This window comes from Stenotrophomonas sp. YJH_SMC_6, assembly GCF_059371335.1.
In genome coordinates this window covers 114,629-171,690 of the sequence record NZ_JCAFUM010000006.1, presented here as the reverse complement: position 1 = coordinate 171,690, position 57,062 = coordinate 114,629, and the positions used below count along the sequence as shown (strand labels likewise).

Sequence of the window (57,062 nt, the reverse complement as noted above, 5' to 3'; positions counted from 1 at the left end):
CGGCCCGCGCTTCCTGGTGACGGTCCGCCACGGCGCCTCGCTTTCCTACGCGCCGGTGCGCGCACGCGTCGAGCGCGAGCCGCAGCTGCTGAAGATGGGCCCGTCGTACTGCCTGTACGCGGTGACCGACTTCGTGGTCGACAACTACCTGCCGATCGTGCACCGCTTCCGCGACACCCTGGACCTGCTGGAAAAGGACATCTTCGCCGACACCTACAAGCGCAGCACGGTGGTGCGGCTGTACGAGCTCAAGCGCGAACTGAACAAGATGCGGATGGCGGTGGCGCCGTTGCAGGACGTGCTGGCGCAGCTGCGCCGCTACCAGGGCGAACTGATTCCCGATGAAGTGAAGCTCTACGTGCGTGACGTGCATGACCATGCGGTGCGCATCAGCGATGTGATCGACACCCTGCGCGAGATGCTGGGCACTGCGCTGAGCGTGAACCTTTCGCTGGTGACACTGGCGCAGGGCGAGACGGTCAAGCGGCTGGGCGCCTGGGCTGCGCTGCTCGCCGCGCCGACGCTGATCACCAGCTGGTACGGCATGAACTTCAGTCACATGCCGGAGCTGAGCGAACCCTGGTCGTACCCGCTGATGATCGTTGGCGTGGGCGGTGTGTGCGTGGGGCTGTATCGGTTGTTCAAGCGCGCGAAGTGGTTGTAGCGCGTATCGACCAACGGTCGATACCCACCAAAAACGGTAGGCCACGACCGTTGGTCGTGGCACATGCCCCGCTTCTGGTAGTGCCGGCCGCTGGCCGGCAACCCGGCAATGCCGGCCAACGGCCGGCACTACCGTTCGGGATCAAGCCACGTAGACGGTCTTGATGTTCATGAACTCATGGATGCCATGGTCAGCCAGCTCCCGACCAAAGCCTGACTGCTTGCTGCCGCCGAACGGCAGCCGCGCGTCGCTCTTGACGATGGCGTTGACGAACGCCGCACCGCATTCCATGCGCTGCGCGAAGCGCTCGCCGCGTACCGGATCGCCAGTCCACACGCTGCCGCCCAGGCCGAAGCGGGTGTCGTTGGCCACGCGCAGTGCCTCGGCCTCATCCTTGACCCGGATCACTGCGGCCACCGGCCCGAACAGCTCCTCGTCATACGCCGGCATGCCCGGGCCGACCTGGTCGAGCACCGTGGCCGGATAGCCGGCATGGGTGCCGGCAATCGGCTCACCACCGATCAGCACCCGCGCGCCCTTGGCCACACTGGCCTGCACCTGCTTGTGCAGTTCGTCACGCAGGTCGGCGCGAGCCATCGGCGCCAGCGTGGTACCGCGCTCATCGGGATCGCCGTACTGGCGCTCGCCTGCCGCCTGCACAAAGCGACGGGTGAATTCATCGGCCACCGCCTCGACCACGATGAAGCGCTTGGCCGCGATGCAGGTCTGCCCGCTGTTGTCGAAGCGCGACTTCACTGCCGCGGTCACGGTCTTGTCGAGGTCGGCATCGTCGAGCACCACGAAGGCATCGCTGCCACCCAGCTCCATCACCGACTTCTTCAGCTGGCTGCCGGCATTGGAGGCGATCGAGCGCCCTGCCCGCTCGCTGCCGGTCAGCGTCACCGCCTTCACCCGTGCGTCGCGCAGCACGCCGGCGGCCTGGTCGTTGTCGATGTGCAGCACGTCGAACACGCCATCAGGCAGGCCGCCGTCACGGCACACCGCCAGGATCAGGTCGGCGCACTGCGGCACGTTGCTGGCGTGCTTGAGCAGGGCGACGTTGCCAGCCATGAACGCCGGGGCGAGGAAACGGAACACCTGCCAGATCGGGAAATTCCACGGCATCACCGCGAACACGCAGCCGATCGGCTCGTAGCGCACGTAGCTGCGCTGGGCTTCGGTATCGATCAGCTGCGGCTTGAGATAGTCGGCCGCGTGATCGGCATAGTACTCGCAGGCGGCAGCGCACTTGTCGACCTCGGCCAGTGCCTCGGCCTTGAGCTTGCCCATCTCGTGGGTCATCGCCTGCTGCAGGTCGTCGCGCCGCGTGCGCAGCTGCGCGGCGATCTGGCGAAGGATGGCGCCGCGGTCCTGCAGCGAGCGATCTGCCCAGCCCGGAAATGCATCGGCAGCGGCCTGCAGGCGCTGCTCGATGTCGGCTGCGCCCATCAGTTCATGGCGGTAGGTCACCTGTCCGGTGGCCGGGTCGACGATCTCGACGGTCATGGGGGATCTCCATCTGGAAGACCCCCATTGTGCGCCGCCGGCTGTGAGCCGGGTGTTGCCGGCGTTGTCGGCAGACCGTGTGCTCAGCCGTTGTCCTGCCGCGCCAGCTGCAGGTCGCGCTGGCGCCGCTTCTCGGCGCGGGCGTTGATGTACCAGCCGATCACCGCGGCGATCGACACCGCCGACACCAGCAGCGTGGCCAACGCGTTGATCTTCGGGCTGATGCCCATGCGCACCGAGGCGAACACCTTCATCGGCAGCGTGGTCGAGCCCGGCGTGGCGACAAAGCTGGCCACCACCACGTCATCCAGCGACAGGGTGAACGCCAGCAGCCAGCCCGCCACCAGCGCCGGCGCGATGATCGGCAGGGTGATGCGGCCGAACACGGTCAGCCGGCTGGCGCCCAGATCCATCGCCGCTTCTTCCAGCGACAGGTCCATTTCCTGCAGCCGCGAGGACACCACCACGGTGACGAAGCACAGGGTGAAGGTGACGTGGGCGATCCAGATGGTGGCCAGGCCGCGTGCCGGGAAGCCGGGAATCGCGCCCATCGAGGCCAGCAGCGCCATCAGCGAGAAGCCCAGGATCACATCCGGCATCACCAGCGGTGCGGTCACCAGCGCGCCGAACAGCGGCTTGCCACGGAAGCGCTTGAAGCGCGTCATCACCATCGCCGCCAGCGTACCCAGCACGGTGGCGGTACAGGCGGTCCAGAACGCCACCACCAGGCTGGTCCACATCGCATCCATCAGCGCGCGGTCGGCGAACAGGTCGCTGTAGGCACGGGTGGAGAACCCGGCCCAGACCATCGCCAGCCGCGAGCTGTTGAACGAATAGAACATCAACAGCAGGATCGGCAGGTACAGGAAGGCGAAGCCGAGCAGCAGCACGCCCAGCCCCAGGCCCTTTGCGCTACGCGGGCTCATGCCTGCTTCCCTTCCAGCAGGCGCTGCTGGGAACGGTTGAACAGCAGGATCGGCACCAGCAGCAACAGGATCATCGCCACCGCCATCGCCGAGGCGCCCGGCCAGTTGCGGTTGTTGAAGAACTCGTTCCACAGCTGGCGGCCCACCATCAGCGTCTCCGAGCCACCCAACATTTCCGGGATCACGAATTCACCGATCGCCGGAATCATCACCAGCATGCAGCCGGCGATGATGCCCGCTTTGGACAACGGCAGGGTGATGCGCAGGAACGCCTGCCACGGCTTGGCACCGAGGTCGTAGGCCGCCTCCAGCAGGCGGTGGTCATGTTTGACCAGATTGGCGTACAGCGGCAGCACCATGAACGGCAGATAGCAGTAGACGATGCCGATGTAGGCGGCGGTCGGGGTGTCGATCAGCTGCAGTTTCGGCAGGCCCATCGACGTCATCAGCGTCTGCAGGCCGGTGAACTGCAGGAACTGGTCGAGCAGGCCGTTGCGGTCCAGGATCGCCTTCCATGCATACACGCGGATCAGGAATGAGGTCCACGACGGCAGCACCACCAGCATCATCGCCACGTTGCGAGCGGCGGGCGACAGGCGCGCGATGGCATAGGCCATCGGATAGCCGATCAGCAGCGTCAGGAAGGTCGAGATCGCCGCGATCCTGATCGAGCTCAGGAAGGCCTGGGCATAGATCGAATCGCGGAACAGCGCCAGGTAGTTTTCCAGGTTCAGCTTCAGCGAGAAACCGCCGTCGGCGTACTGCAGCAGCCAGGTGTACGGCGGCGAGCCGACCCGGCTGAGCGAGAAGCTGATCATCAGCACGATCAGGAACGGCACTGCGAAGAACAGCAGCAGCCACAGGTACGGAATGCCGATCACCGTGGCACGCAGCCCCGGCAGCCAGCGCTTCAGGCCGGCGGTGCTCATGAGGTGAGCACCACGCCGTCGTTGTCGCGCCAGTGCACCCACACCTCGTCGCCCCAGGTGAGGCCATCACTGGCCCAGCGCTGCGAATTGGCGAAGTTGGCCAGTACCTTGGCGCCGCTGGGCAGGCGCACGTGGTAGACCGAATGGCTGCCGAAGTAGGCGATGTCCTCGATCACGCCCTGGGCCTTGTTGGTGTGCCCTTCCGGTTCGTCCTTGCCGATCATCACCTTCTCCGGGCGCAGCGCGAACGCGACCGGCTGCCCTTCATAACCGGTGATGCCATGGGCGATGTAGATCGGCGCCGGGAACAGCGGCGAGCGTACGGTCACGTACTCCGGCAGGTCCTCGTCGATCACCCCGTCGAACAGGTTGACCGAACCGATGAACTCGGCGACGAAGCGGTTGGCCGGCTGCTCGTAGACCTCGTCCGGCTTGCCGACCTGCTGGATCCAGCCGGCATCCATCACCGCGATGCGGGTGGCCATGGTCATCGCTTCTTCCTGGTCGTGGGTGACCATCACGCAGGTCACGCCCGACGATTCGATGATGCTGACCAGTTCCAGCTGCATCTGCGAGCGCAGCTTCTTGTCCAGCGCGCCCATCGGCTCGTCCAGCAGCAGCAGCTTCGGCCCCTTGGCCAGCGACCGCGCCAGCGCCACGCGCTGCTGCTGGCCGCCGGACAGCTGGTGTGGCTTGCGCTTGCCCAGGTGGCCCATCTGCACCAGGTCGAGCATCTCGCCCACGCGCTTGCCGATCGCATCCTTGCCCAGGCCATCCTGCTTCAGGCCGAAGGCAATGTTCTGCTCGACCGTCATGTGCGGGAACAGCGCATAGGACTGGAACATCATGTTGACCGGCCGCTGGTACGGCGGCAGCGCGTCCAGGCGCTGGCCATCGAGGGTGATGCTGCCCTTGGTGGGCGTCTCGAAGCCGCCCAGGCAGCGCAGCAGGGTCGATTTGCCACTGCCGGAGCCACCGAGCAGGGCAAAGATCTCGCCCTTGCGCACGTCCAGGTTGACGTCGTCGACGGCGACGAAACCGTCGAATTCCTTGCGCAGGTCACGAATGGAGAGATAGCCGGGCGCACCGGTCGTGTCGACGACGGTGGCTACCGGCTGGGCTTCAACGGGCATGGGGGCTCCGGGAGCGGGCGGTGGACAGCGGCCGCCATTCTAACGGCCGGGGGGCCCAGGGGATATGACGGCGGCAGGCGGAAGCGGCCGCTGGCCGGCTCCGGGGGCCCCAGGAGTGTCGGTTTTCCCCCGCCATGGTGGCCTGCCCGCGCAGAGGCCCGGGCTCCCCGGGACGACCCTGCGGTCGTCCCGGCCAGACATCACAGGCGACGCCTCGATCTGCAACGTTTTTCAGAACCGGATCTGTTGAAGGCCCGGGGCATTCCCCGCGCAATGGCCCTGATCAAGGCCTTGCATGGACCCACCCTGGTGACTTCCCCGGACAGCCCCTCCCCTTTCCCGCCCCGCCTGCCGGGCTCCCTGCCTGCAAGGCTGCCGCTGGTCATCATCGGCGCCGGCCAGGCCGGGCTGTCGCTCAGCGCGCTCCTGCAGGAAGCCGGCGTCGAGCATCGCGTGCTGGAGGCCGAAACCGTAGGCGCCAGCTGGCAGCGGCGCTGGGAGTCGTTCCAGACCAACACCGCCAACGCGACGATGGCCCTGCATGGTCATGCCTATGCCGGCGATGACCCGGATGGCTTCATGGGCGCCCCGGAGGTGATCCGGCACCTCCGCGACTATGCCCACGAGCGTTCCCTGCCGATCAACGAGGGATGCGGGGTGCATCGGGTTGGGCCTGGGCCCGGTGGCTACGCCATCCACAGCAGCCAGGGGCTGATCCATGCCCGCTCGGTGGTGGTCGCCACCGGTGAATACCGCCGCGCACGGATGCCCCGGGTCCCGTTCGCGCCCGCGCCAGGCCTGACCGTGCTGCACTCGGGCGACTACCGCAGTGCCCGTCAGCTACCCGATGGCGCCGTGCTGGTCATCGGGGGTGGGCAGTCCGGCGCGCAGATCGCCCAGGACCTGCGCGACAGCGGTCGCAGCGTGCACTGGTCACTGGCCCAGCGGCATTCGCATACCCGCCGGCTGCGCGGCAAGGACTCGATGACCTGGTGGGACATGGCCGGGCGCATCCATCAACATGTGAGTGAAGCGGCGGGCGTACTTGCCGGGGAACCGGATGCACTGCGCAAGGCCCGCACCGCGGAGTTCCCGCTTATTTCCGGCAAGGGAAACGGTGGCCTGGGCAGCTCGATCAGCCTGCTGGCGATGCACCGCGCGGGCATCAGGCTGCTGGGCCGGTTGCAGGGCTTCGATGGAAACGTCGCCCGCTTCGCCGATGTGCGCCCGCAGCTGCGTACCGCGATCGAGGCCACGCAGGCCGAGTACGCCTATCTTGATTCGCTGGCCAGCGCGTACTACGCCACGCGTCCCGAGCCACGCACCGACGATGCCCGCCACATTCCGGAGGAGGTCTATCTGCACTGGGAGCCGGACGCCGCCCCGCGTGAACTGGATCTGCAGGCGGAAGGCATCCGCTCGGTGGTGCTGGCCACCGGCTTCGTCGCCGAATGGCCCTGGCTCGACGTACCGGGCGCGCTGGATGCACATGGCTACCCGCTCGGCGACTTCGGTGTTTCACCGCAACCGGGGCTGTTCTTCATCGGCATGCACAACCTGCAGCGGATGAGTTCATCGTTCCTGTGCAACGGCGGTCGCGATGCACGCGACCTGCTGCCTGCCATCCTGCGGCACCTGGGCCGAAGCGGGAGTACCGGCATCGACCCAGGGTAAGGCAGCCGCCGGGCATGACCCGGCGGCACCAGGCCGGCTCAACGGCCGGTCTTCACCTCGGTCCACAGCCGGGTGTAGAGCTTGTCGGTCTCCGGCGTGTTGATCGAATACGTGAACATCTTCGCGGCCACGTCGGCCGGCGGGTAGATGGTCGGGTCGGTACGGATCGCCTCATCCACCAGCGGGGTCGCGGTCGGCACCGGGTTGGCGTAGTGGATGAAGTTGGTGTTGGCCGCGGCAACCTTCGGCTGCAGCAGGTAATTGATGAAGGCGTAAGCGGCCTCCGGATGCTTGGCGTCCTTCGGGATCGCCAGCATGTCGAACCACTGCGGGGCGCCTTCCTTCGGGATCGAATAGGCCACGTGCACGCCATTGCTGGCTTCCTCGGCGCGGTCGCGGGCCTGGATGATGTCACCCGACCAGCCGACCACCAGGCAGGTGCCGCCATTGGCCAGCGAACCCACGTACTGCGAGGAGTGGAAATTCTGCACGTACGGTCGGATCGACTTCAGCAGGTCGGCCGCCTTCTGCAGCTCGGCCGGGTCACCGCTGTGCGGGTCCAGGCCCAGGTAATGCAGCGCAATCGGGATCATGTCGGCCGGCGTGTCCAGGATGGTCACGCCGCAGTCCTTCATCTTACTGATGTTCTCCGGCTTGAACACCAGGTCCCAGCTGTTGGCGATGTCGGTGCTGCCACCGAAACGCTGCTTCAGCATCTCCACGTTGTAGCCGATGCCGGTGGTGCCGATCATGTACGGCACGCCGTACTGGTTGCCCGGGTCCTGGGTGGCGATGCGCTTCATCACCGCCGGATCGAGATTGGCCAGGTTCGGGATCTTGCTCTTGTCCAGCGGCAGGAACACACCGGCCTGGATCTGGCGACCGAAGAAGTTCAGGGTCGGCACCACCACGTCGTAGCCGCTGTTGCCGGCCAGCAGCTTGGTCTCGACCATCTCATCGCTGTCGAACACATCGTAGGTCACCTTGATGCCGCTCTCCTTCTCGAAGGTCGGGATGGTGTCCTCGGCGATGTAATCGCTGTAGTTGTAGACGTTCAGGACCTGGCTGTCCTGCGCGCCGCCATTGCCACCGCCACAGGCGGCGAGCATGGCGGAGGCCAGGCCGAGCGTGAGGATACGCAGCTTCATCGGGTGCTCCAGAATGCGGGAAGGGGGGCCGGCGGGGCCGGCGACGGGTGCCAGCCTACCCCCCGGCGGCGGATTTTTCTATTCCGGATGCTCAGACGTTCAGCAGCAGGAACTCGCGCTCCCACGAGCTGATGACACGGAAAAAGGTCTCGTATTCCTTGCGCTTCACCGAGATGTAGGCCCGGCAGAAGCGCTCGCCCAGCAGGGCCTGCAGTTCGCTGCACTGCTCCAGCCCATCCAGCGCTTCGCCCAGCGAGCGCGGCAGGTTGTAGCCCAGTTCCTTGGCGCTGCCGGTCACCGGCGCATCCGGTGCCAACCGCTCGCGGATGCCCAGCAGGCCGCAGGCCAGAGTCGCCGCCATCGCCAGGTAGGGGTTGGCGTCGGAACCGGCGAAACGACTCTCCACGCGCATGTTTTCCGGCGTGTCCAGCGGCACGCGCAGGCCACAGGTGCGGTTGTCGAAGCCCCAGTGCACGTTGCTCGGCGAGACTTCGCCGAACACCAGCCGGCGGTAGGAATTCACGTTCGGCGCGAAGAACGCCATCGCCTGCGGCGCGTATTTCTGCAGGCCGCCCAGATAGTGGCCGAACACCGGGCTGAACTCGCCTTCGGCATCGGTATCGCCAGCGAACACATTGCTGCCGTCGCTCACCCGCACCAGGCTCTGGTGGATGTGCATGGCACTGCCCGGCTCGTTCTCCATCGGCTTGGCCAGGAAGGTGGCATACACGCCGTGGCGCATCGCCGCCTCGCGCATGGTGCGCTTGAACAGGAACACCTGGTCGGCCAGGTCCATCGCATCGGCATGGGTGAAGTTGACCTCCAGCTGCGCCGCACCGGATTCGTGGATCAGCGTGTCCACATCCAGCTTCATCGCATCGGCGTAGTCGTACATCAGGTCGAGGATCGGGTCGAATTCGTTGACCGCATCGATCGAGTACGACTGCCGCGCGGTTTCCGGGCGCCCGGAGCGGCCGGCCGGTGGCAGCAGCGGGAAGTCCGGGTCGGTGTTCTTCTGCACCAGGAAGAACTCAAGCTCCGGCGCCACCACCGGGCGCAGGCCCAGCTCGGCGTAGGCCGCCAGCACGCGGCGCAGTACGTTGCGTGGCGCCAGCTCGTGCGGCTCACCGTTCTTGGTGTAACAGTCGTGGATGACCTGCGCGGTGGCGTCGGCCGCCCACGGCACCATGCGCACCGTGTCCGGATCAGGACGCAGCATCATGTCCGAGTCCGACGGCGAGGTCAGCTCGTAGTAGTCATCAGGGAACTCGCCGGTGACGGTGGTGGCGAAAATGCCTTCGGGCAGCCGCGTACCGTAATCATGCGAGAACTTGTCGGCGGGAATGATCTTGCCGCGCGCGTTGCCGGTGATGTCCGGCACCAGGCATTCGACCTCGGTGATGCGCCGCTCCTTCAGCCAGCGCAGCAGGCTGCTTTCCTGCGGTGCGGGGGGCGTAGCCGTCTTGCGCGGGCGCGTTCGGGAACTCATCGGGAATCCAGTCGGTTCTGTTGGTGCTGCCGGCAAGCTTGGCCGAACGCACGGAAAATAGCGTGATAGAACGGCGAGTCCATGACACGCCACTCCGGGTGCCACTGTACGCCGAGCACGAAACGATGGCGTGGGCTGCGCGCTGCCTCGACCAGTCCATCATCGGCCCTGGCCTCGACCTGCAGCCCGTGTGCCAGTCGGTCGATGCCCTGCCCGTGAACCGAATTGACCTGTGCGCGGTCACCGCCTTGCCACTGCGCCAGCCAGCCATCCGCCGCCAGGGCGACCGCATGGGCCGGCCCGTACTGCACATCAACCGGCGCCTTCGGGTTTTCACGATGATCCGAAAGACCGGGCGCCGCGTGCACCTGCGGATGCAACGTGCCACCCAGCGCAACGTTCAGCTCCTGCAGGCCGCGGCAGATCGCCAGCACCGGCAGGTCCAGCGCCAGCGCCTCGTGCAGCAGCGCGAACGCGTTGGCGTCACGGGCCGGGTCATGCGGATTGCCCGGCCAGCTGCGACCGCCGTCGTAATGCTGCGGTTCGATGTTGCTGACCGCACCGGTCAACAGCAGGCCATCGAGCCCCTGCAGCCAGTCGCCGGCCGGCAGCGGCGGCTGCATGCTCGGCAACAGTACCGGGGTCACCTCGGCGGCCTCGACCAGCGCGCGCACGTACTTCTCGCCAGCCACCGCGAAACGGTGATGGCCGAGCACGGTGCTGTCGGTGGGCAGGCCCACCCAGGGCAGGCGGCGCATGGGAAAACTCCTTGGCGTGCCGACACGTTACCCGCCGTCCGGCGAAGGCGGCAAGTCGTCGCCGTCACACCATGGCTGTCACGCATCGGCGAAACTACTCGGGTGAATGCTGATCGTCCTCCCCCGCCCTCCTCTCCCGCACTGCGCCCGCGAGGCCTGCGGTGAGTGCCGCGTTCCCGCCCAGCTGGTATGCCGCCAGCCTGCCCGAACCACCCGCGCTGCCCCCGCTGCAGGGCGAGGTTCAGGCCGATGTGGCAGTGCTTGGTGCGGGCTACACCGGCCTGACCGCGGCCCTGGAACTGGCCTCACGTGGCCAGCGCGTGGTGGTACTGGAGGCGCAGCGGATCGGTTGGGGCGCGTCCGGCCGCAATGGTGGCCAGGCGCTGGTCGGCTACGGCTGCGAGGTGGACGAACTGGAGCGTCAGCTGGGTCGTGATGATGCACGCCACCTGTTCGACTGGTCGCGCGACGCAGTGCAGGCGATGCGCACGCGCATCGATCGCCACCGCATCGACTGCCATTGGGTTGAAGGCCACGCCAGCGTGGCCATCCGTGAACGCCACGAGCGTGACCTGCACGCCAACTGCGAGCACCTGCAACGCCACTACGACTACCCCATGCAGTGGTGGGGCCGTGACGCTCTGCGCGCGCAGCTGGACAGCCCGCGCTACCGCGCCGCGATGTTCGACCCGCTCAGCGCACACCTGCACCCGCTGGCGTATGCACGCGGTCTGGCCGATGCAGCGCGCGCGGCAGGTGTGGTCATCCACGAGGATTCGCCCGTCGTGCGCATCCAGCGCGGGCCACGGCCGAGCCTGCACACTGCCCAGGGCAGCGTGCGCGCCATGCATCTGGTGGTGGCCGGCAATGCCTGGCTGCAGGGCCTGCTGCCCGAGCTGGAACGGCGGATCATGCCGGTGGGCACCTATATCGGTGCCAGTGAGCCACTGGGCGCCGAACGTGCCCGCGCCCTGATCGGCAACAACATGGCCGTGGCCGACACCGCCTGGGCACTGGACTACTTCCGCCTCAGCCACGACCATCGCCTGCTGTTCGGCGGCCGCGCCAGCTACTCGGCACTGCCCCCGCCCGGCCTGCGCGGGGTGATGCAGCGACACATGCACGACGTCTTCCCGCAGCTGGCCGACGTTGTGCTGGACCAGGTCTGGGGTGGCTACGTGGACATTACCCGCAACCGCGCCCCGCACTGGGGCCGGCTGGACGGCAACCTGTACTTCGCGCAGGGATTCTCCGGCCATGGGGTGGCCGCCGCCGGACTGGCCGGCGAGGTGATCGCCGCCGCCATTGCCGGCCAGAGCGAGCGTCTGGACGTGTTCCAGCGCCTGCGGCATGCGCCCTTCCCCGGCGGCCGGCTGCTGCGCACGCCCCTGCTGGTGGCGGCGATGTCGTGGTACAAGCTGCGGGATGCGTTGTGGTAGCGGGGCCCTTCCCAGCCACATAATCGGCGCAGGAGCTGGGGAGCACGTGGATGCAGTGGTGGAAGGACGGCCTGCTGGTGAGGATACGGGTCAGCCCCGAAGGGCTGGCGCTGGCGCTGCTCTATGCCCTCGCCTGCTGGGGTGCGCGCAAGCTGTCACTGGACCAGTTCTTCCTGCCTGCCGGCGTGCGGGTGGCCGCGCTGTTGCTGTGCCCGCCCCGTCTTTGGCCCTACCTGCTGATGGGTGAATACGCCTACTTCGCGCATCTGCGCATCCCCCTGATCAGCAAATACAACCTGACCTGGGTAATCCTGGCCTCGGTGTTCCTGATGCCTGCCGTGATGCTGATCGTGCGCCTGCACCGGAAACTGCTGGCACGCACCACGATCGTCGGCGTGATCTCCATTGCGGTATGCGCCGCGACGGTCATCAGTCTGCTCAACCTGGGAATCTCGTACCTGCTCTGGGAGCCGTTGCAGAACGCGTCATTCATCACCAACGTATTGCGCTATGCGCTGGGCGACTTCACCGGCATCCTGATCCTGGCACCCCTGGCATTGCTGTGGATCCGCCGCGCCGAGGAAAAATGGACAACCGGGTCTGTCGCGGCCACGGTCGCAGCACTCGGCGCCATGCTGGTCATTGGCCTGCAGGCGACGCCGGTACCGGCCTCGATCACGGCCCCCGGCTCGCTGCAGCTGCTGTTGATCCTGCCTATTCCCGCGATCGCCCTGACCTGCCTGCTGGGATGGCGCGGTGCGGCCATCGGTGTCGCCGCCGTTAACATGATTCTTGGCCTCAGCACCCCCGCCGACCATCCGACGGCATTCGACCCGGCTACCTTCGCTACCCAGCAGGCCATGGCCATCGCCAGCATCGCCCTGCTGTTGCTGGGTGCGCGCATCACCCACTTCCAGAACCAGCACCGGCTGCGCGAGGAAGATGGCAGAGCGGCCCTGCAGCTTGCGCGGAATTCACACCTGGCCAGCGAGATGGACCTGCGCGAACGCGCGGCACACCTGCGCCAGCTGGGCGATGGCATGGACCTGTCGCTGAACGAAATGGTGAACTGGCTGCATGCGCAGGGTCATCACGCCGTGGCCGACAGCCTGCGGCATACCTCGGAGGTGCATTCGCGCCTGTTCCGGGCCCAGGCCAGCATGATCTATCCCGCCGCCCTGGAACAGCTGGGCCTGTACGTGGCGTTGCAGGCTGGCGGGGTGCGCGAGGCATGGAATGCTACGCATCGCATCGGCCAGCCGAGGTTGAAGGGTGACCCCTGCGCACTCGGGGTCGGCCTGCAGCTTGCTGCCTATCGACTCGTGGTCGATGCGGTCTCGCTTCTATTGAAGTGCGAGTGTGGACAGATCTCGGTCAGTATCCGCTGCGGAAGCTCCATCCGGAAGCGTGGTGCCTTCATCTGCGTGGCTCTTCTGGACCGCCACGCATCACTGGGAGGCCGTGCAAAGGCGCTGGCAAACGAGCAGCTGCTGGGCCGAGTGCTCGCACACGCTGGCCACATGGACCTGAGTGGCAACAGGCTCAGGATGGTGTTGACCGAAGCACGGGACGCTCCCCGCCAGGCAGGCACTACTGAAGCCTTGAGGGAAAGCACACGCTCCATGGACACTGGCGCCCCCCGGGCCGCGATCTGACTATCCCGGTGAAAGGAGCTGCAGATCATTGCGCGAAAGTGATCTTTGGTCGGCGCCGAATCCACCCCGTCAGGATCTGGCGCCGGCGTGCAATTGCGCCCCCCTGCTTCCATCCATACTGTCATCCAATGGCGCGTCATGGCGCGTTCAAGCAACCCGCACGGCCGCTGCCATGTCACGAGCAAGGGAGGCTCGGGTTTGGACCGATTCAAGAAGGCAGTTGAACTGAGCTTCCGTATCCGGCCAGCCGGCATCGCACTCGCGGCCGTCTATGCGCTGAGCTGCCTCGGCTCGCGTCAGTTTTCGCTGGATCAGTTCTTCCTGCCGGCGGGCATCCGCGCAGCGGCACTGCTGATCGTCCCGACCCGCCTGTGGCCCTACCTGCTGCTGGGCGAGTACGCGTACTTTGCAACGCTGCGCATCCCCATGATCGACACCTACGGCCTGGATTGGGTCATCCTGGCTTCGACGCTGCTGATGCCGATGGCGATGCTGGTGGTCTACCTGCATCGGATGAGAATACCGTCCGAAGCAGCCACCGGTCTGTGGCTGCTGTCGCTGTCGTTCTGCACAGCGTTGTTCGTGCCGGGTCTCAACCTGGGCATTTCATATGTCCTATGGTCGAACCCACCGCCCAGCAACCTGCTGGACGCGGTCGACCGGACGATCTTTGGCCACTTCGCCGCCATCATCACCCTGGTACCGTTGGCATTCCTCTGGTCGCGGCGGCAGGCCGACCCCGGTTGGACAGACCGTTTCGTCGCCCCTACCGCCTCGGCGATCCTGGTGATGCTGGTGCTGGGCCTGTGCATGCAATTGACACGCGCCGACGCCCACACGACGCGGACACACATGGTGCTGCTGGCCGCCCTTCCCGCCATCGCCCTGACCTTCATGCACGGGTGGCGCGGCGCAGCCATCGCGATTCCGTTGTTGAACCTCCCCCTGCACGGCGCAACGCCCAGCACTGGCCTGCCTTCCTCGTTCGACCTGGGCACGTTCGCCACCCAACAGAACATGGCGGTGATGAGTGTCGCACTGCTGGCACTCGGTTCCAGCATCAGCTATCACCATCAGCGCGCCCGGTCCCGCGGCCTGGCCGAGGCAACCACGCTGCGCCTGGCACGCGGCTCACTTCAGACCAGCGAGCGTGAGCTGCGTGAACGGGCCGTCCACCTGAAGCACCTGGGCGAGGGCATGGACAATTCGCTCAGCGAGATGGTCAGCTGGCTGAAGTCCCAAGGCCACCATGCGGTCGCAAACAGCCTGCAGCACGCGTCGTCGGTACATTCACGGCTGTTTCGCGAACAGGCCAGCCTGGTCTATCCCACCGGACTGGAGCAGGTCGGGCTCTACATCGCGCTGCAAGCCGGCGGTGCATGCGAAATCTGGAACAACACGCATCGCGTCATTCCACCCAGGCTGGCGGGCAATCCCTGCCTGCTGACCGTGGATCTGCAACTGGCCATCTATCGCTCGCTGATCGAGGCGGTTTCACTTCTGCTGGAACTGGAAACCGGGCAGGTCTGCGTGCGCGCCCGAAGCGGTCGGGCAGGCAAGCATCGCGGCATTGTTGCCGTGGTGAGCCTGCTCGACCGTGGTTGCCCGCTTTCCACGCGTACCACCCAACAGGCCGTCGAGCGCCTGGCCGGACGGATGCTTGCCTACGGCGGAACCGTCCACTGCCGCGGCAATCGGCTGCGGCTGGTCCTGCATGAACCGATCACCCACGCGTCGCCAGCGGCGGCCTGACGCGGAATCTGGCCCGGCGCGCAACGTTCGCCGCTAAAGTTACACCCGAAACCGCCGTTATCCGTGCCGAGCCCCTCCCTCGTGAGCCACCGCATCATGCCCGTCCTGCCGCAGGCCGCCGTCGATGGCGACCTGGCCGATCCGCTGCCGCAGCGGATCCTGCTGGTCGAAAACTCCCGCGCCTTCACCGGCATGCTGCGCGAGGCCATCGAGCAGCGCCTGGAACTGCCGGTGGTGATCGCCTCCACCCTGGCCGAGGCCGACCGCCTGCTGAGCGAAGGTGGCGGCTGGTTCCTGGTACTGACCGGGCTGGTCCTGGCCGATGGCGACCGCGACGCGGTGGTCGAGTTCTTCCTCAAGCGCGACCTGCCCACCGTGGTGGTCAGCGGCGTCTACGACGAGGACCTGCGCAAGCGCGTGCTGCAGCAGCAGATCATCGACTACGTGCTGAAGAACACTCCCGGCAGCATCGATTACCTGGTGTGGCTGGTCCAGCGGCTGGAGCGCAACCGGCGCATCGCCGCGCTGGTGGTGGACGACTCACCGTCCGCGCGCGGTTACGCCGCAGCCTTGCTGCGCATGTACGGCCATGAGGTGCACGAAGCGGCCGATGGCAACGAAGGCCTGGCCGCGATCGAGGCGCATCCGGCGATCCGCCTCGCCGTGGTCGACCAGGAAATGCCGGGCATGCAGGGCGTGGAGTTCACCCGCCGCCTGCGCACCCTGCGCTCGCGCGACAAGGTGGCGGTGATCGGCATCTCCGGCAATACCGATGCATCGTTGATTCCGCGCTTCCTGAAGAACGGCGCCAACGATTTCCTGCGCAAGCCGTTCTCGCGCGAGGAATTCTTCTGCCGGGTCTCGCAGAATGTGGACCAGCTGGAGCTGATCGGCACCCTGCAGGACCTGGCCACCCGCGATTTCCTCACCGGCCTGCCCAACCGCCGCTGCTTCCTGGAGCAGAGCCAGCGCCAGCTGCCGCAGCTGCAGCTGCACGGCCAGTGCGTGGCGGTGGCGATGATCGACATCGACCACTTCAAGCACATCAATGACACCCATGGCCACGAAGCCGGCGACGATGCGCTGCGCGCGGTGGCCGGCGCGGTGGCCACGCATGCACGCAGCCACGACCTGATCGCGCGCTTCGGCGGCGAGGAATTCTGCCTGCTGGTGCCGGACATGGAGCAGGACGAGGCGCTGCTGTACTTCGAGGAGCTGCGCCAGCGCATCGCCGCGCTGGAGGTGGACATCGGCACCGCCACGCTGCGCATGACGGTCAGCATCGGGCTGTGCTGCCTGCGCCCGCAGCGCGATGCACTGCACCGGCTGATCTCCGAAGCCGACCGCCAGCTGTACCTGGCCAAGGCCGGTGGCCGCAACCGGGTCAGCTGCACCACGGTCGCCAGCCCGCTGCGCCCACGCGAGCCGGCGCTGCCCTGACCGGTACGCTTTGATCCAGATCAACGCCGCCCGCGCCGGGCGGCTCTACAGTCGGCCCCGACATACGCATGAAGGGGAGCCGGGGATGGCACTACTGGTCTGGCAGGATGATCTGAACATCGGCATCGATGTGATCGACCAACAACACCGCCGCATCATCGAAATGCTCAACCACCTGCACGTGGCCCAGGCCAGCATGCAGCGTGCCGCAGTGGGTGAAGTGATCGACGAGGTGGTGGACTACACCATGTCGCACTTCGCGTTCGAGGAAGAGCTGATGGAGGAAGCGGGCTACCCGTTCTGTGCCGCGCACAAACGCGTGCATGAGGTCTTCATCAAGCGTGTCTCGGAGTACCGCATGCGCTTCCAGGCCGGCGAGGACATCAGTGACGAGCTGCGCACCATGCTCTCGCGCTGGCTGTTCAACCACATCCGCGGCGACGACCAGGCCTATGCCGAACAGGTCAAGGCGCACCTGAACCAGTTCGCCCGCGAACACCAGGGCGGCGGCTGGCTGGGTCGCACGCTCAAGCGCTTCTTTGGTTGAGCCGCAGCGCGCGCCGGTGCAGTGCCACCAGCGCGCACAGGGTCGCCACCGCAGTCAGGCACAGGTAGTAGCCGACCGCGACCAGGCCGAAGCGTTCGGCCAGCCAGGTGGCCAGGTACGGCGCCGGTGCCGCACCGAGGATGCCGGCCAGATTGAAGGACAGCGAGGCACCTGTGTAGCGCACCTCCACCGGGTAGATCTCGGCCAGGAAGGTACCGCAGGGGCCGTAGGTCAGCCCCATCAGGAACAGGCCCAGGCACAGGAAGGCGGTGACCAGCCACGGGCTGTGCGGCTGGAACAACGGTGCGAACAGTACGCCGAAGCCGACGATCAGTACGCTGGCAACAATCATCGTGCGCCGCGTGCCCCAACGGTCGCCATAGCGCGCCGACAGCGGGATGCCCAGCGCGAAGAACAGCATGCCGGCCATCTGCATCAGCAGGAACTGCTCGCGGCTGTAGCCCAGCACCGCGGTGCCATGGCCGAGACTGAACACCGTCATCAGGTAGAACAGCACGAAGGTGGCGAACGCACCCAGCGTGCCGAGCAGCATCGGTACCGGGTGGTCACGCAGTACCGTCCACATCGGCAACCGCACCGGCGCCTTGCGCTCCAGCGCCTTCTTGAAGTCCGGCGTCTCGTGGATGTTCAGGCGCACCCACAGGCCGAGGCCGACCAGCAGCGCGCTGGCCACGAACGGAATGCGCCAGCCCCACTGCAGGAAGTCGTTCTGGCTCAGGCAGCGGCCGAGCACGAGGAAGATGCCGGCCGACAGCAGGAAGCCGAGCGGTGCGCCCAGCTGCGGGAACATGCCGTACCAGGCGCGCTTGCCCGGCGGCGCATTCTCGGTGGCCAGCAGCACCGCCCCACCCCACTCGCCGCCCAACCCCAGGCCCTGGCCGAAACGGCACAGCGCCAGCAGCGCCGGCGCCCACAGCCCGATCTGCGCATGGGTCGGCAGCAGGCCGATCAGCACCGTGGACAGGCCCATGGTCAGCAGCGCGGCGACCAGGGTGGCCTTGCGGCCGATGCGGTCGCCGAAATGGCCGAACACCGCCGAGCCGACCGGACGCGCGATGAACGCCACCGCGAAGGTCGCCAGTGACTGCAGCAGGGCCGCCTGCTCACTGCTGTCCGGAAAGAACAGGTGCGGGAACACCAGCACCGCGGCCGTGGCGTAGATATAGAAATCGAAGAATTCGATGGTGGTGCCGATCAGGCTGGCCAGCAGGACACGACGGGGGGAATTCACGGGCGGCGCGGCAGCAGTGATCGTCGACATCGGCAACACGGGTAACGGCGGATCGCCCGATTCTGCCACGGGCCGATGGCCGCACGGGACGATGGTTTCAGCCGACACCGATGCCAACGGAATTTTTCCGGCCGCCGGCTAGGCTGCGCCACCGGTCCCTGCATGGATGCCTTGCCCATGGCTGCAGTTGCGTTGTCATGCTCCGATTCGCCGAAGCTGCCGCGGATGGCGGCATGGCTGGTGGTGCTGCTGGTGCATGGCGGGCTCGCTCTGTGGCTGCTGGACAGCGGCCGGATCGAACTGCGTAGCGGTGAGGGCCCGCGGATCTCGCTGCATTGGCTGCCGCCGGAACCGCCGGCGCCGGCACCTCAACAGCCCGCCTTGCCCTCCGCAAAGATGACGCGTCCGGCCGCATCGATGATGCCCCGCCCTGCCCCGGTTGCACAGGCAGAGAGCGCCCTGCCTGCCCCGGGGGACGTGGCTGCAGTGGCGCCACTGGTCCTGAGCCTGCCTGCGGGCAGCATCGACGGTGGTGACGGCATCAGCGCAGCTGGCGTGGCGCCGCGCCTGATCGGTCGGCGCGAGGTCCATCCTGCGTTCGGGCCTCGCCGCAATTACTTCCGGATCCGTCGGCAGATGAGCCCCGAGCAGATCGTGCATGGCGTGGCGCAACTGCTGGGGCTTTGGCCGCCGGGATACATCGTCGACCCGTGCGAACTGGGTAAACAGGACATGGACTATTTCCAGAACGCGGTCGAAGAAGCCGACCGCGACATGCTGCGTGCGGCAGTGCTGCAGGTGAGTGCCCGCTGCCGGTAGCTCGACGGCTGTCTGCCTTCTGTAGAGTCGAGCAAGGCTCGACTGCTCTTCGCGAGAAGCAGTCGAGCAGGGCTCGACGCTACAAAGAACGAACAGCGGTCAAGCCGCCACGTCGTTACAGCTGGATCCAGGTGGCCTTGATCTCGCTGTACTTGTCGAACGCATGCAGTGACTTGTCGCGCCCATTGCCGGACTGTTTGTAGCCACCGAACGGTGCGGTCATGTCGCCACCATCCCAGCCGTTCACCCACACGCTGCCGGCGCGCAGCTGGCGTGCGACGCGATGGGCGCGGCCGAGGTCGCGTGTCCACAGGCCCGCCGCCAACCCATAGCGGCTGTCATTGGCCACGCGCACTGCCTCCGCTTCATCCTCGAAACCAAGTACCGCCAGCACCGGGCCGAACACCTCCTCGCGTGCCAACGCGTGGTCCGGACGCACCTGGTCGAACACCGTGGGCTGCACATAGCAGCCGCCGGCCTCCACCTCGGCCCGATGGCCGCCGAGCAGCAGGCGGGCGCCCTCGCCTTCGGCCCGTGCGATATCGGCCAGCACCTTGTCCGCGTGCGCGGCATCGACCAGCGCGCCCATCGGTGCATCGGCCTCCAGTGGATGCTGCGGCTGCATATGCTGGCCGTAGGCAATCACCTGGTGCACGAAGTCCTCACGGATCGAGCGCTGCACCAGCAGCCGCGAGCCGGCGGTGCAGACTTCGCCCTGGTTGAAGAAGATGCCCTGCGCCACGGCCTTGGCCGCTGCGTCCAGGTCCGGTGCGTCGGCGAACACCAGGTGCGGGCTTTTGCCACCGCATTCCAGCCAGACCCGCTTGAGGTTGGACCGTCCCGCATGCTCCAGCAGCTTCGCGCCGGTGGCGGTGGAACCGGTGAAGGCCAGCACGTCCACATCCATGTGCAGCGCCAACGGTTCACCGACGCGCGTACCGTGGCCTGGCAGTACGTTCAGCACGCCGTCCGGCAGGCCCGCCTCAGCGGCCAGCGCGGCCAATCGCAACGCACTCAAGGGCGACCGCTCGGAAGGCTTGAGCACCACCGAATTGCCCATGGCCAGCGCAGGCGCGATCTTCCAGCAGGCCATCAGCAACGGAAAGTTCCATGGCACGATCGCTGCGACCACGCCGGCTGGCTCGCGCGTGACCAGGCCCAGCTCGTGTGGGCCAGTCGGCGCGACTTCGCCGTACAGCTTGTCCACCGCTTCGGCGGTCCAGCGCAGGCAGCGCACCACGCCGGGCAGGTCGATACGGCGTGCGTCGCGCACCGGCTTGCCCATGTCCAGGGTTTCCAGCAGGGCCAACTCATCAGCGTGCTTTTCCACCAATGCCGCCAAGGCCAGTAACACCCGCTTGCGATGGGCCGGGCTGGCCTCTGACCAGTGGCCCGCATCGAAGGCACGCCGCGCCGACCGCACTGCGCGCTCTACGTCCTCTGCATCGCAGTCGGCGACCACCCCCAGCACGCGCCCATCAATCGGGCTGATGCAGTCGAAGCGCGCGCCGCTGGCAGCGTCGGTGTAACGACCATCAATGAAGGCCTGTGCGGGTATCGAAAGCTGCTGGGCCAGCACCTGCCAGTGGCTGCGGTCGGGAAAGTCGGCCATGTCGGGCTCCTCGGAACAGTTTCCCCGGTTATACCGGCGCGGCCGCGACTCCGCCGTGACGTGGCTGCGCTACATTTCCCCCATCGGACCCGATGGAGCTGGCATGAAGCGTTCCGCGAGCGACCTGCACGATCTGGCTACCCAACGCCCGGAGTCATTGGAGGCGTACTGGATGCCGTTCACCGCCAACCGCCAGTTCAAGGCCGCGCCGCGTTTGCTGGTGCGTGCCGAGGGCATGCACTACGAGGATGTCGACGGCCGCCAGATCCTCGATGGCACCGCCGGCCTCTGGTGCTGCAACGCGGGCCATGCCCGCCCACGCATCGTCGAGGCCATCGTCGAGCAGGCACGCACGCTCGACTACTCGCCGGCCTTCCAGATGGGCTCACCGCCGGCCTTCGCGCTGGCGCAGCGACTGGCCGCATTGGCGCCGACGCCACTGAACCATGTGTTCTTCACCAGCTCCGGCTCGGAGGCGGTGGATACCGCGATGAAGATCGTGCTGGCCTACCACCGCCAGCGTGGCGAGGGCCAGCGCACGCGTTTCATCAGCCGCGAGAAGGCCTACCACGGCGTGGGCTTCGGCGGCATGGCGCTGGGCGGCTTGCCCAACAACCGCAGGGCGTTCGGTCTGCAGCTGGGCGGCGTGGACTACCTGCGCCACACCCTGGACCTGCAGCGCAATGCGTTCAGCAAAGGCCTGCCGCGCCAGGGCGCCGAGCTGGCCGATGACCTGGAACGACTGATCGCACTGCATGACGCCTCAACCATCGCGGCGGTCTTCGTCGAACCCATTGCCGGTTCCGCCGGGGTGATTCTGCCGGCGCCGGGCTACCTGCAGCGCCTGCGCGAGCTGTGCGACCACCACGGCATCCTGCTGGTGTTCGATGAGGTCATCACCGGTTTCGGCAGGGTCGGCATGCCATTCGCCGCACAGCGCTTCGGGGTCACCCCCGACCTGCTGACCTTCGCCAAGGCGGTCAGCAACGGCGCAGTGCCGCTGGGCGGCGTGCTGGCCAGCGACGCCGTGCATGCAACCCTGATGCAGGCACCGCCACAGGCCATCGAGCTGTTCCATGGCTATACCTGTTCGGGGCATCCGCTGGCCTGCGCGGCCGCACTGGCCACGCTGGAGGTCTACGCCGAGGAGCGCCTTTTCGAGCGCGCCATCGAGCTGGGCGAGTACTGGCAGGAACGGCTGCATGCGCTGCAGGGCCTCCCCAACGTGATCGACATCCGCAACTTCGGCCTGGTCGGCGCGGTCGAGCTGGCGCCTCGCCGCGATGCGCCGGGCAGCCGGGGCTACGAGGTCTATCGGCGCTGCTTCCACGACGGCGGGCTGCTGGTGCGCTGTACCGGTGACATCATCGCGCTGTCGCCCCCGCTGATCGTGGACAAGGCGCAGATCGACCAGATCACCGGCACGCTGGGCGAGATGATCCGGGCCACTGCCTGAGCCCTGGCCGGCGGCGGCGAGCGGGTACAATGGGCGGTTCCGCTCCTGCTCGCTGCCGTGCCCATGGATATCGTCGTCAAAGAAGAACTCAAGGCCTATATCGACCCGCTGACTGCGGACGAACATGACGCGCTGGAGCGCAGCATCCTGGCCGAGGGCTGTCGTGACGCGCTGGTCCTGTGGGGCAACGTACTGGTCGACGGCCACAACCGCTTCGGCATCTGCCAGAAGCATGGCCTGCCCTTCAACACCGTACAGAACACCCGCTTCCAGAGCATGGAAGACGTGCACCTGTGGATGATCGAGCAGCACCTGGGCCGTCGCAGCGTGTCCGACTTCCAGCGCGGCGTGCTGGCGCTGCGCAAGCGCGACATCCTGGCCGCCCGCAAGCAGATCGAGCAGGCGCAGCTGCAGCGCGAGAGCGATGGCACTGCCGACGTCACCGATGAGGCCGGTGAAGACAGCCCGCCGTGGGAACCGGCGCCGAAGATCAGCCGCGCCGAGCTGGCCCGCGAAGCCAAGCTGAGCACCAGCCAGGTTGGCATGATCGAGCGCATCCACGCCCAGGCCGCGGCCGAGGTGGTGGAAGCGGTCAAGGCCGGCGTGATCTCGATCAGCGCCGCCGCCGCCGTGGCTGACCTGCCGGAAGAAGAGCAGCGCGCCGCCGCCGCCGGTGGCAAGGACGAGCTGAAGCAGGCCGCCAAGCGCGTGCGCGAGTCCAAGCGCAAGCCGCGTGCGCCGAAGCCGGAAGCAGCCGAGATGGATTTCGAGGAGGCAAATGAGGACGAGATCGCCAGCCGCGATGCCGAGGTGCTGTCGGCGCTGGAGCAGCTGGGCGAGGACGCACCGGCGCTGCGCCGTCGGGTGGTCGCGCTGACCCGCGAGAACGACACCCTGCGCGCGCAACTGGCCGCGCTGCGCAAGCAACTGGAAGCGCTCTGAACCAAGGGGTAGTGCCGGCCGCTGGCCGGCAACGCCATGAACGTATCGGGTGCGTTGAGGTTGCCGGCCAGCGGCCGGCACTACCAGATGCTCATGCCGTGCCGGTTAGACTTCCGGCATGACGTCTGCCAACGACCCGCGCCGCGCTCAGCTGCGGCGCCTGAAAGCCCTCGCGCTGGGCCTGCTGCTGTTGATGCTGGCCGGTTTCGCGGTCAGCCACTGGCAGGGCGAGCGCGGCATCTGGGCCTGGGTTTCGGCGTTCTGCGAGGCCGCAGCCGTGGGCGCACTGGCCGATTGGTTCGCCGTGGTCGCGCTGTTCCGGCGGCCGATGGGCCTGCCGATCCCGCACACCGCGATCATCCCGCGCAGCAAGGAACGCATCGGCGACAGCCTTGCGCTGTTCGTGCGCGACCAGTTCCTGGAGCCGGGCGTGCTGCTGGCCAAGCTGCAGGTGTTCGATCCGGCCAGCCGCCTCGGCAGCTGGCTGGCCGACCCGGCACGCTCGCGCATGCTGGCCGACATGGCCCGCGGCTGGGCGCTGCAGGCACTGGATTTCTTCGACGAAACCGCCGTGCGCCGGCAGCTGCACGGCTTCGTTGTGCAGCAGTTGCGGCAGTGGAATGCCGCTGCCACTGCCGGTGAGCTGCTGGCCCTGCTGACCGCCGATGGTCGCCATCAACGCGTGCTGGACGAAGGCCTGCAGCGGCTGGGCCGCTGGCTCGAGCAGCCCGAGGTGAAAGAACGCGCCTCGCAGCTGATCGTGCGTTACATCCAGCGCGAATGGCCGACGCTCTCGAGCACGGTGAACTGGGTCAAGCCGATTGACGAGATCGGCGACAGCCTGGCCGAGCGCTTGGCCCGCGCGGTACTGGAAGAGCTGCAGCAGGTACTGGCCGAGCCGCAGCATCCGCTGCGCCAGGACTACGAGAGCTGGCTGCAGAATTACGTGCAGCGCCTGCGCGAGGACCCGGCCCTGGCCGAGCGCATCGAACAGCTCAAGCAGGAAATGATCGACCATCCGGCCCTGCAGGACTACGTGCAGGGGTTGTGGGCGCGCATCCACGCCAGCCTGCGCGCGGACCTGCAGCGCGAGGACTCGGCGCTGGTCGGCCACCTGCAGCGCAGCCTGGGTTCGCTCGGTGCCAGCCTGCAGGCCGACCCGGCGCTGCGCGAGGCCCTCAACCAGCACCTGCTGGAAGGCGCGCAACGCCTGACCGGCCGCCTGCGCGAAGGCGTGACCACGCATATCGCGCAGACCGTGAAGGGCTGGGACGAGCGCCATCTGGTGGAACAGCTGGAACTGAGCGTGGGCCGCGACCTGCAGTTCATCCGGTTCAACGGCACCCTGGTGGGTGGCCTGATCGGCCTGCTGCTGCATGCGGCGACAGTGGTGTTCAGGTTCTAGGCCTCAACGCGCCCCTCGGGTCATCACGCTTGATTCATAAAATGCGAATGCCTATCATTTACTGATCGGTTGTACGCTTAGCCAATCGGGTGCGGAAGACGCACCCATCGCCCGTGTACATCCCCGACCTCTGGACTGCCCGTCTGCGCGGGCCGTGCTTTGTCGATGGGACACGCTGGGCGACATGCGCAGGGCGCAAGGGGGCCGCGGACGCGTTCCATCCCCTCTCCTACCTGCAGGAATGCCGTGGACCGCTCGCCCGCAACCGCCAGCCCCCGCACCGTCTTTTCCAACCCGCGCTGGGGCGTGCTGTCACGCTCGTTGGCCGCGATCTTCGGCGGTTACGCGCTGGCTTCGGTGACCAGCGTGTTCTGCGCCGTGGCCCTGCCCGGCGCACGTGGCCAGACCGTGCTGACCGGCATGCTGCTGGCCATCCTGGTCGCCGCCTGTGCGGCACTGTGGGCATTCGCCACCCGCAGCGCGCTGCGCGCCTGGGTCGGCATCCTCGCGCCCGCGCTGCTGATGGCCGCCATTGCGCGCCTGATGGGGGCCTGGGCATGAAGAACGGATTCCGCCAGTCGATGGCCTGGCTGCACACCTGGACCGGGCTGCTGGTTGGCTGGTTGCTGCTGCTGATCTTCATGGCTGGCACGGCCAGCTACTACCGCGAGGAAATCAGCCGCTGGATGCGTCCGGAACTGCCGTCCAGCAACGTCAGCATCGACGTCGCCGCACAGCGCGCGGTGGACTACCTGCAGGCCAACGCCGCGCAGGCCGAAAACTGGTTCGTCACACTGCCGCAGCCGCGCAACCCGGCCATGCAGATGTTCTGGCGGTTGCCGCCGGAACTGGCCGATCCCAGCCGTGGCCGCCGCGGTGGCTTCGGCGACGCCACGCTGGACCCCAACACCGGCCAGGCATTGAAGGCGCGCGAGACCCGCGGCGGCGACTTCTTCTACCGCCTGCACTTCGACCTGCACTACATCCCGGTGCTGTGGGCACGCTATCTGGTCGGCTTCTGCGCGATGTTCATGCTGGTGGCGATCATCACCGGCGTCATCACCCACAAGAAAATCTTCAAGGACTTCTTCACCTTCCGCAAGGACAAGGGCCTGCGTTCCTGGCTTGATTTCCACAACGTCAGCGCGGTGATGGCCCTGCCCTACCACGCGATGATCACCTACACCGGCATTGTGACGTTGATGATCATGTACCTGCCGTGGGGCGTGAAGGTGGCCTACCCGCAGGACGAGGACCAGTTCTTCGTCGAGGCCTTCGGTGGCATGCCGGAGGTGACCGCACCGGCCGAAGGCCGCGCCGCGCCGCTGCCGATCGCACAGCTGTTGGACAGCGCACGTGCACACTGGCACGGCGTGGAAGTGGCCGGCTTCACCGTATCCAACCCGGGCGCGGCCAATGCGGTGATCGACATCCGCCAGCGTGACGGCAAGCGCCTGTCCACCGACACCCCGGCCGTGCGCTACGACATGGTCAGCGGTGCGCTGCTGGAAGAGACGCCACCGTCGGGCGGAGCTACCGCGACCCGTGGCGTGCTGTATGGCCTGCACCTGGCCCGCTTCGCCGACTGGGGCCTGCGTGCACTGTTCTTCCTGTCCGGCCTGGTCGGCTGCCTGATGGTCGCCAGCGGTGTGGTGCTGTGGGCGGTGAAGGAACGCCCGAAGCATGCCAAGAGCGGCCGCACCGGCTTCGGCCTGCGCCTGGTCGATGCGCTGAACATCGGCACCGTGGCCGGCCTGCCGATCGCCTTCGCCGCCTACTTCTGGGGCAACCGCCTGCTGCCGCTGGACATCGCCGAGCGCTCGAGTGCGGAGGCCAACGTGTTCTTCTACGCCTGGGCCGGCGCGCTGCTGGCCGCCTTCATCTGGCCGAAGCGGATGATGTGGGCGTGGCAGCTCTACCTGGGCGCGGCCGCGTTCGCACTGGTACCGGTGGTCAATGCGCTGACCACGCATGCGCACCTGGGCAACACCCTGCGCAACGGCGACTGGGTATTGGCTGGCTTCGATCTGTCGATGATCGCGTTCGGCGCGATGCTGGCGCTGTGCGGTTGGCGCATGCAGCGCTGGACGCCACCGCTGAGTGCGGCCGAGAAGAAGAAGCGTGCGGCCGCTGCGGCTGCGCCGAAGGCATCGGTGAACACTGCAGAAGCGGCCGAAGCGGAGGCCAGCGCATGATGCTGCTGGCGCTGACCCTGTCGTTCTCTGCGTTCACCGCGTTGTCGCTGGCGATGGAAAAGCACCAGCACGATCTGCACGGCAAGGCTGCAGCCCCCCCGGCACGGCGCGAGCAGTGGCGGGTACTGGGCTGGGTACTGCTGGCGGTAGCGTTCGCACTGTGCGTGGCCGACCACGGCTGGGCGATTGGCCCGGTGCTGTGGCTGGGAACGATGACACTGGGCGGTCTGGCGCTGTCGTTCGGGTTGTATCCGTACCAGCCGAAGTGGATCGTGCCACTGGCGATCGCGCTGCCGGTGTTGGGGCTGGTGGTGGCGTTGCTGTAGCCGGGCCACCGGGGTCGGATCCCTTTCGCGAAGCGCAAGGGCTCTGACCCCTGGTACGTAGATCCAGATGGGGTCAGAGCCCCTGCGCTTCGCGCAGGGGATCCGACCCCGGGCGTCGTGTTACCCCAACCGCTTCAGCTCCCACGCGCGATGGATGCGCGCGTTGCGTTCGAAGTCCGGGCCGATGGTGCGCGCGGTGATCTCGCGGCACTGGGCAAATTCGGCAATGGCGTTTTCTTCCAGCTTGAAGCGGCGGAAGTTGTTCGAGAAGTACAGCACGCCCCCCGGGGCCAGCCGCGCCACCGCCGCACGCAGCAGCTTCAGCTGTTCGCGCTGCACGTCGAAGTCATCGGCGCGTGCGGAGTTGGAGAAGGTCGGCGGGTCACAGAAGATCACGTCGTACTGGCCACGGTCACCTTCCAGCCAGGCCATCGCATCGGCCTGCACCAGAAGGTGCTGGTTGCCGCCCTGCCCGTTCAACGCCAGGTTGTCGTAGCACCACTGCAGGTAAGTGGCCGACAGGTCGACGCTGGTGGTGCTGGCGGCACCAGCCACGGCGGCCTGCACGCTGGCCACGCCGGTGTAGCAGAACAGGTTGAGGAAACGCTTGCCACGCACCTGCTCGGCCATCATCCGGCGCAGCGGGCGATGGTCGAGGAACAGGCCGGTATCGAGGTAGTCGAACAGGTTCACCTGCAGCAGTGCGTTGTTCTCGCGCACCACGATGAATTCATCTCGCTGCTCGAAGCGGCCGTACTTGCTGCCGCCCTTGCCGCGCTCGCGCGACTTCATCGAGACCTGTTCCGGCGGCACGCCGAACACTTCGCGCGCGGCAGCCAGCAGCTCGTTGCGGCGGCGGCGCACGTCGTTCTCCGGAATCGCGGCCGGTGCGGCGTATTCCTGCACGTGCAGGAAGGTACGGCGCTTGCCACCGTCTTCCTCGTAGACGTCGATGGCGGCCGCGTATTCCGGCAGGTCGGCGTCATAGGCACGGAAGCAGGTGATGTGCTCGCGGGCGCGCCAGCTCTTGAACTTCTTCAGGTTCTTGCGCAGGCGGTTGGCCACCATCTGCGCACCTTCGCTCAGCTCGCGCGGTTGTGCCGGATCACGGCCCGGCACGGCAATCGGATCGCAGACGATCAGCGCGCATTCCAGCGCACCGTTGAACATCTGGTACTTCTTGCTGGCGCGCAGGCCGGTGGCGAAGGCCAGCTCGTCGTTGCCGCACAGCAGGCTGGCACGCCACTGCGGCACCGCCTTCTGCAGGGCGTTGCCCAGTGCGCGGTACAGCGCCGGATCCGCAGCCAGGCGCTCGTCGTAGGGCGGGTTGCAGACCACCGCACCGATCTCCTGTTCGGGCGCGGCCAGGTCGGCAACGTCGGCACGGGTGAAGCGGATCGCATGAGCGACGCCCGCGACCTCGGCATTCTCGCGTGCCGCCTGGATCGCGGTCGGATCGATGTCGCTGCCGTGGATGACCGGCTTCAGCGCGGCCAGGCCGGCGGCCTCGCGATCGCGTGCTTCGCTCTGGAGGGTCTTCCAGGCCGCCTTGTCGAAGCCCAGCCAACGGCTCGGCGGCAGGCTGCCGTGGCGCATCAGGCCCGGGGCGACGTCGGCGGCCATCAGCGCGCCTTCGATCAGCAGCGTGCCGCTGCCGCACATCGGGTCCAGCAGGCCGCCACCGGCGGCGTGCAGGCGCGGCCACTGCGCGCGCAGCAGCAGCGCGGCGGCCAGGTTTTCCTTCAGCGGTGCCTCGTGGGCGGCGCCACGCCAGCCACGGCGATGCAGCGGGCCACCGCCGAGGTCGATCGACAACGAAGCGCGGCCCTTGCGCAGCGACAGGTTGACGCGCACATCGGGCAGATCGGTGTTGACCGAAGGGCGCTCCAGGCCTTCATCGCGCATGCGGTCGACGATGGCGTCCTTGATCCGCTGCGCGGCGAAGCGGGCATGGGTGATCTTGTCGCCGGACACGTGTGCGTCCACCGCCAGGGTCATCTCCGGCTTGATGTGCTCATGCCACGGCAGCGCACGCACGCCGTCGTACAGAGCCTGCTCGTCCGGGCAGTCGAACTCGTCGATCGGCCACAGCACGCGGCTGGCCAGGCGCGACCACATCACGATCCGCAGCGCCTGCTCCAGTTCGCCCTCGGCGTTGACGCCGGCAATGGTGGCAGTGGCCTTGCCAAGGCCCAGGGCCGACAGTTCATCGGCAAGCAGGTATTCCAGGCCCTTGGCGCAGGAGACGAAGAATTTCACGGGGTCGGTTCGCAGGTGGTCGGGCGCGGCACAGGGGCCGGGCCGGTCGGAAAGGAGGGCCGTAGGCACGGCCGGCAGGCCCGCGCCAGGGGCGGCGGGCCTGCCATTGTAGTCAATGCGGGCGGGCGCGCCGTGCGCCCGGGCTTCACAGTTGCCGCAACAGGCGCTCGAAGGCCTGCGCGGAGGCCTCCACGTGGCGTTCCAGGCGGTGGCCGTCGTCGACCAGCAGCAGCTGCGCCGAACGCGCCTGCGCCCAGGCGATCACCCCGGCGGCCGGGACCACATCGTCATGCCAGGCCTGCACCACGGTGGTCGGCACGGCGGCGGCATCCAGCGCCGGCATCGGGCCCATGGTGGTCGGCGGCACCATCAGGAACAGGCCGGCCACCGGCACCTGCAACGAGGCGATGGCGGAGATGTAGGCGCCCAGGCTGGAGCCGGCCAGCACCACCGGCCCCTGCCGGGCAGCGATGGCGGCGCGCTCGACCAGGCGGCGCAGGCGGGTCGGCACGTCGCCCACCCGGCTGACCTCGCTCATCGCGTCCAGGTCGGTGTAGTCGGGGCGCTCGTGGGTCCAGCCCAGGCGCTGTGCCACCTCGGCCAGCGCGGTGACCTTGGTCGCCTCCGGGCCGCTCTCGAAGCCGTGGGACAGGATGCAGTGGCCGCGGCTCATGCGCGCGCTCCGTGGGCGCGGGCCAACCAGGAAAGAGAAGGCAGGTTCATGCCGCAATGCTAGCATCGCCGGATGCCCAACCCGCTCCTGCCCGGCCTGCAGCTGCAGCCCCTGCCCTACGAAGACCGCCTGCCACTGCGCGACCCGGCCACACTGGAGATGGTGGTGATCCACTGCACCGAGCTGCCCGACCTGGCGATGGCCCGCGAGTACGGCGAGCGTGTGCTGTACGACAGTGGTGCCGGCAACAGCGGGCATTTCTACATCGACCGCGATGGCAGCGTGGTGCAGTACGTGGCACCGGAACGGGTGGCCCACCACGTGCGCGGCATGAACGCGCATACGCTGGGTATCGAACTGGTCAATACCGGGCGCTACCCGCACTGGTTCGACAGCCGTCACCAGGCGATGGACGAGGCCTACACCGAGGCGCAGCTGGAAGCGCTGGAGCAGCTGCTGTTGGCGCTGGTGGCACGCTATCCGTCGCTGCAGCGGATTGCCGGGCATGACCAGCTGGATCGGGAGCAGGTGCCGGCCAGCGATGATCCGACGCTGATGGTGGCGCGCAAGCGTGATCCGGGGCCGTTGTTCCCGTGGGCGCGGGTGCTGGCGAAGGTGCCACTGCAGCCGGTTGGGTAAGTGGCAGGGCTGCGCCCTGCACCCGCAGAAGCAACGTCAACGTCAACGTCAAGAGCTGGCATTCCGGGGGATGGCGGGGTGGGTCCGGTTGCGGGGGACGCCGTAAACCCGTCCATGGGGGCTTGGCCGCGGCATCCATGCCGCGGACACCCCCGCAACCGGCCCCACCCCGCCTTCGACAGATTTCTGCCGCTGTTGGTGGGTGCCGACCTTGGTCGGCACGGGGTCAGAGCCGTTTTCCGTTGGAAAACGGATCCGACCCCGCGCTTCTCAGGCGCCGGTCGCCACCGGGCGGCTGCTGTCGTTCACCCAACCGCTCCAGGAGTCGGCGTAGATGCGTGCGCCGCTCAGGCCTGCGCTTTCCATCGCCAGCAGCAGGTGGCAGGCGGTCACGCCGGAGCCGCACATCAGCACCACCTGCTGCGGATCACGGTTGCCGATCACACCCTGCAGCTCGACGCGCAGTTCCTGTGCATCGCGCAGCCGGCCGTCGGCGACGTTCAACGCAAACGGACGGTTGACCGCGCCGGGTACGTGGCCGGCGACCGGGTCCAGCGGCTCGACTTCGCCGCGGAAGCGTTCGCCCGCGCGTGCGTCGACCAGCCAGCCCGGCGCGTGCTTCAGGCGTGCGCTGATCTCCTCGGCATTGGCGATCTGGGCGGTGTCGAAACGGCCCGGGTAAGCCGGCAGCGCGGTCACCTCATCCGGCCCCGTCGCCAAAGGTTGCCCTGCGGCCTGCCACGCGGCGATACCACCATCGAGCACGGCCACCTTGCTGTGCCCGATCAGGCGCAGCAGCCACCACAGGCGCGAGGCGGCCATGCTGCCGTCGCTGCCGTCGTAGACCACCACCTGCGTGTCAGGACCGATACCCCACTGGCCGAGCTTCGCGGCGAAGGCATCGCTGTCCGGCAGCGGATGGCGACCATGGCCGACGCGCGACAGATCGGACAGGTCACGATTCAGATCGGCATACACCGCACCCGGGATATGACCTGCCAGGTACTGGCCGCTACCCGCCTGCGGATCGGCCAGCGAGGAACGCGCATCAACCACGCGCACCGCGGTGCTGGCGGTGGCGCGTGCGTCGACCACGCGGATGCCCTCGCCCAACGCGGCAGCCAGGGTGGCGACATCGACCAGGGTGGTCCACGGCGGATCGATCAGGTTCATTGCACTTGCTCCAGGCGGCGACGCAGGTTGTAGAGAATGGCCGCGGTGGCGCCCCAGATGCGCTGGCCGGGCCAGCTGTACTCAAGGACGTGACGGATGCGGCCGCGATGGTTGATTTCGACCTGGCGCAGGTTGTCCGCCGCCATCAGGTAGTCCAGCGGCACCTCGAACACCTCGGCCACTTCGCTGGGCTGCGGCACCGGCACGAAGTCCGGATCGACCACCGCCACCACCGGGGTGACCCGATAGCCGGTGATCGTCACGAAGGGATCGAGATAGCCCAGCGCCTGCACCTGGCCCGGAGCCAAGGCGATTTCTTCCTGGCTCTCGCGCAATGCTGCCGCCAGGGCGTCGCGGTCGTCGGGCTCGGTGCGGCCGCCGGGGAATCCGACCTGGCCACCGTGCGTGCGCAGGGTTTCGGTGCGACGGGTGAGGATCACCTGCGCGCCACTGGCGCGCGGCACGATTCCCGCGAGCACGGCCGCTTCCACCGGAGGCCCGGGCGGCAGCAGATCGATCAGTTCGCTGCGGTTCCAGCCATCGCCGGCCGGCGGATCGGCCAACGGATGCAGCGCGCGCATCAAACGTTCGTGGTCGGCCAGCGAGCCGCGCAGTGATTGCTCGAGCTGCGCCCGCAACGGCTGCACGCGATGCAGGATGCGACTGCGTTCGTCGTTGCTCATCGACGACCACCGTGCGATTTCATCGATATGACGCCCGCAGCCGGTGCACTGCCGGTGCGGATCCAGCGTGCACACTCCGATGCAGGGACTTGCGACAACACGCGCCGTTTCTTCCATTGTTTGCACCCGGCAACAGTAGCGCGAACGGGCTGAATTTGCGCGGGTGGGCCGGTCGGACGGTAGAGTCGACTGTCAGTCGACTCGCGCGCGCAGCGCGGGCGTTTCCCCGATGTGACCCAAGAGCAGTCGACTGACAGTCGACTCTACCGTCAGGCACTGCGCAAACAAAAACGCGCCGGTGGAATCACCGGCGCGTTTGGTTTACTGCTTCGATTTACTTGACGCTGACCAGCTTGATCTCGAACTGCACAGCCACGTTCGGCGGGAACGGGGTGCGCGGGTCCGCACCGTAGGCCTGGTCCGGCGGCAGGGTGACTTCCCACTTCGAGCCGGCCGGCATCTGCAGCAGGGTCTCGCGCATGGCCTTCATTTCGACTTCGCTGACCTTGATCGACGGGATCTGCTGGGCCGGGCGGGCTTCGGTCGGGCGCTGGCCGTACGGGAACGGACCGGCCACTTCCAGCTGCACGGTGCTGGCCTGGGTCGGCTTGGCACCCTTGCCGGCTTCGATCACGCGGTACTGGACGCCGCTCGGCAGCGACTGCACGCCGGCCTTGGCCTTGTTCGCCGCGATGAACTGATCGCTCTTGGTCTTGTTTTCGGCAGCAGCCTTCTCGTACTCGGCCTTGGCAGCCTGGGCACGGCCCTGCTCGCGCTTCTGGAACGCTTCAACGGCCGGCTTCAGCTGCTCGGCGGTGATCGCCGGCTGCTTCTTGGCGTAGGCATCCTGCAGGCCCTTCACCACCGAGTTGATGTCCAGCTGCTCACCACGACCGGTCAGCTCCGCCAGGTTGTTGCCGTAGTCGTAACCGAAGTAGTAGCTCAGCTTGCCCTTTTCGGACGAGACGTCCTGGGCGAAGGCATTGCCCGTCAGGGCCAGGGCCGCGACGGCGACCGCGATAGAACGCAACTTCATCAAACAGTTCTCCAGGGGTGGTAACTCAGGGACGTTCTGCGCCGCCCTGAGGCGACGGGTTAGGATAACGGGCGCAACGTGTAACCGCTACTCACGATGCAGGCTATGACCCGTCTGCGTTCGCGGAGTTCAATATCACTTTTTTTTAACGTTCCAGGAGTTTCCCCGTGGCCGATGCCCTGATCGCTGTCACCGACGACGGCGCCATCCGCACCGTGACCGTCCAGCGCCCGGACAAGCTCAACGCCCTGAACGCCGCGACCCTGCAGGCCCTGGCCGAGGCCTTCAGCGCCGCCGCCGCAGACCCGGAGATCCGCGTGGTGGTGCTGACCGGTGCCGGCCCGAAGGCGTTCGTGGCTGGCGCTGACATCGCCGAGATGAACACACTCAGCGCGGTTCAGGGACGTGATTTCTCGCTGCTGGGCCAGGCCCTGATGCGCCAGATCGAGCGCATGCCCAAACCGGTTATCGCGCGCGTGAACGGTTTTGCCCTGGGCGGCGGCCTGGAACTGGCCATGGCCTGCCACCTGCGCATTGCCGCCGATACCGCCAAAGTCGGCCAACCGGAAATCAATCTTGGGCTGATTCCCGGCTTCGGCGGCAGCCAGCGCCTGCTGCGCCTGTGCGGCCGCGCCGCCACCCTGGAGCTATGCCTGCTGGGTGCACCGATCAATGCCGCACGTGCGCTGGAACTGGGGATCGTCAACGAGGTGGTACCGGCCGACGCGCTGGACAACCGCGTGCAGGACATCGCCCGGCAGCTGGCACGCTCGGCGCCGCTGGCCCTGCGCGGCCTGCTCGATGCGGTGCACGTGGGCGGCGAATGCAGCCTGGAAGCCGGGCTGGAATACGAAAGCGCACAGTTCGGCCTGCTGTTCGCCACCGAGGACATGCGCGAGGGAACCAGCGCCTTCCTGCAGCGCCGCCCGCCGGCCTTCCAGAACCGCTGACGCCATGGCATCCCGACCCAACCCCGCGCAGCTGTTTGCCCGGGTCCAGGCAGACGATCTCGACGGCGCCCTGCAGGCCGGGCTGATGGACTATGTCGCCCGCGCCGACGACGCGCGGTTGCTGCCCGGCCACCCGGAACTCCCGCAGCGGTTGCAGCAGGCCCAGCAGCAGCTTCAGGCCGCCTGGGCGGCACGCGAACGCTACCGCGCCCGTGCGGTGCGACTGGCCCGCCGCGAAGCCGAACGCGACGCGCGGCGCACGCCCGCCCCGGCGCCGGACGTGAAGCCCGCCCTGCCCGCCGCAGCCGCCGCCATCCTCGCCCGGGCCAAGGCCCGCGCCAGCGGCAAGGAGCAGTAATGGCGACCACGAAGAAAACCGCACGCGCCCCGGCGCGGCGTGGCGGCACGATGCCGCGCGCCGACGTGGTGGAGATGTTCACCCGCCTGCGCGAACTCAACCCGCACCCGAAGACCGAACTGGAGTACAGCTCGCCGTTCGAGCTGCTGGTGGCGGTGGCGCTGTCGGCGCAGGCCACCGACGTCGGCGTCAACAAGGCCACGCGCCGCCTGTTCCCGGTGGCCAACACGCCGGCGAAGATCCTCGCGCTTGGCGAAGAAGGACTGAAGCAGTACATCGCCACCATCGGCCTGTTCAACGCCAAGGCGAAGAACGTGATCGCCACCTGCGCGATCCTGCTGGAAAAGCACGGCGGTGAAGTGCCGCGCGATCGCGATGCGCTGGAAGCACTGCCGGGCGTGGGCCGCAAGACCGCCAACGTGGTGCTCAACACCGCGTTCGGCGAGCCGGTGATGGCGGTGGACACGCATATCTTCCGCGTCTCCAACCGTACCGGCCTGGCCCCGGGAAAGAATGTGCGCGAAGTGGAAGACAAGCTGGTGAAGGTGATCCCCGCCGAGTTCCTGCTCGACGCGCATCACTGGCTGATCCTGCACGGACGTTATGTGTGCAAGGCGCGCAAGCCGGATTGCCCGGGATGCGTGATCGCCGATCTGTGCCGGTTCAAGGACAAGACCCCGGCCGAGTGACGGCCGCATCCATGCAGGGCGTGGATCGACTGCAACCAAGGCGCAATCCGGGCGTCATACGCAAGCGGGTTCAATGGCAGGCCCTGCCGTGACGGGGCCTGCGGTGGATGTCTGCCGCGCGTGAACTGTCACATTTACGCAATCTTTACCTTCTAGCCTGCGCGCATCTTCCCACCTGCCTGCAAGGCTCCTCTCCATGAAACTGCATCACCAACTCCTGACGGTGGCCGTGGCTGCTGCGCTGTATGTGCCGGCTGCACACGCCGAAGTCGCCATCGACGTGATCGGCGGTTCGGAAATCACCTTCGAAGGCCTGGTCCAGGCCGATGGCAACTGGTTCCACAACGATGTGGTCGACCTCAACGGTGGCGACGCCGGCAACGGCAAGAACAGCGAATTCGAACTGCGTCGCGCCGAGCTGGTGCTGAAGGGCAAGGGCCCGGGCAACGTGGAGTGGGTGGTCGGCTATGACGCCAAGGCCGACAAGTTCCTCGACACCAACGTGAAGTACAAGCTGCTGGGCAACGCCAACCACTTCCTTCAGCTGGGCCAGTTCAAGCAGCCCAACAGCCTGGAAGAACTGTCCAGCACCAAGAACAACGATTTCATTTCCAAGGCAGCGGTCACCAACACCTATGCCATCGCCCGCCGCCTGGGCGGCGCGTACAGCTACGGCCAGGACAACTGGTCGGTGACTGCCAGCGCCTTCGGCCGCGAGCTGACCCGCAACCTGGCCCACGGCAGCGGCTACGGCGCGCGTGGCACCTGGGCCCCGATCAATGAAAAGGGCCAGGTCCTGCACTTCGGCCTGAGCTACGTCAACTACGACACCGACGCCGACACCCTGCGCGTGCGTGCACGTCCGAATGCCGACCTCGCCACTGCCCGCCTGGTCGACAGTGGCAACCTGACCGACACCGACCGCGTCAGCACCATCGGTGCAGAAGCGATGTACTTCCAGGGCCCGTTCAAGGCACAGGCCGAGTACTACACGAGCAAGGCCAAGCGCTACGACCACGACAACTACACCAGCGACGGCTATTACATCAGCGGCGTGTGGAACGTCACCGGCGAGACCTGGAGCTACAAGGGCGGCACCCCGGGCACCGGCCTGCCGAACAACCCGGCCGGCGGCCAGTGGCAGCTGGGCGTGCGCTACGACCACATGGACCTCAATGACGGCAACCTCGCCGCCAACCCGGTTGCCGGTCGCCCGCCGATCGTCGATGGCGTGCTGGGTGGCAAGATGGACATCTGGACCGTGGGCGCCAACTGGTACCTGCGTTCCAACTTCAAGCTGATGCTCAACTACGTGATGGTCGACAGCAAGAAGTACAGCTCCACGGCGCGCGGTTTCGTCAACGACGATCCCAACATCCTGGAAGCCCGCGCGCAGTTCTTCTGGTAAGTCCAGCCCCCTGCGTTGACCCGCGAAGGCACGGCCCCGGCCGTGCCTTCGTCGTTGCATCGGTAGCCGCGCTGCCCTGCCGGCGCAGCGGACGTGACATCGCTAATGACGCGTGTCACGCCCGCGTCATATGACAGACGCGGGGGTGTCACGCAACCGTTATGGAATGTGCACCGAAACGTCGGGCAACCGCCCTTCGACCACCACCCCAGGAGTCTCCCCGTGATCCACGCCTTCAAGTCGCGCGCCGCTGTCGCCATCCTGGCCGCATCGTCCGTGTTCGCCGCCAACGCCGCCGATATCACCGGCGCGGGCGCATCGTTCATCTACCCGGTCATGTCCAAGTGGTCGGCCGACTACAGCACCGCAACCGGCAACAAGGTCAACTACCAGTCCATCGGTTCCGGCGGCGGCATTGCCCAGATCAAGGCCAAGACCGTTGATTTCGGCTCCTCCGACGCGCCGCTGAAGCCGGAAGACCTGGCTGCTGCGGGCCTGGCGCAGTTCCCGTCGGTGATCGGCGGCGTGGTGCCGGTGGTCAACGTGGCCGGCATCGCGCCGGGCGCGCTGAAGCTGGACGGCGCGGTGCTGGCCAACATCTTCCTGGGCAAGATCAAGACCTGGAACGACCCGGCCATCGCCGCGCTGAACCCGGGCGTGACCCTGCCCAACGCCAAGGTCACCGTCGTGCATCGTTCGGACGGCTCGGGCACCACCTTCAACTTCGTCAATTACCTGTCCAAGGTCAGCCCGGAGTGGAAGAGCTCGGTCGGTGAAGGCACCTCGGTGCAGTGGCCCGCCGGCATCGGCGGCAAGGGCAACGAAGGTGTTGCCGCCTATGTGAAGCAGATCAAGGGCGGCATCGGCTATGTCGAACTGTCCTACGCGCTGCAGAACAAGCTCTCCTACACCGCGATGAAGAATGCCGCCGGCAAGTTCGTGCAGCCGAGCGACGCCTCGTTCGCTGCCGCTGCCGCCAGCGCCGACTGGGCCAACGCCCGCGACTTCTACCTGGTGATGACCAACGCGCCGGGCGCCGAGTCCTGGCCGATCACTGCCACCAACTTCATCCTGGTGCAGAAGACGCCGAAGAATGCTGCCAATGGCAAGGCGACCCAGGAGTTCTTCCGCTGGGTCTACAAGAATGGCGACGCCCAGGCCCGCCAGCTGGACTACGTGCCGCTGCCGGACAGCCTGGTCCGCCAGATCGAGACCTACTGGTCGCAGAACCTGAAGTAAGCAAGCGCGTTCCCCCGCAGGAACGGGGGCGGCGGGTCCTCTCTCCCCCGCCGCTCCCACCCGGGCGCGAGATCCTCGAGATCTCGCGCTCTTCTTGTTTTTGGGGGATTGGTCGTGAAGAGCGCTGCGCCTTCGCTGATCCATGGGGGGTCGGTGGGGTCATGGAAGGCAGGAGCGTTTGTAGAGACGAGCCCACGCTCGGCTGGGTGCTGGAGCGTGCGGACCAACGGTCCGCACCTACCGAGAACAGGGAGCAGTCGAGCATGGCTCAACTCTACAAGGGCCAACCGACCGTCATATCGGTGCGCAGATCGGGGGGTTCCGGGCACCTGCCGGATCGGCGCCAATCCTGTGAAACCCTTGTCAGAACGTGATCCAGGACACCCCTGTCATGGTCGTAATACGGCTGTAACAAAAACATCATTTCATAGCCGCATCCGCCGACCACGTCGGCTCTTCCCCGCTATGGAGTGACCATGAAACTGCACTCGGCCGGCCTCGCCGCCCTTTCCCTGGCCATCGCCCTGGGCCTGTCGGCCTGCGGTGGCGACAAGCAGGCCGCGCAGCAGCCGGCTGCCGACGGCGCCGCCGCCCCGGCCGCTGCCGGTGCCAAGGTGACCGCCGAAGTGTCCGGCGCGGGCGCGTCCTTCATCTTCCCGCTGGTCTCCAAGTGGTCGGCTGACTACAACACCAGCACCGGCGCCAAGATCAACTACCAGTCGATCGGCTCCGGCGGCGGTATTGCCCAGATCAAGGCCGGCACCGTCGACTTCGGTTCCTCCGACAAGCCGCTGAGCAGCGAAGAGCTGGCCCAGGCCGGCCTGGCGCAGTTCCCGTCCGCCATCGGCGGCGTGGTGCCGGTGGTCAACATCGAAGGCCTGGAAGCCGGCAAGCTGCGCCTGAGCGGCGCCCTGCTGGCCGACATCTTCCTGGGCAAGGTCAAGACCTGGAACGACCCGGCCATCGTCGCCGCCAACCCGGGCGTGAAGCTGCCGGACGGCAAGATCACCCTGGTCCACCGTTCGGACGGTTCGGGCACCACCTTCAACTTCTCCAACTACCTGTCCAAGGTCAGCCCGGAGTGGAAGAGCAAGGTTGGCGAAGGCACCTCGGTGCAGTGGCCGGACGGCGTCGGTGGCAAGGGCAATGAAGGCGTCGCTTCCTACGTGAAGCAGATCAAGGGCTCGATCGGCTACGTCGAACTGGCTTACGCGCTGCAGAACGGCATGCCGTACACCGCCATGCAGAACGCGGCCGGCAACTGGGTCGAGCCGAGCGTGGAAACCTTCGCCGCCGCGGCCGCCAGCGCCGACTGGGCCAGCGCCAAGGACTTCAACCTGGTCATCACCAACGCTCCGGGCGAGCAGGCATGGCCGATCACCGCCACCAACTTCATGCTGATGCAGAAGAAGCCGAAGGACGCCAAGCGCAACCAGGACACCCTGGCCTTCTTCAAGTGGGCCTTCGAAAACGGCCAGGCGCAGGCCAACGAGCTGCACTACGTGCCGCTGCCGGCCGAACTGGTCAAGCAGATCGAGGCCTACTGGGCGACCGACCTGAAGTGATGGACACGACGGTGCCCGCCCCACGCGGGCACCGTTTCTTCCACGCCGTGCCGCCCCGCCCCTTCCTGGCCCTGCCGTCCCCATGAATTCCATCGCCCAGCCTGTAGCCGCCCCGTCCACGCGTGATGCGCGTGATGCCCGCAACGACAAACTGTTCCGATGGGTGCTGGTCGGCACCGTCATCTTCGTCCTGATCGCCCTGGCCTGCGCCGCGCTGTCGATGCTGTGGGGCGGCCGCCATGCCCTGCAGATGCAGGGCCTGAGCTTCTTCTTCTCCGCCGACTGGAATCCGGTCGAAAACAAGTTCGGTGCGCTCGCCCCGATCTACGGCACCCTGGTCACCGCCGTCATCGCGATGGTCATCGCCGTGCCGGTCAGCTTCGGCATCGCCTTCTTCCTCACCGAAGTCGCGCCGCGCTGGCTGCGTGGCCCGGTCGGTACCGCCATCGAACTGCTGGCCGGCATTCCCTCGATCATCTACGGCATGTGGGGCCTGTTCGTGCTGGTGCCGGTGATGACCGAGTACGTCACCCCGTTCCTCAACGAGACCCTGGGCGAATGGCCGATCATCGGCCCGATGTTCCAGGGCCCGCCGCTGGGCATCGGCATGCTCACCGCCGGTTTCGTGCTGGCCATCATGGTCATTCCGTTCATCTCCTCGGTGATGCGCGAAGTGTTCCTGACCGTGCCGACCCGCCTGAAGGAGTCGGCGTACGCGCTGGGCTCCACCAAGTGGGAAGTGAGCTGGGACATCGTCCTGCCCTACACCCGCTCGGCAGTGATCGGCGGCATCTTCCTCGGCCTCGGCCGCGCCCTGGGCGAGACGATGGCGGTGGCCTTCGTGATCGGCAACAGCGTGCGCCTGTCGCCGTCGCTGCTGGAGCCGGGCACCACCATCGCCGCGCTGATCGCCAACGATTTCGGCGAAGCCACTGAAACCTACCGTTCGGCCCTGCTGCTGCTCGGCTTCGTCCTCTTCATCGTCACCTTCGTGGTGCTGGCCATCGCCCGCCTGATGCTGATGCGCCTGTCCCGCAAGGAGGGCAACTGATGTCCACCACCGCTGATTCGTTGTACCTGCGCCGCCGCATCGGCAACGTCGTTGCGATCACCGCCTCCTGCGCCACCGCGCTGTTCGGCCTGTTCTTCCTGGGCTGGATCCTGTTCACCCTGGCCTCGAAAGGCCTGGCCGGCATCAACTGGGACCTGTTCACCAAGATGACGCCGCCGCCGATGCAGGACGGTGGCCTCGCCAACGCCTTCTTCGGCAGTGCCGTGATGTGTGCGCTGGCGATCGGCATCGGCACGCCGCTGGGCGTGCTGGCCGGTACCTGGCTGGCCGAGTACGGCAACGCCCGCAAGGCCGGCACCGTGGTCCGCTTCGTCAATGACATCCTGCTGTCGGCACCGTCGATCGTGCTGGGCCTGTTCGTCTACACCCTGTACGTGATGCAGACCGGCGGCAACTTCTCGGCGTTCGCCGGTGCCCTGTCGCTGGCCTTCATCGTACTGCCGGTGGTGGTGCGCACCACCGACGAGATGCTGCGGCTGGTGCCATCGCAGATGCGCGAAGCGGCCCTGTCGCTGGGCATCCCGCAGTGGAAGGTGATCGTGCAGGTGCTGTACCGCAGCGCGTCGGCCGGCATCATCACCGGCATCCTGCTGGCGCTGGCCCGCATCTCCGGCGAGACCGCTCCGCTGCTGTTCACCGCTTTCGGCAACCAGTACTGGAACAACAACATCTTCCAGCCGATGGCCTCGGTGCCGGTGGTGATGAACCAGTTCGCCGGCAGCCCGTATGAATCCTGGCAGGTGCTGGCCTGGGCCGGTGCCCTGGTGCTGACTGTCTTCGTGTTGCTGGTCAGCCTTGCCGCCCGCGGCATCCTGCTGCGCAACCGTATCTCCCATGACTGACCTTTCCGTGGACAACGCCATGAACGACCTTTCCAACGCCGTGCCGATGCAGCGCATCGCCGTGCCGTCCTCGCACGAGAGCCTGCACACGCCGTCGCCGGTGAAGCTGGCTGCGCGTGGACTGGACTTCTACTACGACAAGTTCCACGCCCTGAAGGGCATCAACCTGGAGATTCCGGAAAAGCGCGTGACCGCGCTGATCGGTCCCTCCGGTTGCGGCAAGTCGACCCTGCTGCGCATCTTCAACCGCATCTACGCGCTGTACCCGAAGCTGGAAGCGCGCGGTGAAGTGCTGCTGGACGGCGAGAACATCCTGTCGCCGAAGTACCCGATGAACCGCCTGCGCAGCAAGGTCGGCATGGTGTTCCAGAAGCCGGTGCCGTTCCCGATGACCATCTTCGAGAACGTGGCCTACGGCATCCGCCACCACGAGAAACTGAGCAAGGCCGACATGGCCGACCGCGTCGAGCAGGCACTGCGCCAGGGCGCACTGTGGGACGAAGTGAAGGACAAGCTGGGGCAGAGCGCGCTGGGCCTGTCCGGTGGCCAGCAGCAGCGCCTGTGCATCGCCCGTGCCGTGGCGCTGCGCCCGTCGGTGCTGCTGCTGGACGAGCCGACCTCGGCGCTGGATCCGATCTCGACCAGCCGCATCGAGCAGCTGGTGGAAGAGCTCAAGCACGAGTACACCATCGTCATCGTCACCCACAACATGCAGCAGGCCGCGCGCGTTTCCGACTACACCGCCTTCATGTACCTGGGCGACCTGATCGAGCACGACCGCACCGAAGTGATCTTCTCGCAGCCGTCGCAGCGGCAGACCGAGGACTACATCACCGGTCGCTTCGGCTGATCGACGCTGATCCTTCGCCACATGCCCCAGCCAGGCACGGCCTGGCTCTACCCGGATTGCAGACCATGAACCTTCCCAACGATCACATCGTCAAGAGCTACGACGAAGAGCAGCAGCGCCTGGTGGCCGAAATCGTGCGCATGGGCGAGATGGCCGTCGCCCAGCTCGAAGCGTCGATGGACGTGATCGAGAAGCGCGACGAGAACGCCGCCCATCGCATCATCGCCAACGACGAAGCCATTGATGCGCTGGAGCAGCAGATCAGCCATGACGTGATGCGCCTGGCCCTGCGCGGCCCGATGGCGCGCGACCTGCGCGAGATCCTCGCCGGCCTGCGCATCCCGGCCGACATCGAGCGTATCGGCGACTACGCGGCCAACGTCGCCAAGCGTTCGATCGCGCTGGGCAAGGTGCCGCCGCTGCCGCAGATCCAGGGCCTGCGTGCGCTGGGCCGCCTGGCCGCGCAGCAGGTCCGTCGTGCCATTGCCGCCTACCGCGACAACGACGCCGACGCCGCACTGGAACTGCGCGAGGACGACGCCCGCCTGGACGCGCAGTACACCGCGCTGTTCCGCGAGCTGCTGACCTACATGATGGAAGACCCACGCAACATCACCCCGTGCACGCACCTGCTGTTCATGGCCAAGAACCTGGAGCGCGTGGGCGACCACGCCACCAACATCGCCGAGAACGTATGGTTCCTGGTGCACGGGGAGCAGCCGCTGCCGCCGCGCGAGAAGCGCGACGAGACCTCCAGCACCGGCCAGCCCTGACGCTGCACTGCAACACCGGAGTTGACTCCAAGGTGGCCGCTGTCCTGGTGACAGCGGCCTTCTTTTTTGGCGTGTTCCACCCGCGTTGTGGGCGCCGGGCTTGCCCGGTGCGAACCTTCCGGATGCTTCTGTAACAAACCTCACGAAAATTTGAGTTCTTGGCGAGGATTCGTTGAGTAGGATCGCTGCACCATCGTTTCCACCGGCATCCCTGCCGGCCATCCGGGCACCCGCCCACACCACCCAGGAGCACGACCGATGAGCAGTTCCAACAAGACCCTGTCCCTGCTGACTGCTACCGCCCTGGCCGCCGGCCTGGGCATGACCGCCAGTGCCTCGGCCCTGAGCATGAGCGACCTCGCCCAGGGCTACCTGGTTGCCGGACAGGCAGCCAAGGCCAGTACCGACGCCAAGGCCGCCGACACCAAGATGGCCGCTGACGCGACCAAGCATGCCGAAGGCAAGTGTGGCGCCGACGGCAAGACCGCCGAAGGCAAGTGCGGCGCCGACAAGGGCAAGGCTGCCGGCGCTGCGGCAGGCGCCAAGGCCACGTCCGGCGACAAGAAGGCGGCCGAAGGCAAGTGTGGCGAAGGCAAGTGCGGTGGCAAGCACTGACGTCCGCGCCAGCGTCGTCAGCCCGCGGTCGCCGCTTCGTGCGGCGGCCGCCGGGTTGGGGCTGCGCCGGGCGCTGTTGCAGGAGCTGCGTGATGCACCGGCGGGCGACTTCGATTTCCTCGAATGCGCACCGGAGAACTGGATCCATGTGGGTGGTCCTGCCGGGGATGCACTGACCGAGCTGGCACAGCGCCATCCGCTGAGCTGCCACGGCCTGTCCCTGTCGCTGGGCGGCAGTGCGCCGCTGGATACCCGGCTGCTGGAACAGGTCGGCCAGTTCCTGGAAAAGCACCGCGTGCCGCTGTACAGCGAGCACCTGAGCTACTGCAGCGACGACGGCCACCTGTACGACCTGCTGCCGATTCCATTTACCGACGAAGCGGTGCGCCATACCGCCGCACGCATCGCCCGTGTGCAGGACCTGCTGGGTCGCCGCATCGCAGTGGAGAACGTGTCCTACTACCTGGCGCCGGAGCCGGCGATGGACGAGCTGGCCTTCACCAACGCCGTGCTCGCCGAGGCCGACTGCGACCTGCTGCTGGACGTCAACAACGTCTACGTCAACGCCTGCAACCACGGCTACGACGCCGACACCTTCATTGCCGGGCTGCCCGCAGAACGCATCGTCTGCCTGCACGTGGCCGGGCACCTGGACGAGGCACCGGACCTGAAGATCGATACCCATGGCAGTGCGGTGATCGACCCGGTCTGGGCGCTGCTGGCACGCACCTATGCGCGCATCGGCGCACGCCCCACCCTGCTTGAGCGCGATTTCAACTTCCCGCCCTACGCCGAACTGCAGGGCGAACTGCAGACCATCCGCCGCCTGCAGGCGACGCACGCCGGGGGCACACATGGCTGATGCTCCCGACACGCTGCGCGCGCAGCAGCACGCATTCACTGCCCATCTGCGTGATCCACAGGGCGTGCCGCCACCGGCCGGGCTGGAATCACGCCGGGTCGCAGCATACCAACGACTGCTGTTCAACAACCTGCTCGGCCTGTTGAGCAACGGCTTCCCGGTCTGCGTGCGCCTGCTCGGCGAGCCGGCCTGGAGCGGACTGGTGCGCCATTACTTCGCGACCCATCGCTGCCAGACACCGCTGTTCACCGAACTGGCCGCCGAATTCGTGCAGTGGCTGCAGGCGCAGCCACAGCTGCCGCATCCGGCGTTGGCCGAACTGGCCCACTACGAGTGGGTGGAAACCGCGCTGTACCAGCTGGATGCCGAACCGCTGCCGGCGCAGGACGACACCGACCCGCTGCGGGTGCCGCTGCAGCGCTCGCCGTTGGCATGGCCGCTGCTGTACCAGTGGCCGGTGCACCGGCTCGGTGCCGAGGACGCACCGACCGAGCCGCCGGCCGAGCCGACTGGCCTTCTGGTCCGCCGCGATGCCGACGGCGAGGTGCGATTCGCCACGCTCAGCCCTCTGGCGGTGTTCCTGCTGTCCAGCATCGGCGAACAGCCCGGCCTTGATGGTCAGGCCTACCTGCAGCGTCTGGCCGCCGCGCACGGCCTGGCCGAGGACGCGCTGGCCGGACCCGGCGCCGCGCTGCTGCGGCAGTTCCTGCAGGCCGGCGTGATCGGCCCGCTCACAGCCCCTCCCTGACACACCTCATTCGCGGAGACCCCCTGATGAACCTTCCGACCCTGGCCACCGCGCGTGGCCAGCTGGACCGTCTCGCCCCCTGGTTGGCCCCGCTCGGCCTGCGCCTGCTGCTGGCCTGGGAGTACTTCGAATCCGGCCGCGAGAAACTGCACGGCCAGAACTGGTTCGCCGACCTGCAGGATGCCTTTCCGTTCCCGTTCGATCAGCTGCCGAGCACGCTGAACTGGCAGCTGGCGACCTGGTTCGAACTGGTCGGCGCGGCCTGCCTGCTGTTGGGTTTCGGTACGCGTTTCGCCGCCGCCAGCCTGCTGGTATTGACCGTGGTGGCCACCTACGCCGTGCACTGGCCGATGCAATGGGACTCGCTGGGCGACCTCGCGATGGGCTATGCGATCACTGACCAGGGCTTCGGCAACTTCAAGCTGCCGGTGCTCTTTATGGCGATGCTGCTGCCACTGATCTTCAGCGGCGCCGGTAGGCTGAGCGTGGATGCGTGGTTGGCACGGTGGCAGCCATCGGGCACGCCTGCGCGGCCAGCAGTCCGGTAGATGCCGACCCTGGTCGGCGCGCATCGTGCCAACCCAGGTTGGCACCTACCGGAATCCTGGGCGCGCGGTGCACCGGTAGGTGTCGACCTTGGTCGACACGCTCCTGCGCAGGGAGCCCGTGCGTCACAGGCTGGCCGGGCGCTCGAGGCCGCTCTGCTAGAATTCACGCATGAATGACCCCACTCCCGCACCTGCCGCCGCCTCCGATTCCGCAATCCCCCAGGCGCAGCGCGCGATGTCACAACGATTCCGCGGCTTCCTGCCGGTGGTGGTGGACGTGGAAACCGGCGGCTTCGACAGCCAGCGCAACGCCCTGCTGGAAATCGCCGCGGTGCCGATCGAGATGGACGAGAACGGCCTGCTCTACCCCGGCCAGACCGCCAGTGCCCATGTGGTGCCGGCCGAGGGCCTGGAGATCGACCCGAAGTCGCTGGAAGTGACCGGCATCATCCTCGACCACCCGTTCCGGCTGGCCAAGGAAGAGAAGGCCGCACTGGACCACATCTTCACCCCGGTACGCGCGGCGATGAAGAAGTACGGCTGCCAGCGCGCGATCCTGGTCGGCCACAACGCCCATTTCGACCTGGGCTTCGTCAACGCCGCCGTGGCCCGGACCGGCCACAAGCGCAATCCGTTCCATCCGTTCAGCGTGTTCGACACCGTCACCCTGGCCGGCATCGCCTACGGGCAGACGGTGCTGGCGCGTGCAGCCACGGCCGCCGGGTTGGGCTGGGATGCGAACGAAGCACACAGCGCGGTGTATGACACCGAACAGACCGCACGATTGTTCTGCACCATCGCCAACGCCTGGCCGCGGTGAAGCGGCCAACGGCGGAGCCCCTCGTGGCGTGAAGCAAATCAGCGGTCGGGCCGGACAAGGTGGGTTCGCGGGGGACGCCGTGAACCCGCCCCTGGGGGCTTAGCCGCACTTCTCTGGTGGGTGCCGACCGTTGGTCGGCACCGCCGGTTGGTACGACAACACCAGTAGATCCACGCCATGCGTGGATGCGATCAACCAATACTCGTACGATCGCGGCCGTCGCTCTTGGCGCGGTACAGCGCGCGGTCGGCGCGCTGGTACAGCAGCGCCGGGGTGCGGTCATCGGCATCCAGTTCCACCAGGCCTGCGCTGAAGGTCACGCGCAGGCCCGCTACACCGGCCCAGTCGGGGTGGTCATGGAACAGGCCGCGCAGGCGCGCGCACAGCTGCGCGGCTTCTTCCAGGCGGGTGTCGTTGAGCAGCAGCGCGAACTCCTCGCCACCGGTACGCGCGGGCAGGTCCGAGTCGCGGCAGGCCGCGGCGATCAGCCTGGCCACCTGCACCAGCACCGCATCGCCGATGCTGTGGCTGTGGCGGTCGTTGACGTCCTTGAAGTGGTCGATGTCCAGCACCACCAGGCACAGCGGGTGGCCGCTGCGCTGTGAACGGGCGAAGTCGCGCGCCAGCGTTTCATCGAAGGCACGGCGATTGGCCAGCCCGGTCAGCGCATCCTCGCGTGCCTGCCGCTCAAAGGCCTCGGCCTGCCGTGCAAGGCGCTCGGCCAGCTCGGTCTTTTCCTGGTTCAGCGCCTGCAGGTGCACGGTCTTGGCCTGCAGGTCGAAGGTTGCCTCGTCCACGCGCCGTGCCAGGCGCAGGTTGCTGGCCTTCAGCTGCTGCAGCAGCAGGCGGTACAGCACCACCAGCCCAGCCAGCAGCAACAACCCGCCCAGCAGCTGCACGCTGCGGCGTTGCCACCAGAACGGCTCCACCGTGAAGCTCCACACGGCTTCCTGCTGGCCCCAGGCCCCGCCTGGATGCGCCGCCGACACGTGCAGGGTGTAGTCACCCGGAGGCAGGCCGACGAACTCGACGCTGCGCTGCGGGCCGCGCTCGACCCAGCCGGTGTCCAGGCCATCCAGCCGCGTGCGATAGCGGATCCGGTCCGACATCAGGTAACTCAGGCCCACATAGCTCACCGCCAGACGTCGGCCGCCGGGAATGTAGTTGCGATCCGGACCCTCCCAATGCACGGGTGCGCCATCCACCTGCACGCTCTCGATCGCTGCCGGCGGTGATGGGCGCTCGCGGAAGCGCTGCAGGCGTTGCGGGTCGACGGTGCTCAGGCCTCCGGCGGTGACCACCCAGAAGGTGCCGTCCTGGCGCAGGATGGCCGATGGCCCGGAGCTGCCGTTGGCCTGCGCGTTGGCCATGCCGTCGATCTCGTTGTAGCGCTCCACCACCACTCGTGGTGCGCGGCCATCGGCCACGGCATTGAGGGTCGCCATGTCGGTGCGCAGCACGCCGCGGTTGCTGCTGATCCACACGTTGCCAAGACGATCCGGCACCAGCTGGAACACCGCATCCACCAGCATGCCCTGCTCCAGGCCGACGCGCGCCAGCTTTCCGTCGAGCCAACGGTACAGGCCGCGGTCGCTGCTGATCCACATCGCGTCGCCCAGCTGGTGGAAACCGAACACACTGCGGCCCCCGCCCATCGGTGCCAGGTCGATCGACTGCACGTGGTCGCCACGCAGCACGCGGATGCCCTCGATGGTGCCGATCCACAGGTTGCCCTGGTGGTCATGCTCGAGTGCGGTGATGAGGCCACCGGGCATGCCCGGGGCAGTCGACACCTGCACCCGGTCGCCGTCGATGCGTACCACGCCCTTCTGCGTACCCGCCCAGACCCTGCCCTGCGGATCGACACTGATCGCGCGGATGTTGCCACCCGGCATGCCGTCGGCTGCCGCATAGTTGTGGCGGAGACTGCCATCGCGGTCCAGCCGGTAAACGCCGTCGCCGAACGTACCCACCCACAGGTCGCCGTCCGGCCCCTGCGCCAGACTCAACACCGATGGCGCCTTGCCGCCGCGGTTGTGCAGGGGAACCGCGCGGAAGCGGCCATCGGGTGTCTGCAGGTCGAGACCACTGGCACTACCGACCCACAACTGGCGGTCGCGGTCCTCCAGCACCGTGCGCACATAGTCGCCACTGAGGCCATCACGCTCGGTGTAGCTGCTGAACAGTGTTTCGCGCAGGCGGTACAGGCCACCGTTGGCCCCCACCCAGATGCTGCCTTCGGCATCCTCGCGCAGGCTGACCACGCGCCCGCCCGGCAGGTTCAGGCCGGCCGGCAATCGTTCCAGACCATGCGCCGAGATCCGCAGCAGGCCCTGGTTCTCGGTTCCCAGCCACAGGTCGCCGTGCCGGTCCTGCAGCATCGAGGTCATGTGCAGCTGTCCCGGCAGCCGGTGCACCAGCACCAGCTGATCGTCCTCCACGCGGTACAGGCGCTCGCCAGCGACGATCCACAGCGCGCCATCAGGAGCCCGGTACGGCCAGGACAGGCCGGTGCCGGCACCCAGGCCCCACGCCGCGGGCGCGCGCTTGAGCACGCCGTCGTTGTCGCGCAGCACCAGCCCGTCAAGCGTGCCAACCCAGACCCGGTCCTGCGCATCGACCACCAGCTTGGTGAAGCTCATCGCCATCGGCAGGTCGGCCGCCGGCGCCTGGTAGACGATGCCCTTGTCCGGCGTGAGATAGCCGATACCCTTGCCTTCGTACAGCAGCCACAGGCGCCCCTGGCTGTCCATCTGCATGGACTGGATCAGCACCTGCGGGGTGTCGGCCTGATGCTCCCAGACCCGCCACTGGCCGTCGTTGCCACGATGGCTGACGTTACCGCGCGAATCACTGATCCACAGCCCTCCCTGCCGATCGACCAGCAGTGCGCCGATGCCGTTGTCGCGCAGCCCCGGGCGGGTGCTGCGGTCGAACACGGTGAAATCCAGGCCGTTGTAGCGGACCAGGCCCTCCCAGGTGGCAAACCACAGGTGCCCCTCGGGAGTCTGCGCGATATCGCGCAGCGAGTTGTGCGGCAGGCCATTGCGCGAGGTCCACACGTCGATGGCGTAGTCGCGCAGCGGCGGCGCGCCCTCCTGCGCGGCCAGCGGCAGCGCCAGCACCAGCAACACCCACAGCAGACCGCGCTGCAGTGCCTGCCTGGCCTTCGAAACGCGGCGCTCCACCCAGCACCCGTTGTCCCCTGACCTGCCCATCAGCTCGGCGGCAGTGGCCGGTAACGGCTGCAGGGCATGGCAGCAAGCGGGAACGACCGGGCAACGCGGAACGGCGTGCCGTCAGGAACGGGTTGACTCATCGGGGAGAAACTGGGGAGATGAGCAGATGATAGGCCAAACCCTGGCCCCGGCGTCATCGCGTGCGTCCGGCGGGGCTCAGCCGGGCCGGCCAGGCGGCACCACCTGCGCACTGGCCGGCCACTGCACCACCGCCTGCAGACCGCCCTCGGCACGGTTGCGCAGCCACAGCCGCGCGCCATCCTTCTCGGCCAGGGCGCGCGCGATGGTCAGGCCCAGCCCGGCGCCGCCGGTTTCCCGCGAACGCGAGGTTTCCACCCGCACGAACGGGTCGAACACGGCCTCCAGCTGGTCTTCCGCCAGGCCCGGGCCATCGTCGGACACCATCGCCGTGATCGTGCCGCCGCTGCGTTCCACCCGCACGCGCACGCGGTGGGCATACATCACGGCGTTATCCACCAGGTTGGAGAACAGACGGTGCATGGCCAGCGGGCGCAACATCAGCACCGCACCGGTGCCGCCCTCGAAGACCACGTCGGCACCACCCTCTGCGGCGTCTTCCACGATGCTTTCCAGCAGCGAATCCAGATCCAGCGCGGCGCGCTGCTCGGCGCTCTCGGCACTGCGGGCCAGCTCCAGGCCTTCGCGCACCAGTGCCTGCATCGCCGCCAGATCGCCGATCAGGCGCTCGCGCAGCACCTCGTCGCTGACGTTCTCCAGGCGCAGGCGCAGGCGGGTCAACGGGGTCTGCAGGTCATGGGTGATCGCCGCCAGCATCTGCGTGCGTTCGGCCAGGTGCCGCTGCAGGCGGTGCTGCATGGCATTGAAGGCCTCGGCGGCGCGCTGCACCTCGCGCGGCCCGCGCAACGGCAGTGGATCGCGCTGCAGATCGTCGCCGAGATCCTCCGCGGCTGCCGCCAGCTCCTGCAGCGGCGCACTGGCCATGCGCGCAACGATATAGGCCAGCACGGCAATCGCCAGCACCAGCAGGGTCAGGAACCACGGGTCCACGGCCAGAATGCCGTTGTGGGCCACTGCTGGCGAATCCAGCGCCAGCTTCAGCAGCGTACCGTCGTTGAGCGTCACATCAACCGCGCGACACTTGGGCGGAATGAAGGCCGGATCGCGCTCACGCGGATGCCGTCGGTGCCCCGGCGGCGGTGGCGGCAGCAGATCCTGCAGCTTGGGAATGCAGGAACGGAACGAGGTGAAGTGCACATGCGCGCGCGACACCGGGCCGGGCCGGTCATCCAGGACTTCCATCAGTGCGGTATCCGCCCGCCCCAGGCGCGCGCCAGGCTGCAGCGCACGCACGCTGGGCCCACCGATCTCAAGCAGTCGCTCGCGCAGTTCGGGATTGCCATCGAGCAGGTTGACGTAGCCCTGCAGGCGGTCGGCGATGCGGTTCAGGTTCTGCCGCTCGAACTCCTGCTGGCGTTTGGAGGTGGCCAGCATGGTCGCGCCGATCGCAGCCACGCTCATGCCCAACAGCAGGATGACGAACAACCGCCCGACCATCGAGGACAGGAAATGGCGCAGGCGCTTCATGACGGCTTATTCCAGGTTCACCGAGGAGGCCAGCACGTAGCCTTCGTTGCGCACGGTCTTGATCAGGCCATCCGGCCCACCGTCATCGCCCAGCTTGTTGCGCAGGCGGCTGACCTGCAGGTCGATCGCGCGATCCTGCGCCTCGTAGTTGCGGCCGCTGCTGAGCGCGACCAGCTGTTCGCGCGACAGCACCTTGTTGGCATGGGCGATGAACACGCGCAGCAGGCGGAACTCGGCACCGGACAGCACCACCACGCGGTCGTCCGGATCGACCAGGTGGCGATGCTCCAGGTCGAACACCCAGCGCGAGAAACGCGCACGGCGCACCGCCAGCGGCTCCAGGTTGGCCGGCAGCGCCTCGGTCCGGCGCAGCACGTTGCGGATGCGCGCCAGCAGCTCGCGCGGTTCGAACGGCTTGGCCAGGTAGTCGTCGGCGCCCATTTCCAGGCCGAGCACGCGGTCGATCGGCTCGGCACGCGCGGTCAGCATGATCACCGGCGTGTTCGAGCGCGCCCGCAGGTCGCGGCACAGGGTCAGGCCATCCTCGCGCGGCAGGTTGAGGTCAAGCACGATCAGGTCCACGTGCTCGCGGTCCAGCAGCTGGCGCATGGCGGTGCCGTCTGCGGCCGTGCTCACCTGGTAGCCGGCACGGCCGAGCTGCTCGGCCAGCAGGGTGCGGATGTCGTTGTCGTCGTCGACGATCAGCAGTCGATGCATCGTGTTTTCAGTCTCCATGTCGCGATCATCCCGTGTCGGCAGCTGAACCGCATCCGGGGCAATGCGTACCAGTGTATCCAGCCATGAGCGGGATACCTGTGGTTACGCGTATTCACCGACAGTGTTACATAGAGACATACCCCGAGGATTGAGCCGCCTGTCGCCCGGTCTTCACAATGCCCACCAACGCCGCCGCCGCGGCCCCGAGAGTGAAGCCACGACGTGACGTTCCGCCTGTTGCCCGCGACCCGCCGTGGTCGCCTGATACTGATCGCCCTGCTCGCCCTCATCGTGGCCGTCGCCGCCTGGTGGCTGCTGCGCAAACCCGCCGCCCCGGCGGTGGCGACCACGCCGGTCAGCCGCGGCGACATCGAGCAGACCGTGGAAGCCACCGGCGTGATCGACGCCTACAAGCTGGTCAGCGTCGGTGCGCAGGCCTCGGGCCAGATCAAGTCGCTGAAGGTACAGCTGGGCGATACCGTGAAGGAAGGCGACCTGATCGCCGAGATCGATGCCACCACCCAGCAGAACCAGGTGCTCAACGCGCAGGCTTCGCTGGACCAGGTCACCGCCCAGCGCGCCGTGCAGCAGGCCACCCTGCGCCAGGCCGAACTGGAGTTCGCACGCCAGCAGCAGATGCTGGCGGCCGAGGCCACCTCGCGCCAGGAATACGATGCCGCCGAAGCACAGCTGAAAACTGCCCGCGCCCAGCTGCAGTCCTACGAGGCGCAGATCAAGGGCCGCCAGACCGAGCTGGGCACCGCCCGCGCCAACCTGGCCTACACCCGCATCACCGCGCCGATGGATGGCACCGTGGTGGCGGTGGTGGCCGAGGAAGGCCGCACCGTGAACGCCAACCAGACCGCGCCCACCATCGTGATGCTGGCGCGGCTGGACGTGGTCACGGTCAACGCCGAGATCTCCGAGGCCGACGTGGTCAAGATCAAGGCCGGCATGCCGGTGTACTTCACCACCCTGGGTGACCCCGACCGCAAGTACCACGCCACGCTGCGCCAGATCAATCCGGCGCCGGCCTCGATCGCCAACGAGAACTCGTCCAGCTCCAGCAGTTCGTCCAGCTCCAGTTCCAGCAGCGCGGTCTACTACAACGCGCTGTTCGACGTGGAAAACCCGGACGGCACCCTGCGCATCGACATGACCGCGCAGGTCTCGGTACTGCTCAAGCAGGCCAAGGACGTGCTGATGGTGCCGGCGGTGGCGCTGGGACCGAAGCGCCGCGGCGACGAGCGCATGGTGCGGGTGCTGGACGACAAGGGCCAGCCGCAACCGCGCAAGGTCACCGTGGGCATCAACAACGGCGCCTCGGCCGAAATCCTGTCCGGGCTGAAGGAAGGCGAACGCGTGGTGGTGGGCGAAGCCGGTGCGGCCGGTGCCAGCGCCGGCGGCGGCAACCGCGGCGGCATGCAGATGCGGGTCGGCGGCCCGGGCATGGGTCCGCGCCGATGAGCACGAAGGCGCCGCTGCTGCGCCTGCGCGACCTGCGGCGCGAATTCCCGGCAGGCGATGATGTGATCGCCGTCCTGCGCGACGTCAACCTGGATATCCACGCCGGCGAGATGGTGGCGATCGTCGGCCAGTCCGGCTCGGGCAAGTCGACGCTGATGAACATCCTCGGCTGCCTCGATCGCCCTACCCGCGGCAGCTACCAGGTGGCCGGCCGCGAAACCGGCAGGATGGCGCCGGATGAACTGGCCGAACTGCGCCGCGAGCATTTCGGCTTCATCTTCCAGCGCTACCACCTGCTGGGCGACCTGGATGCGCGCGGCAACGTGGAGGTACCGGCGGTGTATGCCGGCAGCCCCGGCCCGGTGCGCAACGCGCGTGCCGAGCAGCTGCTGCAGCGGCTGGGCCTGGGCGACCGCATGCACCACAAGCCGGGCCAGCTGTCCGGTGGCCAGCAGCAGCGCGTGTCGATCGCACGTGCGCTGATGAACGGCGGCGAGGTGATCCTGGCCGACGAACCGACCGGCGCGCTCGACACGAAATCCGGCGAGGAAGTGATGGCGATCCTCGGCGAGCTGCACGCCGAAGGCCACACCATCATCATCGTCACCCACGACATGAGCGTGGCCGAACACGCGCAGCGCATCATCGAAATCCGCGATGGCGAGATCATCGCCGACCGCACCAATCCGAACGCACCGACCTACCGCGCGCAGCGCGAGGCCAGCACCGGCGTGGCCCGCGGCAACAGCTGGCAGGCGGCCCGTGACCGCTTCACCGAAGCGTTCCGCATGGCCCTGCTGGCGATGAACGCACATCGGCTGCGCACCTTCCTGACCATGCTCGGCATCATCATCGGCATCGCCTCGGTGGTCTCGGTGGTGGCGCTGGGAAATGGCTCGCAGCAGCAGATCCTGCAGAACATCAGCGCGCTCGGCACCAACACCATCGACGTCTATCCCGGCCGTGGTTTCGGCGACATGCGCTCGGCGCGGGTGCAGACGCTCAAGGCCAGCGATGCCGATGCACTGGCAAAGCAGAGCTACGTGGACAGCGCCACCCCCAGCGTGTCGACCTCGGTCACCGCGCGTTACCGCAACCAGTCCTCCACCGCCCAGGTCAGTGGCGTCGGCGAGCAGTTCTTCCGGGTCAAGGGCGTGACCCTGCTCAGCGGCAGCTTCTTCGATACCGACGCGGTGAAGGGCCTCGGCCAGGTGGCGGTGATCGACGAGAACACCCAGACCCAGTTCTTCCCCGATGTCGATCCGGTCGGCCAGGTGATCCTGCTCGGCAACGTACCGGCACGCGTGGTCGGCGTGGCCAAGCGCCAGAGCTTCGGCTTTGGTGGCAGCACCAGCCTCAGCGTGTGGGTGCCCTACACCACGGTGATGTCGCGCATGCTCGGCCAGAGCCACGTTTCCAGCATCACCGTGCGCGTGGACGACGACACGCCGATGGATGCGGCGCAGGAAGCGATCACCCGCCTGCTGACCCTGCGCCACGGCACCGAGGACTTCTTCCTCAGCAACAGCGCCGAGATCCGCCAGACCATCGAGCAGACCACGCGCACGATGACCCTGCTGATCGGCGCCATCGCCGCCATCGCGCTGCTGGTCGGCGGCATCGGCGTGATGAACATCATGCTGGTCTCGGTCACCGAGCGTACCCGCGAAATCGGCGTGCGCATGGCGGTGGGGGCACGGCAGAGTGACATCCGCCAGCAGTTCCTGATCGAAGCGGTGCTGGTGTGCCTGCTCGGTGGTCTGCTTGGCATCGGCCTGGCCCTGCTGCTGGGCTCGATGATCGGCCGCTTCGCCAGTGACTTCCAGGTGCTGTTCTCCACCGCCTCGATCGTTGCCGCGTTCGCCTGCTCGACCCTGATCGGCGTGGCATTCGGCTTCCTGCCCGCGCGCAACGCCGCGCAGCTGGACCCGGTGGAGGCCCTGGCCCGCGAATGAAGATGATGACCCGACTGCCCTTCCCTGCTCCCTCGCGCCTGCTGCTGGTGGGCGCTGTTCTGCTTGCCCTCTCAGGCTGTGCCTCGGTGGGCCGCTACCCGGTGCAGGCCCCCGATGTGGCGGCCAGCTACGGCCGTGGCGATGCCACCCTCAACGCACCGGCCGACGACCCGCGCAGCAGCCTGGATACACCGGGCCGCGACATCCGCCAGGACAGCTGGTGGACGGGCTTCGGCGATGAACGACTGAACCGCCTGGTGGCGCAGGCGCTGGCCGCCAACAGCGATCTGGCCGCCGCTGGCCTGGCCGTGCAGCGGTCGCGCCTGCAGGCCGGCCTGGCCAGCAATGCGCTGTGGCCGCAGCCTTCGTCGTCCGGCGTCAGCGGCAATGCCAGCCGCGCCACCGATCAGGCCGACGACTGGCGCCGCAGCTATTCCACCGGCGTCTCGCTGGGCTGGGAGGTCGATCTGTGGGGCCGTCTGCGCACCCAGCGCGACATCGCCCGCTGGGAAGCCGAGGCCAGCGAGGAAGACCGGCAGAACACCGCGCTGCTGGTGATCGGCGACACCATCACCCAGTACTGGAACCTGGCCTATCTCAACCAGTCCATCGCCACCGGCCAGGCCAACCTGGAGCGGCTGGAGCGCACCCGCGACCTGGTGCAGGCCCGCTTCGACGCTGGTGCGGTATCGCGCCTGGAAGTGCGCCAGGCGCTGCAGAACCTGCAGTCGCAGCGTTCCTCGCAGAGCGCGCTGGAACAGCAGCGGGTGGAGGTGCGCAATGCATTGACCGTGCTGCTGGACGGCACGCCCTGGCCGCAGCAGGACGAACCGCAGGACCTGCTGGGCGCACGCAGCCCCGGGATCAACGAAGGCCTGCCGGCCGAGCTGCTCGGCCGCCGTCCCGACCTGCGCGCGGCCGAACTTCGCCTGCGCAACAGCCTGAAGACCATCAAGGTGACCGCTACCCAGTACTACCCGGCGCTGAGCCTGACCGGCAGCCTCGGCTCCAGTGCAACGTCGCTGGGTGACGTGCTGCGCAACCCGGTGGCCACGCTGGGCGCCGGCCTGTCGCTGCCGTTCCTCAACCTGCAGCGCGCACAGCTGGATACCGACATCGCCGGCACCAGCTATCAGATCGCCGCGACCAATTTCCGCAGGACGCTGTACACCGCGCTGTCGGAAGTGGACAACGCGCTGTCGGCACGAGAGCAGCTGGCGCGCCAGGTGGCGGCCTCGCAGGCGTCGTA

At 67.4% G+C, this 57,062-nt stretch carries 50 protein-coding genes (2 of these 50 running past the window's edge); 33 read left to right on the top strand and 17 right to left on the bottom strand.

Annotation, left to right across the window (positions count from 1 at the left end):
• Nucleotides 1–664: the 3' portion of a magnesium and cobalt transport protein CorA gene (locus AC5P9N_RS08640; protein WP_005408825.1), read on the top strand. 359 nt of this gene lie to the left of the window's left edge; 664 of the gene's 1,023 nt are visible here — the last part of the coding sequence; the start codon falls outside the window, past its left edge; its stop codon occupies nucleotides 662–664.
• A 141-nt stretch (nucleotides 665–805) separates the two neighbouring features.
• Here AC5P9N_RS08640 and AC5P9N_RS08635 read toward each other — a convergent pair whose 3' ends face one another.
• The 4 genes from AC5P9N_RS08635 to AC5P9N_RS08620 all read right to left on the bottom strand — a co-directional run bounded on the left by AC5P9N_RS08635 (nucleotide 806) and on the right by AC5P9N_RS08620 (nucleotide 5,158).
• A complete protein-coding gene (locus tag AC5P9N_RS08635; protein ID WP_060379950.1) occupies nucleotides 806–2,170 on the bottom strand; it encodes an NAD-dependent succinate-semialdehyde dehydrogenase in 1,365 nt (454 codons plus the stop codon).
• An 83-nt stretch (nucleotides 2,171–2,253) separates the two neighbouring features.
• The gene (locus AC5P9N_RS08630) at nucleotides 2,254–3,096 is read right to left on the bottom strand and encodes an ABC transporter permease subunit (protein WP_005408823.1); all 843 of its coding nucleotides are present in this window, start codon (nucleotides 3,094–3,096) and stop codon (nucleotides 2,254–2,256) included.
• A complete protein-coding gene (locus tag AC5P9N_RS08625; protein WP_005408822.1) occupies nucleotides 3,093–4,025 on the bottom strand; it encodes an ABC transporter permease subunit in 933 nt (310 codons plus the stop codon). Before AC5P9N_RS08625 ends, AC5P9N_RS08630 begins: the two co-directional genes overlap by 4 nt.
• Entirely contained in the window at nucleotides 4,022–5,158 is a 1,137-nt protein-coding gene (locus tag AC5P9N_RS08620; protein WP_005408821.1) for an ABC transporter ATP-binding protein, read from the bottom strand. Before AC5P9N_RS08620 ends, AC5P9N_RS08625 begins: the two co-directional genes overlap by 4 nt.
• A 273-nt stretch (nucleotides 5,159–5,431) precedes the next feature.
• Between AC5P9N_RS08620 and AC5P9N_RS08615 the strand changes: the two genes are divergently transcribed.
• Nucleotides 5,432–6,832, top strand: coding sequence for a flavin-containing monooxygenase (locus AC5P9N_RS08615; RefSeq protein WP_099595525.1), 1,401 nt, complete (start codon nucleotides 5,432–5,434; stop codon nucleotides 6,830–6,832).
• A gap of 38 nt (nucleotides 6,833–6,870) precedes the next feature.
• Here AC5P9N_RS08615 and AC5P9N_RS08610 read toward each other — a convergent pair whose 3' ends face one another.
• The 3 genes from AC5P9N_RS08610 to AC5P9N_RS08600 form a co-directional block, all read right to left on the bottom strand.
• Complete coding sequence (locus AC5P9N_RS08610; protein ID WP_005408819.1) at nucleotides 6,871–7,980, bottom strand: polyamine ABC transporter substrate-binding protein; 1,110 nt, start codon at nucleotides 7,978–7,980, stop codon at nucleotides 6,871–6,873.
• 91 nt (nucleotides 7,981–8,071) lie between these two features.
• The gene (locus AC5P9N_RS08605; RefSeq protein ID WP_005408818.1) at nucleotides 8,072–9,469 is read right to left on the bottom strand and encodes a glutamine synthetase family protein; all 1,398 of its coding nucleotides are present in this window, start codon (nucleotides 9,467–9,469) and stop codon (nucleotides 8,072–8,074) included.
• On the bottom strand, nucleotides 9,466–10,227 hold the full coding sequence (locus tag AC5P9N_RS08600; RefSeq protein WP_060379948.1) for a gamma-glutamyl-gamma-aminobutyrate hydrolase family protein: 762 nt from the start codon (nucleotides 10,225–10,227) through the stop codon (nucleotides 9,466–9,468). Before AC5P9N_RS08600 ends, AC5P9N_RS08605 begins: the two co-directional genes overlap by 4 nt.
• Nucleotides 10,228–10,388: 161 nt before the next feature.
• Between AC5P9N_RS08600 and AC5P9N_RS08595 the strand changes: the two genes are divergently transcribed.
• From AC5P9N_RS08595 to AC5P9N_RS08575, 5 genes are all read left to right on the top strand, one after another.
• Nucleotides 10,389–11,666, top strand: coding sequence for an NAD(P)/FAD-dependent oxidoreductase (locus AC5P9N_RS08595; protein ID WP_099485042.1), 1,278 nt, complete (start codon nucleotides 10,389–10,391; stop codon nucleotides 11,664–11,666).
• Nucleotides 11,667–11,716: 50 nt separating this feature from the next.
• On the top strand, nucleotides 11,717–13,321 hold the full coding sequence (locus AC5P9N_RS08590; RefSeq protein WP_049396228.1) for an MASE1 domain-containing protein: 1,605 nt from the start codon (nucleotides 11,717–11,719) through the stop codon (nucleotides 13,319–13,321).
• A gap of 198 nt (nucleotides 13,322–13,519) precedes the next feature.
• Nucleotides 13,520–15,073, top strand: a complete 1,554-nt coding sequence (locus AC5P9N_RS08585; RefSeq protein ID WP_044569757.1) for an MASE1 domain-containing protein — start codon at nucleotides 13,520–13,522, stop codon at nucleotides 15,071–15,073.
• Nucleotides 15,074–15,169: 96 nt separating this feature from the next.
• Complete coding sequence (locus AC5P9N_RS08580) at nucleotides 15,170–16,513, top strand: diguanylate cyclase (protein ID WP_005408813.1); 1,344 nt, start codon at nucleotides 15,170–15,172, stop codon at nucleotides 16,511–16,513.
• A gap of 85 nt (nucleotides 16,514–16,598) precedes the next feature.
• Nucleotides 16,599–17,060, top strand: a complete 462-nt coding sequence (locus tag AC5P9N_RS08575; RefSeq protein ID WP_004151683.1) for a bacteriohemerythrin — start codon at nucleotides 16,599–16,601, stop codon at nucleotides 17,058–17,060.
• Here AC5P9N_RS08575 and AC5P9N_RS08570 read toward each other — a convergent pair.
• Nucleotides 17,041–18,333 carry an MFS transporter gene (locus tag AC5P9N_RS08570; protein ID WP_174842179.1) on the bottom strand — a complete coding sequence of 431 codons (1,293 nt, stop codon included), beginning with the start codon at nucleotides 18,331–18,333 and terminating at the stop codon, nucleotides 17,041–17,043. The genes AC5P9N_RS08575 and AC5P9N_RS08570 overlap by 20 nt on opposite strands.
• 156 nt (nucleotides 18,334–18,489) lie before the next feature.
• Between AC5P9N_RS08570 and AC5P9N_RS08565 the strand changes: the two genes are divergently transcribed.
• Nucleotides 18,490–19,131 (top strand): hypothetical protein, encoded by a 642-nt coding sequence (locus AC5P9N_RS08565; protein WP_043034389.1) that lies wholly within the window; start codon nucleotides 18,490–18,492, stop codon nucleotides 19,129–19,131.
• 115 nt (nucleotides 19,132–19,246) lie between these two features.
• On the opposite strand, the gene AC5P9N_RS08560 is transcribed toward AC5P9N_RS08565, so the two are convergent.
• Nucleotides 19,247–20,743, bottom strand: a complete 1,497-nt coding sequence (locus AC5P9N_RS08560) for an aldehyde dehydrogenase (protein ID WP_043034390.1) — start codon at nucleotides 20,741–20,743, stop codon at nucleotides 19,247–19,249.
• A gap of 103 nt (nucleotides 20,744–20,846) precedes the next feature.
• On the opposite strand from AC5P9N_RS08560, the gene aptA reads away from it, so the two are divergent.
• The 6 genes from aptA (at nucleotide 20,847) to AC5P9N_RS08530 (ending at nucleotide 27,067) form a co-directional block, all read left to right on the top strand.
• A complete protein-coding gene (gene aptA / locus AC5P9N_RS08555; RefSeq protein WP_043034391.1) occupies nucleotides 20,847–22,199 on the top strand; it encodes an omega-aminotransferase AptA in 1,353 nt (450 codons plus the stop codon).
• Between the two features lie 63 nt (nucleotides 22,200–22,262).
• Complete coding sequence (locus AC5P9N_RS08550; protein WP_043034392.1) at nucleotides 22,263–23,141, top strand: hypothetical protein; 879 nt, start codon at nucleotides 22,263–22,265, stop codon at nucleotides 23,139–23,141.
• Between the two features lie 118 nt (nucleotides 23,142–23,259).
• Complete coding sequence (locus AC5P9N_RS08545; RefSeq protein ID WP_024958724.1) at nucleotides 23,260–24,546, top strand: DUF445 domain-containing protein; 1,287 nt, start codon at nucleotides 23,260–23,262, stop codon at nucleotides 24,544–24,546.
• Between the two features lie 246 nt (nucleotides 24,547–24,792).
• On the top strand, nucleotides 24,793–25,107 hold the full coding sequence (locus AC5P9N_RS08540; protein ID WP_043034393.1) for a DUF3649 domain-containing protein: 315 nt from the start codon (nucleotides 24,793–24,795) through the stop codon (nucleotides 25,105–25,107).
• Complete coding sequence (locus tag AC5P9N_RS08535) at nucleotides 25,104–26,741, top strand: PepSY-associated TM helix domain-containing protein (RefSeq protein WP_065183359.1); 1,638 nt, start codon at nucleotides 25,104–25,106, stop codon at nucleotides 26,739–26,741. The genes AC5P9N_RS08540 and AC5P9N_RS08535 overlap by 4 nt, the downstream gene beginning before the upstream one ends.
• A complete protein-coding gene (locus AC5P9N_RS08530; protein WP_065183358.1) occupies nucleotides 26,738–27,067 on the top strand; it encodes a DUF3325 domain-containing protein in 330 nt (109 codons plus the stop codon). Before AC5P9N_RS08535 ends, AC5P9N_RS08530 begins: the two co-directional genes overlap by 4 nt.
• Before the next feature lie 120 nt (nucleotides 27,068–27,187).
• Here AC5P9N_RS08530 and rlmKL read toward each other — a convergent pair whose 3' ends face one another.
• Nucleotides 27,188–29,326, bottom strand: a complete 2,139-nt coding sequence (rlmKL, locus tag AC5P9N_RS08525) for a bifunctional 23S rRNA (guanine(2069)-N(7))-methyltransferase RlmK/23S rRNA (guanine(2445)-N(2))-methyltransferase RlmL (protein ID WP_065183357.1) — start codon at nucleotides 29,324–29,326, stop codon at nucleotides 27,188–27,190.
• Nucleotides 29,327–29,471: 145 nt separating this feature from the next.
• On the bottom strand, nucleotides 29,472–29,999 hold the full coding sequence (locus tag AC5P9N_RS08520; protein WP_024958728.1) for an alpha/beta hydrolase: 528 nt from the start codon (nucleotides 29,997–29,999) through the stop codon (nucleotides 29,472–29,474).
• Between the two features lie 72 nt (nucleotides 30,000–30,071).
• On the opposite strand from AC5P9N_RS08520, the gene AC5P9N_RS08515 reads away from it, so the two are divergent.
• A complete protein-coding gene (locus AC5P9N_RS08515; RefSeq protein ID WP_005412776.1) occupies nucleotides 30,072–30,638 on the top strand; it encodes an N-acetylmuramoyl-L-alanine amidase in 567 nt (188 codons plus the stop codon).
• 270 nt (nucleotides 30,639–30,908) lie between these two features.
• On the opposite strand, the gene AC5P9N_RS08510 is transcribed toward AC5P9N_RS08515, so the two are convergent.
• The 3 genes from AC5P9N_RS08510 to AC5P9N_RS08500 form a co-directional block, all read right to left on the bottom strand.
• A complete protein-coding gene (locus tag AC5P9N_RS08510; RefSeq protein WP_099485240.1) occupies nucleotides 30,909–31,811 on the bottom strand; it encodes a sulfurtransferase in 903 nt (300 codons plus the stop codon).
• Nucleotides 31,808–32,611 (bottom strand): CoA pyrophosphatase, encoded by an 804-nt coding sequence (locus tag AC5P9N_RS08505; protein ID WP_099485241.1) that lies wholly within the window; start codon nucleotides 32,609–32,611, stop codon nucleotides 31,808–31,810. The genes AC5P9N_RS08510 and AC5P9N_RS08505 overlap by 4 nt, the downstream gene beginning before the upstream one ends.
• Before the next feature lie 217 nt (nucleotides 32,612–32,828).
• Nucleotides 32,829–33,530: an FKBP-type peptidyl-prolyl cis-trans isomerase gene (locus AC5P9N_RS08500; protein ID WP_005408797.1), complete on the bottom strand. Its 702-nt coding sequence runs from the start codon at nucleotides 33,528–33,530 to the stop codon at nucleotides 32,829–32,831.
• Nucleotides 33,531–33,697: 167 nt separating this feature from the next.
• Between AC5P9N_RS08500 and AC5P9N_RS08495 the strand changes: the two genes are divergently transcribed.
• The 15 genes from AC5P9N_RS08495 to rnt all read left to right on the top strand — a co-directional run bounded on the left by AC5P9N_RS08495 (nucleotide 33,698) and on the right by rnt (nucleotide 46,869).
• The gene (locus AC5P9N_RS08495; protein ID WP_012479639.1) at nucleotides 33,698–34,480 is read left to right on the top strand and encodes an enoyl-CoA hydratase/isomerase family protein; all 783 of its coding nucleotides are present in this window, start codon (nucleotides 33,698–33,700) and stop codon (nucleotides 34,478–34,480) included.
• Between the two features lie 4 nt (nucleotides 34,481–34,484).
• Nucleotides 34,485–34,838, top strand: coding sequence for a hypothetical protein (locus AC5P9N_RS08490; protein WP_099485242.1), 354 nt, complete (start codon nucleotides 34,485–34,487; stop codon nucleotides 34,836–34,838).
• A complete protein-coding gene (gene nth / locus AC5P9N_RS08485) occupies nucleotides 34,838–35,527 on the top strand; it encodes an endonuclease III (RefSeq protein ID WP_012479638.1) in 690 nt (229 codons plus the stop codon). The genes AC5P9N_RS08490 and nth overlap by 1 nt, the downstream gene beginning before the upstream one ends.
• Nucleotides 35,528–35,723: 196 nt before the next feature.
• Nucleotides 35,724–36,935: an OprO/OprP family phosphate-selective porin gene (locus AC5P9N_RS08480; RefSeq protein ID WP_005408793.1), complete on the top strand. Its 1,212-nt coding sequence runs from the start codon at nucleotides 35,724–35,726 to the stop codon at nucleotides 36,933–36,935.
• A gap of 222 nt (nucleotides 36,936–37,157) precedes the next feature.
• Nucleotides 37,158–38,174, top strand: a complete 1,017-nt coding sequence (gene pstS, locus AC5P9N_RS08475; protein WP_012479636.1) for a phosphate ABC transporter substrate-binding protein PstS — start codon at nucleotides 37,158–37,160, stop codon at nucleotides 38,172–38,174.
• Nucleotides 38,175–38,650: 476 nt separating this feature from the next.
• Nucleotides 38,651–39,739: a phosphate ABC transporter substrate-binding protein PstS gene (pstS, locus tag AC5P9N_RS08470; RefSeq protein WP_099485243.1), complete on the top strand. Its 1,089-nt coding sequence runs from the start codon at nucleotides 38,651–38,653 to the stop codon at nucleotides 39,737–39,739.
• Nucleotides 39,740–39,821: 82 nt separating this feature from the next.
• Nucleotides 39,822–40,790 carry a phosphate ABC transporter permease subunit PstC gene (gene pstC, locus AC5P9N_RS08465; RefSeq protein WP_005408790.1) on the top strand — a complete coding sequence of 323 codons (969 nt, stop codon included), beginning with the start codon at nucleotides 39,822–39,824 and terminating at the stop codon, nucleotides 40,788–40,790.
• Nucleotides 40,790–41,653 carry a phosphate ABC transporter permease PstA gene (gene pstA, locus AC5P9N_RS08460; protein ID WP_005408789.1) on the top strand — a complete coding sequence of 288 codons (864 nt, stop codon included), beginning with the start codon at nucleotides 40,790–40,792 and terminating at the stop codon, nucleotides 41,651–41,653. Before pstC ends, pstA begins: the two co-directional genes overlap by 1 nt.
• Before the next feature lie 19 nt (nucleotides 41,654–41,672).
• Nucleotides 41,673–42,503, top strand: coding sequence for a phosphate ABC transporter ATP-binding protein PstB (gene pstB / locus AC5P9N_RS08455; protein WP_005408788.1), 831 nt, complete (start codon nucleotides 41,673–41,675; stop codon nucleotides 42,501–42,503).
• Between the two features lie 65 nt (nucleotides 42,504–42,568).
• A complete protein-coding gene (gene phoU / locus AC5P9N_RS08450) occupies nucleotides 42,569–43,276 on the top strand; it encodes a phosphate signaling complex protein PhoU (RefSeq protein ID WP_005408787.1) in 708 nt (235 codons plus the stop codon).
• A 258-nt stretch (nucleotides 43,277–43,534) separates the two neighbouring features.
• Entirely contained in the window at nucleotides 43,535–43,891 is a 357-nt protein-coding gene (locus AC5P9N_RS08445) for an HvfA family oxazolone/thioamide-modified RiPP metallophore (RefSeq protein WP_005408786.1), read from the top strand.
• On the top strand, nucleotides 43,878–44,753 hold the full coding sequence (locus AC5P9N_RS08440; RefSeq protein WP_099485245.1) for an HvfB family MNIO-type RiPP peptide maturase: 876 nt from the start codon (nucleotides 43,878–43,880) through the stop codon (nucleotides 44,751–44,753). The genes AC5P9N_RS08445 and AC5P9N_RS08440 overlap by 14 nt, the downstream gene beginning before the upstream one ends.
• Entirely contained in the window at nucleotides 44,746–45,501 is a 756-nt protein-coding gene (locus AC5P9N_RS08435; protein WP_099485246.1) for an HvfC family RiPP maturation protein, read from the top strand. Before AC5P9N_RS08440 ends, AC5P9N_RS08435 begins: the two co-directional genes overlap by 8 nt.
• 26 nt (nucleotides 45,502–45,527) lie before the next feature.
• The gene (locus AC5P9N_RS08430) at nucleotides 45,528–46,049 is read left to right on the top strand and encodes an HvfX family Cu-binding RiPP maturation protein (RefSeq protein ID WP_005408783.1); all 522 of its coding nucleotides are present in this window, start codon (nucleotides 45,528–45,530) and stop codon (nucleotides 46,047–46,049) included.
• Between the two features lie 169 nt (nucleotides 46,050–46,218).
• Entirely contained in the window at nucleotides 46,219–46,869 is a 651-nt protein-coding gene (rnt, locus tag AC5P9N_RS08425) for a ribonuclease T (RefSeq protein WP_032965690.1), read from the top strand.
• A gap of 191 nt (nucleotides 46,870–47,060) precedes the next feature.
• Here rnt and AC5P9N_RS08420 read toward each other — a convergent pair whose 3' ends face one another.
• From AC5P9N_RS08420 to AC5P9N_RS08410, 3 genes are all read right to left on the bottom strand, one after another.
• Nucleotides 47,061–50,087, bottom strand: a complete 3,027-nt coding sequence (locus tag AC5P9N_RS08420; RefSeq protein WP_099485247.1) for a ligand-binding sensor domain-containing diguanylate cyclase — start codon at nucleotides 50,085–50,087, stop codon at nucleotides 47,061–47,063.
• A gap of 177 nt (nucleotides 50,088–50,264) precedes the next feature.
• The gene (locus AC5P9N_RS08415) at nucleotides 50,265–51,674 is read right to left on the bottom strand and encodes an ATP-binding protein (protein ID WP_099485248.1); all 1,410 of its coding nucleotides are present in this window, start codon (nucleotides 51,672–51,674) and stop codon (nucleotides 50,265–50,267) included.
• A gap of 6 nt (nucleotides 51,675–51,680) precedes the next feature.
• Nucleotides 51,681–52,409: a response regulator gene (locus AC5P9N_RS08410; protein ID WP_005408779.1), complete on the bottom strand. Its 729-nt coding sequence runs from the start codon at nucleotides 52,407–52,409 to the stop codon at nucleotides 51,681–51,683.
• Between the two features lie 204 nt (nucleotides 52,410–52,613).
• Between AC5P9N_RS08410 and AC5P9N_RS08405 the strand changes: the two genes are divergently transcribed.
• The 3 genes in view from AC5P9N_RS08405 to AC5P9N_RS08395 are tightly spaced (each overlapping or abutting the next) and all read left to right on the top strand, a layout consistent with a single transcriptional unit that may run on beyond the window.
• Entirely contained in the window at nucleotides 52,614–53,858 is a 1,245-nt protein-coding gene (locus tag AC5P9N_RS08405; protein ID WP_005408778.1) for an efflux RND transporter periplasmic adaptor subunit, read from the top strand.
• The gene (locus AC5P9N_RS08400; RefSeq protein ID WP_099485249.1) at nucleotides 53,855–55,813 is read left to right on the top strand and encodes a MacB family efflux pump subunit; all 1,959 of its coding nucleotides are present in this window, start codon (nucleotides 53,855–53,857) and stop codon (nucleotides 55,811–55,813) included. Before AC5P9N_RS08405 ends, AC5P9N_RS08400 begins: the two co-directional genes overlap by 4 nt.
• Nucleotides 55,810–57,062: the 5' portion of an efflux transporter outer membrane subunit gene (locus AC5P9N_RS08395; RefSeq protein ID WP_044569740.1), read on the top strand. 187 nt of this gene lie beyond the right edge of the window; the window shows 1,253 of its 1,440 coding nt (coding positions 1–1,253); the start codon lies at nucleotides 55,810–55,812; the stop codon falls past the right edge of the window. The genes AC5P9N_RS08400 and AC5P9N_RS08395 overlap by 4 nt, the downstream gene beginning before the upstream one ends.

Coding starts and splice junctions, on each gene's coding strand:
- AC5P9N_RS08500 (WP_005408797.1), bottom strand. CDS start 33,530: ATGAAGTTGCGTTCTATCGCGGTCGCCGTCGCGGCCCTGGCCCTGACG.
- AC5P9N_RS08420 (WP_099485247.1), bottom strand. CDS start 50,087: ATGGGCAGGTCAGGGGACAACGGGTGCTGGGTGGAGCGCCGCGTTTCG.
- AC5P9N_RS08430 (WP_005408783.1), top strand. CDS start 45,528: ATGAACCTTCCGACCCTGGCCACCGCGCGTGGCCAGCTGGACCGTCTC.
- AC5P9N_RS08415 (WP_099485248.1), bottom strand. CDS start 51,674: ATGAAGCGCCTGCGCCATTTCCTGTCCTCGATGGTCGGGCGGTTGTTC.
- pstC (WP_005408790.1), top strand. CDS start 39,822: ATGAATTCCATCGCCCAGCCTGTAGCCGCCCCGTCCACGCGTGATGCG.
- AC5P9N_RS08560 (WP_043034390.1), bottom strand. CDS start 20,743: ATGGCCGACTTTCCCGACCGCAGCCACTGGCAGGTGCTGGCCCAGCAG.
- phoU (WP_005408787.1), top strand. CDS start 42,569: ATGAACCTTCCCAACGATCACATCGTCAAGAGCTACGACGAAGAGCAG.
- AC5P9N_RS08565 (WP_043034389.1), top strand. CDS start 18,490: ATGGCTGCAGTTGCGTTGTCATGCTCCGATTCGCCGAAGCTGCCGCGG.
- AC5P9N_RS08620 (WP_005408821.1), bottom strand. CDS start 5,158: ATGCCCGTTGAAGCCCAGCCGGTAGCCACCGTCGTCGACACGACCGGT.
- AC5P9N_RS08520 (WP_024958728.1), bottom strand. CDS start 29,999: ATGAGCCGCGGCCACTGCATCCTGTCCCACGGCTTCGAGAGCGGCCCG.
- AC5P9N_RS08615 (WP_099595525.1), top strand. CDS start 5,432: ATGGCCCTGATCAAGGCCTTGCATGGACCCACCCTGGTGACTTCCCCG.
- AC5P9N_RS08625 (WP_005408822.1), bottom strand. CDS start 4,025: ATGAGCACCGCCGGCCTGAAGCGCTGGCTGCCGGGGCTGCGTGCCACG.
- AC5P9N_RS08550 (WP_043034392.1), top strand. CDS start 22,263: ATGGATATCGTCGTCAAAGAAGAACTCAAGGCCTATATCGACCCGCTG.
- AC5P9N_RS08515 (WP_005412776.1), top strand. CDS start 30,072: ATGCCCAACCCGCTCCTGCCCGGCCTGCAGCTGCAGCCCCTGCCCTAC.
- AC5P9N_RS08435 (WP_099485246.1), top strand. CDS start 44,746: ATGGCTGATGCTCCCGACACGCTGCGCGCGCAGCAGCACGCATTCACT.
- AC5P9N_RS08590 (WP_049396228.1), top strand. CDS start 11,717: ATGCAGTGGTGGAAGGACGGCCTGCTGGTGAGGATACGGGTCAGCCCC.
- aptA (WP_043034391.1), top strand. CDS start 20,847: ATGAAGCGTTCCGCGAGCGACCTGCACGATCTGGCTACCCAACGCCCG.
- AC5P9N_RS08630 (WP_005408823.1), bottom strand. CDS start 3,096: ATGAGCCCGCGTAGCGCAAAGGGCCTGGGGCTGGGCGTGCTGCTGCTC.
- AC5P9N_RS08510 (WP_099485240.1), bottom strand. CDS start 31,811: ATGAACCTGATCGATCCGCCGTGGACCACCCTGGTCGATGTCGCCACC.
- AC5P9N_RS08605 (WP_005408818.1), bottom strand. CDS start 9,469: ATGAGTTCCCGAACGCGCCCGCGCAAGACGGCTACGCCCCCCGCACCG.
- rnt (WP_032965690.1), top strand. CDS start 46,219: ATGAATGACCCCACTCCCGCACCTGCCGCCGCCTCCGATTCCGCAATC.
- AC5P9N_RS08400 (WP_099485249.1), top strand. CDS start 53,855: ATGAGCACGAAGGCGCCGCTGCTGCGCCTGCGCGACCTGCGGCGCGAA.
- AC5P9N_RS08445 (WP_005408786.1), top strand. CDS start 43,535: ATGAGCAGTTCCAACAAGACCCTGTCCCTGCTGACTGCTACCGCCCTG.
- nth (WP_012479638.1), top strand. CDS start 34,838: ATGGCGACCACGAAGAAAACCGCACGCGCCCCGGCGCGGCGTGGCGGC.
- AC5P9N_RS08490 (WP_099485242.1), top strand. CDS start 34,485: ATGGCATCCCGACCCAACCCCGCGCAGCTGTTTGCCCGGGTCCAGGCA.
- pstB (WP_005408788.1), top strand. CDS start 41,673: ATGAACGACCTTTCCAACGCCGTGCCGATGCAGCGCATCGCCGTGCCG.
- AC5P9N_RS08600 (WP_060379948.1), bottom strand. CDS start 10,227: ATGCGCCGCCTGCCCTGGGTGGGCCTGCCCACCGACAGCACCGTGCTC.
- pstS (WP_099485243.1), top strand. CDS start 38,651: ATGAAACTGCACTCGGCCGGCCTCGCCGCCCTTTCCCTGGCCATCGCC.
- AC5P9N_RS08580 (WP_005408813.1), top strand. CDS start 15,170: ATGCCCGTCCTGCCGCAGGCCGCCGTCGATGGCGACCTGGCCGATCCG.
- AC5P9N_RS08410 (WP_005408779.1), bottom strand. CDS start 52,409: ATGGAGACTGAAAACACGATGCATCGACTGCTGATCGTCGACGACGAC.
- AC5P9N_RS08575 (WP_004151683.1), top strand. CDS start 16,599: ATGGCACTACTGGTCTGGCAGGATGATCTGAACATCGGCATCGATGTG.
- AC5P9N_RS08480 (WP_005408793.1), top strand. CDS start 35,724: ATGAAACTGCATCACCAACTCCTGACGGTGGCCGTGGCTGCTGCGCTG.
- AC5P9N_RS08545 (WP_024958724.1), top strand. CDS start 23,260: ATGACGTCTGCCAACGACCCGCGCCGCGCTCAGCTGCGGCGCCTGAAA.
- AC5P9N_RS08505 (WP_099485241.1), bottom strand. CDS start 32,611: ATGGAAGAAACGGCGCGTGTTGTCGCAAGTCCCTGCATCGGAGTGTGC.
- pstA (WP_005408789.1), top strand. CDS start 40,790: ATGTCCACCACCGCTGATTCGTTGTACCTGCGCCGCCGCATCGGCAAC.
- AC5P9N_RS08535 (WP_065183359.1), top strand. CDS start 25,104: ATGAAGAACGGATTCCGCCAGTCGATGGCCTGGCTGCACACCTGGACC.
- AC5P9N_RS08635 (WP_060379950.1), bottom strand. CDS start 2,170: ATGACCGTCGAGATCGTCGACCCGGCCACCGGACAGGTGACCTACCGC.
- AC5P9N_RS08610 (WP_005408819.1), bottom strand. CDS start 7,980: ATGAAGCTGCGTATCCTCACGCTCGGCCTGGCCTCCGCCATGCTCGCC.
- AC5P9N_RS08530 (WP_065183358.1), top strand. CDS start 26,738: ATGATGCTGCTGGCGCTGACCCTGTCGTTCTCTGCGTTCACCGCGTTG.